Raw genomic sequence first — 57,005 nt, forward strand, 5'->3', positions numbered from 1 at the left:
AGACCTACGTGCGCATGGCCGGCCCGTTCCGCGACGACCAGGTGCTGCACTGCACCGACAACCGCGAGGAGATGCAGCGCGCTCGCCATGCGTTCGCGCTGGCGGCCCAGGGGCGCTCGGTGGTGGTGGTGTCATCGGGTGATCCAGGCGTGTTCGCCATGGCCGCCGCGGTGCTCGAGGCGCTGCACATGTCCACCGACCCAGCCTGGCACCGGGTCGAGCTGCAGGTCCTGCCGGGGGTATCCGCCTCCCTGGCCACGGCTGCCCAGGCTGGCGCACCGCTGGGCCACGATTTCTGCGTGATGTCGCTGTCGGACAACCTCAAGCCTTGGTCGATCATCGAGCAACGCCTGGACCTGGCGGCCCAGGCCGACCTGGTGCTGGCGTTCTACAACCCGATCTCCCGGGCCCGGCCGTGGCAGCTAGGGCAGGCGCTGGACATCGTGCGTCGGCACCGCGCTGCGCACACGCCCGTGGTGCTCGGCCGCGACATCGGCCGGCCGGGGCAATCCCTGCGGGTCGTCACCCTGGGCGAGCTGGTGCCCGAGATGGTCGACATGCGCACCCTGGTGCTGGTCGGCTCGTCCACCACGTGCGTGTTCGAGACTGCCGGGGGCGGCCAGTGGGTGTACACGCCGCGCTGGTACCCTACGGCACCAGGTAACCCTTGATCCCGGTGAAGATGATCTGCGCCGCCAGGGCGCAGACGAACAGCCCCATCAGGCGGCTGACGATCTGCAGGCCCTGGTCGCCGAGCAGGCGTTCGATGCGGTGCGAGAGGTAGAGCACCAGGCCCACGGTGAAACTGGCCAGGGCGATGCTGACGATGGCCAGCAGCTTGTCGTCCCAGTGCGGCTGGCTCACCCCCATCACCAGCAGCGCACCGATGGTGCCGGGGCCGACGGTCAGGGGGATGGTCAGCGGCACGATGGTCACGTCCTGCTGCACGTTGTCGGCCTGCACCGCCGACTTGCCCTGGGCCATGCCCAGGGCGGAGATGAACAGCACGCTGCCGGCGCCGATGCGGAAGGCGTCGGCGGTGATGCCGAACACGCCGAAGATCACCCGCCCGAACAGGTAGAGCAGCACGCTGGCGATCAGCACGGCGATGGCCACGCGCCAGGCCAGTTGCTTGCGCTCCTTGCTGGAGTGGCCGCGGGTCAGGCTGATGAAGCACGACAGCACGAAGAATGGGCTGTAGAGCACGAGCATCTTCAGGTAGACGCTGAACAACTCATGGAACATGGTCCGGATCCATGGCGGGGAGGGTGTGGGCAAGTGTATCAGCAGTCGCAGCGGCGGCGCGGCAATCGCGGGGAGCGCCCCTGAATCTCAGGATGTCTGCAACGGGTCCGAGGTGGCGGCCCGCTGGCTCGCCCAGAACTGGATCAGCTCGCGCAGTTGCGACAGCTCCACCGGCTTGGCCATGTGCCCGTCCATGCCGGCCAAGCGCGCACGCTCCTTGTGCTCGCTGAGAATGTGCGCGGTCAGCGCCACCACCGGGGTGCGCTGGCGCTGGTTGGCGGTTTCCCAGGCGCGCAGTTGCTGGGTGGCCGAAAAACCGTCGAGCACCGGCATCTCGCAGTCCATCAGCACCAGGTCATAGCGCCGCGCCTTCATTGCCTGCAAGGCTTCCTCGCCGTTGCTGGCGGTATCCGGCTCGAGGTTGAGCTTGCCGAGCATGCCACGGATGACCTTGGTCGAGATGCTGTTGTCCTCGGCGACCAGCACGCGGAAATCGCTGGGCAGGTCCAGCGGTGGTGGCGTGCCGGCCAGGGAGGGTGGGGCGGCTTGCTCGCGGCCTCGCTGGGCCAGCTCTTCGGCCAGGGTGGTCTTGAGGGTATAGCCGGCCACCGGCTTGGCCAGGATGCGCTTGACCCCGGCGTTGCGCGCGATGATCTTGCTTGGCGCATTGCTGATGCCGGTGAGCATCACCACCAGGATGTCGTGGTTCAGGCTCGGGTCTTCCTTGATCTTGGCCGCCAGTTGCATGCCGGTCATGCCGGGCATGTTCTGGTCCAGCAGCACGGCATCGAAGTAGTCGCGCAGGTGCGCCTTGGTGCGCAGCAGGGCCAGGGCCTCCTTGCCCGAGGGCACGGCGCTGACGTTCATGCCCCAGGCACTGCACTGCTGCACCAGGACCTTGCGGCAGGTGTCGTTGTCGTCCACCACCAGCACCCGCGCGTCGCGCAGCGGGCCGTCCAGGTCGGCAGGCGGCTGCTCCAGGCGCAGCGGGTCGAGGGGCAAGGTCAGCCAGAGGGTGTTGCCCATGCTGGTGCTGCTCTTGATGCCGAACTCGCCCTGCATCAGGCCGATCAGTTGCTTGGCGATGATCAGCCCCAGGTGCCCGCCGAGCTTGCTGCTGGAGAGGAAGTGGTGGCTGTGCAGCTCGGCCTGCAACAGGGCGTCGCGCTCGGCCGAGGGCATCGGTTCGCCGCTGTCCTGTACGGCGATGCGCAGGCGCGGGACATCGCCGCGCTGGTCCAGGGCCACCACCAGCAGGATCTCGCCTTGCACGGTGTTCTTCAGGGCGTTCTCCAGCAGGCTCGACAGGGCCTGGCGCAGGCGCGTCGGGTCGCCGCTGACGACCCGCGGCACCTGGGGCTGGGTGAAGCTGATCAGCTCGATGTTCTGCTGCTCGGCCTTGGCCCGGAAGATGTTGAGGCAGTCCTCGATCAGCGCGTTGAGGTCGAACTGCACATCATCGAGCTCGATCTGCCGGGACTCGAGCTTGGAAATGTCGAGGATCTCGTTGATCAGGGTCAGCAGCTCGTTGCCCGCGCTGTGGATGGTCTGCACGTAGTCGCGCTGCTTGACCGACAGCGGCGTGCCGAGCAGCAGCTCGGTCATGCCCAGCACACCGTTCATCGGCGTGCGGATCTCGTGGCTGATCTTGGCCAGGAACTCGGCCTTGGCGTTGATCTCGGCATCGCTGGCGGCCAGGGCGCGGCTGGCGCGGTAACGCTCGTCGCTGATCTTGCGCAGGCGTTCGCTGACCGCCAGGTTGAGCAGCAGGCCGCTGGCCACGGTCAGGCCCATGAGGATGCACAGCAGCCAGGGCGTCGAGGTGCGGGTGAGCCCCAGCAAGGCCGGCAGCAGCACCAGGCCGCCGAGGTTGAACACCAGCATGGCGACGGTGAACAGGCGCGCCGGCCCGTAGCCCTTGTACCAGTGGTAGGCGCTGGCCAGCAGCATGCTCACGCTGCCGAGGGCGAGCAGGGCGTAGGTCATCAGGTTGAGCGGCAGGGTGTCGACGAACAGCAGCACCAGGCCGCTGACCGCGACGACCAGCATTTCGCCATGCAGCAGGCGGTTGAGCCTGGGCGAGCTGCAGGGGCCGAAGAAACGCAGGGTGAAGTACAGCCCGGCAAGTCCCGCCAGCACCAGGGTGAGGTAGGCGGCGGGCGTCTGGGCACTGTGCCACAGCTGCCACCAGGGGCCGCTGAGGTTGAGCAGGATCAGGGCGCTGAGCAGCATCAGGCCGTGGTAGAGGGCCAGGACCAGGGTCGTGCTGGAGCGCGTGTACAGAAAACGGATCAGGTTGTGCAGGATGAGCATGGCCAGCCCGCCGAACAGCAGGCCGAACAGCAGCGGTTGGCTCTGGTCGGTGGCGGCCGAGGCCGCATCCTCCAGGCTGATGGCTGGGCGCAGCTGATGCTCCGAGACCAGGCGCACGTAGATGTCCAGCGCATGGGGGCTGTTGGGCAGGGGCAGCACATGGTCGCTGCCGCGCAGGGTGGGGCTGGCATTGCCGCCCTGGCGCCCGTGGTGCAGCTGGCGCAGCAGTTTTTCGCCATCCAGGGCGTAGAGGTCCAGGCGTGACAGGTCGGGGGCGAAGATGCGCAGCAGGCGCTCCTGCTCCCGGGGCTCGAGCCGGTAGTGCAGCCACAGGGCCTGGTCGGCAGAGGCGGCGTTGAGCTCGAACAGTTTCAGGGGGCTGAACTGGTTGCGGTAGCGGTCGGAGCGCACGTCGCTCAATTGCAGGTTGGCCTGCTCGTCGAGCAGAACGGACCAGCCACCACCTGGTTCGGCCGAGGCCGGAGGAAGGCAGAGCAGGGTCAGCAGGCTGACGAACAGGGCAATGGCAATCCGAAGCCGACGCAAGACGAAGTCCCTTCTTAGCTGATGTGCCGGATAACAACTATGCGCGGCGCGCCAAGGCGAAGGCAAGGCCCCCCGGGGGCCCTGTCGACGAGCCGGAGGCCGTGCGCCCAAGGCGGCACGGCGATCCGGTGCAGGTTACTGCTGGTGCTCACCACGCTCGCGGGCGATGGCCCGGTAGCCGATGTCGGTACGGTAGAAGCTGCCGTCCCACTGGATCTGCTCGGCCAGGCGGTAGGCCTGGCGCTGGGCAGCCTCGACGGTGTCGCCCAGGGCGGTGGCGCAGAGTACGCGCCCGCCGTTGGCCACGACCTGGCCGTCCTTCAGCGCGGTGCCGGCGTGGAATACCTTGCCGTCCAGCTGGGCGGCGGCGTCCAGGCCGCTGATCGCCGCGCCTTTCTGGTAGTCGCCCGGGTAGCCGCCGGCGGCCAGGACCACGCCCAGGCTCGGCTGCGGGTTCCACTGGGCCTCGACCTTGTCCAGGGCCTTGGCGAAGGCCGCCTCGACCAGCAGCACCAGGCTCGACTCCAGGCGCAGCATGACCGGCTGGGTCTCCGGGTCGCCGAAGCGGCAGTTGAACTCGATGACCTTGGGGTTGCCCGCCTTGTCGATCATCAGGCCGGCATAGAGGAAGCCGGTGTAGACGTTGCCTTCCTCGGCCATGCCGCGCACGGTCGGCCAGATCACCTGGTCCATCACGCGCTGGTGCACGTCCGGGGTCACCACCGGGGCCGGGGAGTAGGCGCCCATGCCGCCGGTGTTCGGGCCGGTGTCGGCGTTGCCGACGCGCTTGTGGTCCTGGCTGGTGGCCATGGGCAGCACGTTGTGGCCGTCGACCATGACGATGAAGCTGGCTTCCTCGCCGTCGAGGAACTCCTCGATCACCACGCGCGAACCGGCGTCGCCGAAGGCGTTGCCGGCGAGCATGTCACGCACCGCGGCTTCGGCTTCTTCCAGGGTCATGGCGACGATCACGCCCTTGCCCGCGGCCAGGCCGTCGGCCTTGATGACGATCGGCGCTCCCTTTTCCTTCAGATAGGCCAGGGCCGGCTCGATCTCGGTGAAGTTCTGGTAGTCGGCGGTGGGGATCTTGTGGCGTGCCAGGAAGTCCTTGGTGAAGGCCTTGGAGCCTTCCAGCTGGGCCGCGCCCTTGGTTGGGCCGAAGCAGTCCAGGCCACGGCTGCGGAACAGGTCGACGACACCGGCGACCAGCGGCGCCTCGGGGCCGACGATGGTCATCTGCACGTTCTTCTCGGCGAAGTCGGCCAGTTGCTCCAGGGCGGTGACGTCGATGGCGACGTTCTCGCACTTGGCTTCGGTGGCGGTACCGGCGTTGCCCGGGGCAACGTAGACCTTCTCGACCCGAGGGTCCTGGGCGACTTTCCAGGCCAGGGCGTGCTCACGGCCGCCGCTGCCGATGATCAAAACTTTCATGTCAAAACCTCGATGACGCTGAATTCAGGGGATCTCCATGCTGGCGGGGATCTCTGTGGGAGCGGGCTTGCCCGCGAATACGATGGTGCCTTCACCGCCGCATTCGCGGGCAAGCCCGCTCCCACAAGCTCCACCACCAGCCCGGAGATCCGCGTAACAACTTAGTGGCGGAAGTGGCGCATGCCGGTGAACACCATGGCGATACCGGCTTCGTCGGCCGCGGCGATCACCTCGGCATCACGCATCGAGCCACCTGGCTGGATGACAGCGCTGATACCCACTTTAGCCGCATTGTCGATGCCGTCACGGAACGGGAAGAAGGCGTCCGAGGCCATGACCGCGCCCTGTACCTGCAGGCCGGCGTGCTCGGCCTTGATGGCGGCGATGCGGGCGGAGTTGACGCGGCTCATCTGGCCGGCGCCGACGCCGATGGTCTGGCGCTGCTTGGCGTACACGATGGCATTGGACTTGACGAACTTGGCCACTTTCCAGGCGAACACCAGGTCGTGGATTTCCTGCTCGGTCGGGGCGCGCTTGGTGACGATCTTCAGGTCATCGGCGGTGATCATGCCGATATCGCGGCTCTGCACCAGCAGGCCACCGTTGACGCGCTTGAAGTCCCAGCCGGCGGCGCGTTCGGCTGGCCATTCGCCGCACTCGAGCAGGCGTACGTTCTGCTTGGCGGCCACGACGTCACGGGCGGCCTGGGAGATCTTCGGCGCGATGATCACTTCGACGAACTGGCGCTCGACGATGGCCTTGGCGGTTTCACCGTCCAGCTCGCGGTTGAAGGCGATGATGCCGCCAAAGGCCGACTCGGTGTCGGTGGCGTAGGCCAGGTCGTAGGCCTTGCGGATGCCGCCCTCGTCCTCGGGGACCACGGCCACGCCGCACGGGTTGGCATGCTTGACGATCACGCAGGCCGGCTTGACGAAGCTCTTGACGCACTCCAGCGCGGCGTCGGTGTCGGCCACGTTGTTGAACGACAGTTCCTTGCCTTGCAACTGCAGGGCGGTGGAGACGCTGGCCTCGCCCTTGCGGGCCTCGACGTAGAACGCCGCGCTCTGGTGCGGGTTCTCGCCGTAGCGCATTTCCTGGGCCTTGACGAACTGGCTGTTGAAGGTGCGCGGGAATTCGCTGCGGCCTTCGGTGGACAGGGTGTCCTTCGACTGGTCGATGGTGCCCATGTAGTTGGCGATCATGCCGTCGTAGGCAGCGGTGTGCTCGAAGGCCTTGAGCATCAGGTCGAAGCGCTGGGCGTAGGTCAGGCCACCGGCCTTGAGGTTTTCCAGGACCTGGGCGTAGTCGCTGGCGTTGACCACGATGGCCACGTCCTTGTGGTTCTTGGCCGCCGAACGGACCATGGTCGGGCCGCCGATGTCGATGTTCTCGATGGCGGTCGGCAGGTCGCAGCCGGGCTTGGCGATGGTCGCCTCGAAGGGGTACAGGTTGACGGCGACCAGGTCGATCGGCTTGATGCCGTGCTCGTTCATAATGGCGTCGTCGATGCCGCGCCGGCCGAGGATGCCGCCGTGGATCTTCGGATGCAGGGTCTTGACCCGGCCGTCCATCATTTCGGCGAAGCCGGTGTAGTCGGCCACTTCCACCGCGTTCACGCCGTTGTCCTTGAGCAGCTTGTAGGTACCGCCGGTGGACAGGATCTCGACGCCGAGCTGTTGCAGCTCACGGGCGAACTCGAGGATCCCGGTCTTGTCGGAGACGCTGATCAGGGCGCGGCGGATCGGCAGGCGGGTAGTCTGGTCGGTCATTTCGGATTCCATAACGCGGTGGATTCAGCAAAAAAGGCGCCTCTTTAGGGGAGCCGCCTTTTCTGATTGGGATTCTGGCTTTACAACAGGTCGTACTGCTTGAGCTTCTTGCGCAGGGTGCCACGGTTGAGCCCGAGCATCTCGCTGGCCTTGGTCTGGTTGCCCTTGACGTAGTTCATCACGCTTTCGAGCAGCGGCGCCTCGACTTCCGAGAGCACCAGGTTGTAGACGTCGGTGACGGTGGCGCCTTCCAGGTGGGCGAAATAGTTGTGCAGCGCCTTCTCCACGCTGTCGCGCAGGGTCTGGCCCTCCTCGCTCGGCGTGTTGAGGTGCTGCTTGAGATTGGCGTTGTCGCTCACGGGCGTTGTTCCACTCACTAAAGTCTCGGTCATCATCGTCATGCGGCCACCCCTTGTCCGTCCTCTGTCTCAAGGCTCTGTCGACGCTCGCGGAAAAACGCGCGAACGTTGGCGCACTGCGCTTGTGTGTCTTCCAAAGCGTTGAACCGGCCGCGAAACTCCTTGCCGCCAGGTCGTGTCGCCAGGTACCAGCCAACGTGCTTGCGGGCGATACGTACACCCATCACATCGCCATAGAAGGCATGCAGCGCGGCCAGGTGCTCCAGCAGAATGCGTTCCACTTCTTCCAGCCCCGGGGCTGGCAGATGCTCGCCCGTGCGCAGGTAATGCTCGATCTCGCGGAAGATCCACGGCCGCCCCTGGGCGGCACGGCCGATCAGCAGGCCGTCGGCACCGGTGGCGTCCAGCACCGCCCGGGCCTTTTCTGGCGAGGTAATGTCGCCGTTGGCGAAAACCGGGATCGACACCGCTTGCTTGATGGCAGCGATGGTGTCGTATTCGGCTTCGCCGGTATACAGGTCGGCGCGTGTGCGGCCATGCACCGCAAGCGCCTGGATGCCGGCCTGTTCGGCGATCTTCGCCACGTTCAGGCCGTTCTTGTTCGCCCGGTCCCAGCCGGTGCGGATCTTCAGGGTCACCGGGACCTCCACGGCGCCGACGACGGCATGGAGGATCTCGCTGACCAAGGCTTCATCTCTCAATAAAGCAGAGCCTGCGGCTTTGTTGCAGACTTTTTTCGCCGGGCAGCCCATGTTGATGTCGATGATCTGGGCGCCGGCTTCGACGTTGGCCCGGGCCGCGGCCGCCAGCATCTGCGCATCGCCACCGGCGATCTGTACCGAGCGTGGCTCGGGATCACCTTCGTGGATGCGGCGCAGGCGCGACTTGCGGCTGTTCCACAGGCTCATGTCGCTGGTCACCATCTCCGACACCACCATGCCCGCCCCCAGGCGTTGGCAGAGCGTGCGCAAAGGTTGGTCCGTGACCCCGGCCATGGGCGCGAGGATCAGGTTGTTTCGCAGTGTATAAGGGCCGATGCGTACCGCCGACATAGGTGTTCCCTGTTGTGGGGCCGAATCATTGGAGTCCGAAAAAGGGTTGGCATGATACCCGCTCTCGGTGACCGGATAAAGATGGATTTGGATAAAATCTGAACAGCTCGAGGCTTATAGCGAAAGCTGCAAGCTGCGCGCTTCAAGCGGCAAGAGAGCGGGGGCCGGAGCACCGTGCGCTTTCTCGCGAGGCCTGCAGCTCGTCGCTTATGAGGGCTGCAAGAGACCGTAAGCCGAGGCTCGGTGCGCTTTTTCTTGCAGCTTGCGGCTTATTCGGGGGAGCGGAAGCTGAGGCTGTAGTTCACCGCCTTGGGGCCGGGGTCGAGGATGTCGAGGGCGATGTGGATCGGGGTCTGGCTGGGCATCTCGCCGCGCCCGGCCAACTCGCCCGAGAGGTACTCGCTGGGCTTGAAGCGACGGCTGGCGATGAGCTGGCCGTTGAGGTCGGCGAAACGCAGCTCCAACAGCGGGAACGGCTGGGCGAAGGGCGCGCGGTTGTAGATGATCGCATCGACGATCAGCGCACCCTTGAAGTCCGGGTGGCTGCGCACCACCAGGTTGCTGCTCTTGATCCGCGAGATGTCCACGCGGGTCGGCACCTGGCAGCCGAGCAGCGGGCACAGTTGCTGGAACCAGGGGCGGTACTGGTCCTGGCGGGCCATCTCGTCGAAGTGGTACCAGACGTACTGGAACGCCAGCAGGCCAGCGGCCAGCAGGGTCAGCACGCCCCACAGCAGGCGCTTGGCCCAGTTGGGGCGGGGCTTGTGCCAGTCGAGCTGCAACGGGTCGTCGACCACGTGTACCAACGGCTCCTTGCGCGTCGGGCGCTCGGGCCGGGCGGCCAGCCCCGGCTCCAGCCGTTCGTCGGGCAGGTGGCGGGCATCGTCATCGTCGTCGTGCGCCGACAGATGGAGGCCACGTTCCTCGTCGTCCAGTGCCGAAAGCCCCATTTGCGGGACTTCGTCGTCGGTCGACAAGTGTTCGCCCCGCGGGTCGGAAAGCGGGGTGAAGGTGTGGGGCTCTTCGTCGTCCAGGTCCAGGTTGCTGCCCAGGGTCGGCTCGGTGCGATCGCCCGGTGCTGGCTCCAGGTCGAGGTCTTCCTGTTCGACCAGTACGGGGGCGGGCTCGTCGACAGGGTGCAGGTCGGGCTGCTCGTCGGTCGCGGTGCCGAAGGGGGCGTCGCTGTGCGCTTCGTCGTCGGGGGCGTCGCGGCGGGCCTGCAAGGCCTCGGCGCGTGGGGCCTCCTGGCGTTCGGCTGGGGTATCGCGTTGTTCGAGGCGGGCCAGCTCCTGGTCCAGGTCGAGGTCATCCAGCGCCTGCGCCGTGAGGGTCCAGTCCTCCTGGTCCACGACCGGGCGCTGGCTGGCCGGCTCAGGTGTTGGCTCTGGCGCTGGCGCTGCAGCCGGGGCCGGAGCCGCTTGCGCGCCTGCGGCGCGGTTCTGCTCCAACAGTTGCTTGGCGGCATTGAACACCTGCAGGCAGTGGCCGCAGCGCACCACGCCACGGGCCACGCTCAACTGGTGGTGGGTGACGCGAAAGCTGGTCTGGCAATGCGGGCACTGGGTGACGAAACTGTCGGTCATGCGGCGATCCGGAGGGCTGGTGCAGGGATTTATTCTAGGCCTGCCGGGCGGCGGCGACCACTGATGCGCACCCAGCCGTCGCGCTCGACGATCGGGTCGAGCTCGAAGTCGGCGGCATAGGCGGCGGCCACTTCCTCACCTTGTTCGGCGAGGATGCCGGAGAGCGCCAGCAGGCCACCGGGGCGGACCAGGCCGGACAACTGCGGGGCTAGCGAAACCAGAGGGCCGGCGAGGATGTTGGCGACCAGCACGTCGGCCTGCAGGGCCGGCATCTGTTCGGGCAGGTACAGGGCCAGCCGCTGGTCGGCGATGTCATTGCGCCCGGCGTTGTCACGCGAGGCCTCCAGGGCTTGCACGTCGATGTCGGTGCCCACTGCCTCGCGGGCGCCCAGCAGCAGGGCGGCGATGGCCAGGATGCCCGAGCCGCAACCGAAGTCCAGCACCTGGGTGCCTTCGAGCTGCTGGCCGTCGAGCCACTCCAGGCACAGGGCGGTGGTCGGGTGGGTGCCGGTGCCGAAGGCCAGGCCCGGGTCCAGGAGCAGGTTCACCGCGTCCTTTTCCGGGGCCTCGTGCCAGCTCGGGACGATCCACAGGCGGCGGCCGAAGCGTATGGGCTGGAAGTTGTCCATCCAGCTGCGTTCCCAGTCCTGGTCCTCGATCACCTCGGCGTGGTGCTCCGGCAGCTCGGCGCCGGTCAGCAGGCGCAGGTGGGCGAACACCTGCTCAGGCTCGGCATCGGCCTCGAACAGGGCCAGCAGATGGGTGTGCGACCACAGCGGGGTGGTGTTGAGGTCCGGTTCGAAAATGGGCTGGTCCTCGGCGTCCATGAAGGTCACCGAGACGGCACCGACTTCGAGCAGGGCGTCTTCGTAGGTTTCGGCTTGTTCCGGGCTGATGGCCAGGCGTACTTGCAGCCAGGGCATGGCGGGCACCTTTGGTAAATCGACAGGGGCAGCCCAGGGCTGCGCGAAGCCTGGCAGTTTACTTGAGTGCGTGGGGTTTGTGCAGGACGGTTTGGCCGGGCGCGGGCAATGGGCCGCGCCGCGGCCGGGAGGGCAGCGCCTGGTCAGGGGGGCCGGTGCATCCCGCGCTCGATGTCGTCGATCAGTGCCTTGGCGAAGCCGCTGAGAATCCGCGCGGCGCTGCCGGCGATCAGGTCGCCTTCCATCTCCGCCTCGGTGGACAGGTGGCGGATGCAACCCAGCAGCACCGACAGCTCGCAGAGGGCATGTTCGAGAGGGACGCCGGGTTGGATACGGAACAGTTCCATGAAGGTTTCGCGGCCGGCGGTCGAGCAGGCTTTCGGGGCTGGGGCGTCGTTGAGGGGGATGGGATGGGCAAGATGGGGCGGGTCGGGGACGGTCTTCTTCATGATGGATCTCCAGTGCGTGGCAGGAGCGACCACCTGGATCTTTCTCACGGACAAAGGTGGCAGCCGTACGCGGGGTGAGAAAACCGGTGCACTGGAAACCCGGCCAGACCGAAGTCTGCCCGCGCATGGCTGCCATGAAGCGATGCCGTAGCAGTGCAGGTCGGGTTTCTCACACCCGGTCGCCAAATGTGACGACCCGGTGAAGTTATCCCCATGGTATTGCCCTAACAATGCGGCGGTTTCCGGCAGTTGCGTAGGATAGTTCGCCAGACATGGTGGGCTGAAGTGTTTGGTTCCAAGTTCGGAAATGTCTGACAAGGTTGAGATCGCTGGGGCCGCTTCGCGACCCATTCGCGGGCAAGCCCGCTCCCACACAGGCTGTGTTGCCCATTCGGTCCCTGTTCTCTGCGCGACAGCGCAGCCCGATGGGCTGGGTAATCTTCCCACAGGCACAGCGCCGCTCTCACGGGCAGCGGTGAACCTGTGGGAGCGGGCTTGCCCGCGAATGGGCCGCGCAGCGGCCCCCGGCACACTCAGTGCTTGCGCAGGAACGCCAGCACCTGCTGGTTGACCTGCTCCGCCGCTTCCATCTGCACCATGTGCCCCACCCCCGGGATCACCACGACCTCCGCCTCCAGCCCCTCGGCATGGCTGGCCGGGATGATCGCGTCCTCGCTGCCCCAGACCACCAGCACCGGCAACTGGCCCAGCACGCCGCGCAGGTCGTGGCGCTGCCGGTCGCCGTCGGCGATGGCCGCCGCCAACTGGCGCAGGGCCGTGTCGACGCCCTCCAGGCGCTTGAACTTGAGCATGTCCTCGAGCATTTGCCGGGTCACCAGCCCCGGGTCGGCGAACAGTTGGCTCATCTGCGGCTTGAGCGCGTTGCGGTTGCCGGCCTCGACGAAGCCTTGCAGGTACCGGCCGTTGATCGCCTGGCCAAGCCCCGCGCTGGCGATCAGGCCCAGGCTGGCCACCCGCTGCGGCGCCAGGCGCGCGACGTTCAGGCTCACCGCGCCGCCCATGGAGTGGCCGACCAGATGGGCGCGGGGGATGTCCAGGTGATCGAGCAGGGCCAGCACGGTTTCGCTCAGTTCATCCAGGTCGCCCCGTTGCAGGGCCTTGGCCGATTCGCCATGGCCAGGCAGGTCGAGGGCGATGACCCGGCGCTCGGCAGCCAGGGCCGGGTGGTTGAACAGCCAGTTGTCGAGGTCGCCACCGAACCCGTGCACCAGCACCAGCGGCGTGCCGCCTTCGCCCAGCTCGAACCAGCGCAGCAGGCGGCCACCGACCTCAGCCTTCTGCGGAGCCGGCCCCTGGGCCTGCTCGCCGCCGCCCTCGGCGACGAACTCGGCCTGGAAGCGTTGCACCACGGCGTCGATCTCGGACTCCTGGGCCTCGCCCTCCACCACCACGGCGAGCAGGGCGCCCACCGGCAGGGTCTCGTCGGGCCTGGCCACCTGGCGGCGCAGCACGCCGCTGAACGGGGCTTCGACGCTGCTGCTGATCTTGTCGGTCTCGACGTCCAGCACTTCGTCGCCCTTGTTGATTTCATCGCCTTCCTGCTTGAGCCAGGTGTCGACCCGGCCCTCGGTCATCGACAGGCCCCACTTGGGCATGGTCAGCGTATGGATCTGGCTCATGCGGCACTCCTCGCGGCTTCGATCACCTTGCGTACGGCGGTCTCGATCTTCGCCGCGTCGGGGATGTACAGGTCTTCCAGGGCATCGGAGAAGGGCACCGGGGTATGCGGTGCGGTGACCATCTCGATCGGCCCCTTGAGGGCGCCGAAGGCCTTCTGCGCCACCAGCGCACTGATGTCGGTGGCCATGGAGCAGCGCGGGTTGGCTTCGTCGATCACCACCAGGCGGCCGGTCTTCTCCACGCTTTCGAGGATGCTGTCTTCATCCAGCGGGCTGGTGGTGCGCAGGTCCAGCACTTCGCAGTCGATGCCCTGGCGGGCCAGGTTATTGGCCGCCTCCAGCGCCACGTGGACCATCCGCCCGTAGGTCACCAGGGTCACGTCGTCGCCATCGCGCAGGAAGTTGGCTTCGCCGAAGGGCACGCTGTAGACCTCTTCCGGGACCTCGCCTTGCATGCCGTAGAGCAGCTTGTGCTCGCAGAAGATCACCGGGTCGTTGTCGCGGATCGCCTGGATCAGCAGCCCCTTGGCGTCGTATGGCGAGGAGGGGCAGACCACCTTCAGGCCTGGGATGTGCGTCCACAGCGAGGTGAGCATCTGCGAGTGCTGGGCCGCCGCGCGCAGGCCGGCGCCGTACATGGTGCGCAGCACCAGCGGGGTCACGGCCTTGCCGCCGAACATGTAGCGGAACTTGGCTGCTTGATTGAGGATCTGGTCCAGGCAGCAACCGGCGAAGTCGACGAACATCAGTTCGCACACCGGGCGCAGGCCCTGGGTCGCGGCGCCGACGGCGGCCCCCACGTAGCCGATCTCCGACAGCGGTGCATCCAGTACCCGGCCGGGGAACTGGTGGTACAGCCCCTTGGTCACGCCCAGCACGCCGCCCCAGGCATCGTCCTCGCCTGGCGCACCGGCGCCGCCGGCCACGTCCTCGCCAATGATGAATACCGTGCTGTCACGGCGCATTTCCTGGGCCAGCGCCTCGTTGATGGCCTGCTGGTAGCTGATCTTTCTTGCCATGGTGGTTCTCCTGCTTGTTCTTGTCGGGCGGGCTCAGGGGTAGGCGACGTAGACGTCGCTGAGCAGGTCGGCGGGCTGCGGCTTGGGGTCGGACTTGGCGCGGCGCACGGCGTCGTCGATCAGGGCCTCGACACGGGCGTCGATGGCATCGAGCTGGTCGAGGGTCAGCAGGCCGGCGTGGGTGGTCTTGTGGCGAAACTGCAGCAGGCAGTCTCGGCTTTCACGCAGGTTCTTCACCTCGTCCGGGGCCCGGTAGGTCTGGGCGTCGCCTTCGAAGTGGCCGTAGTAGCGGCTGAGCTTGACCTCGATCAGCGACGGCCCTTGCCCGGCGCGGGCGCGCTCGATGGCGGCGCCAGCGGCCTCGTGCACGGCGAAGAAGTCGAAGCCGTCGATGGTCACGCCAGGCATGCCGAAGCCGGCGGCGCGGTCGGCGATGTGATCGCACGCCACCGACCAGGTCGAGGCCGTGGCCTCGGCGTAGCCGTTGTTCTCGGCGACGAAGATGCACGGCAGGTTCATGATCGAGGCCAGGTTCATCGCCTCGAACACCGCGCCTTCGTTGGAGGCTCCGTCGCCGAAGAAGGCCACCGACACATCGTCGCGGCCCTTGATCTTGGCGGCCAGGGCGGCGCCGGCCACCAAGGGGGCGCCGGCACCGACGATGCCGTTGGCACCGAGCATGCCCTTCTCCAGGTCGGCGATGTGCATGGAGCCACCCTTGCCGCCGCACACGCCGGTCTTCTTGCCGTAGATCTCGGCCATCATGCCGTACACGTCGACGCCCTTGGCGATGCAGTGGCCGTGGCCGCGGTGGGTCGAGGCAATGCAGTCGCTGTCGCGCAGGTGGGCCATGACCCCGGCGGCGGAGGCTTCCTCGCCGGCATACAGGTGGACGAAGCCGGGGATCTCGCCGGTGGCGAACTCGACGTGCAGGCGTTCTTCGAAGGCGCGGATGGTGCGCATCACTTCATAGGCATGCAGCAACTGCTCGGAACTGAGGTGAGTGGACATCTTGTTGTTCTCCAGGGTTGTCTCAACACGGGGGTGCAGCGGGGCGCCGGTGGTCGCGGGGGACGACCAGCAGGTGATGACGGGCGGCATGGGCCAGCACGGCCTCGACATCCACGGTCAGGGGGCCGTGGGGGTCGAGGGTGATGGTCGGGGTATCGTGCTCGGCGAACTCGATCTCCCGTTCGCCGTCCAGGGCCAAGGTGCCGCAGGCCAGGGCCAGGGGGTAGGCCACGCCGGGTTCGAGCGGGCCAGAGGCGCTGATGCCGCAGCCCTGCAGCAGGCCGGGGGCCAGCGGGGCGAGCAGGGCCTGTGCGCTGTCGGCCTCGAGACGTACCCAGGCACCGTGCCGGTCGTGGCGCGACACCGGGCACCACAGCCCGCACAGGGCCGACAGGCCGATGGCATGGGGTTCGGCGAAACAGGCGAAGACTTCGGCCAGGTCTTCGCTGCGGCTGAGGGCGCGGGCACCGATGAAGCGCTGGGGCGACACGGCGACCTCCACCAGCGCCCACTCGCACAGGCCCTGTTCGGGCACGCGCACCAGCAGCCGCTTGTTGCGGCGCAGGCCGATGCCGGCGGGGATCTGGCCGCTGGCCTGCAGGCCGCCGGCCAGGCCCGCGCTGGTGGCCTCGCGCAGTTCGGGAAAGGCGTTGTTGGTGCCGGTGGACAAGGTCAGCAAGGGCACGTCGCCAGCCTCGGCAGCCACGGCCTTGTGGGTCCCGTCGCCACCGAGCACGGCGATCATCGCCACGCCGCGCTCGACCATCTGGCGGGTGGCCAGGCGGGTGTCGGCGACGGTCTGGGTCAGTGGCAGGTCGAGGACTTCCAGGGTGGGCCAGTGCTGGTCACGGGCCAGCGGGCCGAGGCTGGCCTTGAGCACGGCGGCGGCGATACCGGTCATGTCGGTGGGCAGCAGCACCCGGGCGATGCCGGTGGCGCCGAAGGCCGCGAGCAGGCGCTGGATGGCCGAGGCCTTGTCGGTACTGGAGTACAGCCCGGCATTGGCGGTCAGGCGACGCAGGTCGCGACCGGACGCCGGGTTGGCGATGATGCCGATGGTCGGGGCGGGTTGCGGCATGGCGCACCTCGTTTTCTTGTTTGCCAGGGCTTGAGCAAGCGCGGTGCCAGGTTTGCCCGGGCTGCCTGTAAGGCGCGTGGCAGAGCGATCCGGCAGGGTTGCAGGCGAAGCCTGGGCGGTGCCAGGCGAGACGCCGGGTGCCAGCCGGGCGGGGGCGCCGGCGAGACACTGAGACGCTGCGTCTCAAGCGCACCGGTGATCACGCGGCGCTTGTCGGACAATCCGTGGAGGCGCTTAATGGCCGCACAACGACAAGAACACGAGAACCGGAGGGCCCCAATGCTTGCCGCGAACTCCCGAGCCCATGTCGATTGCGTCAGCCGGGTGCTGAAGAACGCCGATCGCCTGCCCCAGGCCCCGGTGCCGACGCTGATCCTCGACTCGTGGCGCCGCTCCATGGAGTTGTACCGCCTCGACCCGGGCTCCTTGCAGGGCCCGCGCATCCTTTCCCAGACACTGCTCAACGAATGCCGCGAACGCGCCGAGCTGTTCCTGCGCATCGCCAGCGATGCGGTGGCGCGGTTGCATGAGCGGGTGCGCGGCGCCGACTATTGCGTGCTACTCACCGACGCTCTGGGGCGCACCATCGACTATCGGGTGGAGTCGGCGATCCGCAACGACTGCCGCAAGGCCGGGCTGTACCTGGGCACCTGCTGGTCGGAGGGCGAGGAGGGTACCTGCGGGGTGGCGGCGGTGCTGACCAGCAAGGCCCCGGTCACGGTGCACAAGCGCGACCATTTTCGCGCCGCCTTCATCGGCTTGACCTGCACCGCGGCGCCGGTGTTCGACCCCCATGGCGAACTGCTCGGGGTGGTGGATGTTTCCGCCCTGCAGTCGCCCGACGACCGGCGCAGCCAGCACCTGATCCGCCAGTTGGTGGAGCAGACCGCACGGGAGATCGAGAACGCCTTCTTCATGCACAGCGCCCAGGGCCATTGGGTGATGCGCGCCCATGGCACGCCGGGCTACGTGGAGAGCCAGCCGGACTACCTGCTGGCCTGGGATGCCGACGGCCGCCTGCAGGCGATCAACAGCCTGGCCCGCCAGCGCCTGCTCGCGCAGCATGGCCGCTTGCCCGCGCATATCGGCGAGGTGTTCGACCTCGACCAACTGCGCCGCGCCAGCGATGCCTCGGCACAACGCCTGCCAGGTTGGGGCGGCCTCTATGGGCGGGTCAGCGCACCGCAACGGCGTAGCCGGGCAGTGCCGCCGCGCCAGGCCCAGGATGCGCGCATCGAACAGCACCTGCGCCTGGCCACGCGGGTGAAGGATTGCAACCTGGCGGTGCTGGTACTGGGCGAGACCGGCGCCGGCAAGGAGGTCTTCGCCCGCCAGTTGCACCAGCAGAGCCAGCGCCGCGACGGGCCGTTCGTCACCCTGAACTGCGCGGCGATACCCGAGAGCCTGATCGAGAGCGAACTGTTCGGCTACGTGGCCGGTGCGTTCACCGGTGCGTCGAGCAAGGGCATGCAGGGGCTGCTGCAACAGGCCGATGGCGGCACCTTGTTCCTCGATGAAATCGGCGACATGCCGCTTAACTTGCAGACCCGCTTGCTGCGAGTGCTGGCCGAGGGCGAGGTAGCGCCGTTGGGGGCGGCGCGCCGTGAGCGGGTGGATATCCAGGTGATCTGCGCGACCCACCGCGACCTGGCGGCGATGGTGGCCGAAGGGCGCTTTCGCGAGGACTTGTATTTCCGCCTGGCCAACGCACGTTTCGAATTACCGCCGCTGCGCGAGCGGGAGGACCGACTGGGGCTGATCCACCGGTTGCTGGCGGAGGAGGCCGAGGCGTGCGGCGTCGAGGTGGTGCTGGCCGATGCGGCGCTGGAGGCGCTGTTGACCTATCGCTGGCCGGGCAACCTGCGGCAGTTGCGGCAAGTGCTGCGCTATGCCTGCGCGGTGTGCGAGGGCGGCCAGGTAGGGCTGGAGGATCTGCCCGAGGAGGTGCGTAGTGGGTACGCGCCCTCCACTGAAGCGGCAATCTCCAGCCCAGCACGCCAAGCCTTGCTCGATGCCCTGATTCGCCATCGCTGGAAGCCGGCGGAGGCGGCACGGGCCCTGGGAATCTCGCGGGCGACCCTGTATCGACGGGTCCACGAGCACCGGATCGAGATGCCCCGGATGAAGGGTTAGGGGGCCGCCTGGTTTTTCTTGTCGCTTGCCGCTAAAAAAGAACCCCGGCACCAGGCCGGGGTTCTGTCACCTCACACGCACGATCACTCCTGGTTGGCCAGTTTGTGCTCGAGGTAGTGGATGTTGACGCCACCTTTGCAGAAACCTTCATCGCGCACCAGGTCACGGTGCAGCGGGATGTTGGTCTTGATGCCGTCGACCACGATCTCGTCCAGGGCATTGCGCATGCGCGCCATGGCTTCGTCGCGGTCCTTGCCGTAGGTGATCAGCTTGCCGATCAGCGAGTCGTAGTTCGGCGGGACCGAGTAACCGCTGTACAGGTGCGAGTCGACACGCACGCCATTGCCGCCCGGAGCATGGAAGTGCTTGACGGTACCTGGGCTCGGGATGAACTTCTTCGGGTCCTCGGCGTTGATCCGGCACTCCAGCGAGTGGCCACGGATGACCACGTCTTCCTGGCGGATCGACAGCTTGTTGCCAGCGGCGATGCTGAGCATCTCCTTGACGATGTCGATACCGGTGACCATCTCCGAGACCGGGTGCTCGACCTGAACGCGGGTGTTCATCTCGATGAAGTAGAAACGACCGTTCTCGTACAGGAACTCGAAGGTACCGGCACCGCGGTAGCCGATCTCGATGCACGCCTGCACGCAGCGGGCGAACACTTCCTGGCGGGCGTCCTCGTCGATGCCCGGGGCCGGGGCTTCTTCCAGCACCTTCTGGTGACGGCGCTGCAGGGAGCAGTCACGGTCGCCCAGGTGGATGGCGTTGCCCTGGCCGTCGGAAAGCACCTGGACTTCCACGTGGCGTGGGTTGGTCAGGAACTTCTCCAGGTAGACCATCGGGTTGCCGAAGGCGGCACCGGCTTCGTTGCGAGTCAGCTTGGCCGCGGCGATCAGGTCTTCTTCCTTGTGCACCACGCGCATGCCGCGACCACCACCGCCACCGGCGGCCTTGATGATCACCGGGTAGCCTACCTCGCGGGCGATCGCCAGCGCGGTTTCCTCGTCTTCCGGCAGCGGGCCGTCGGAGCCCGGCACGGTCGGCACGCCGGCCTTGATCATCGCGTCCTTGGCCGAGACCTTGTCGCCCATCAGGCGGATGGTGTCGGCTTTCGGGCCGATGAAGGCGAAGCCGGATTTCTCCACCTGTTCGGCGAAGTCGGCGTTCTCGGCGAGGAAGCCGTAGCCTGGGTGGATGGCGGTGGCGCCCGTCACTTCGGCAGCGGCGATGATCGCCGGGATGTGCAGGTAGGATTCGCGGGACGACGCCGGGCCGATGCACACGGACTCGTCAGCCAGGCCCAGGTGCATCAGCTCGCGGTCGGCCGTGGAGTGTACGGCGACGGTCTTGATACCCAGTTCCTTGCAGGCACGCAGGATACGCAGGGCAATTTCGCCGCGGTTGGCGATCAGAACTTTTTCCAACATCGCAGGCTCTCCGCGGTTCAAACGATGGTGAACAGCGGCTGGTCGAACTCAACCGGCTGACCGTCTTCCACCAGGATGGCGTCGATGACACCGCCGACATCGGCTTCGATGTGGTTCATCATCTTCATGGCTTCGACGATGCACAGGGTATCGCCTTTCTTCACGGTCTGACCGACTTCGGCGAAGTTGGCCGAGGTCGGCGAAGGCTTGCGGTAGAAGGTGCCGACCATCGGCGAGCGAACCACGGTGCCTTTGAGGGCCGGTGCGGCGGCAGCGGCTTCGGCGACCGGCGCGGCGGCAACCGGGGCTACGGCAGCGGCCACGGGCGCGGCGACCGGCGCCGGGGCGGCGAAGAACTGCTGGCCGGCCGGGGTCTTGCTGTGACGGCTGATGCGAACGGACTCTTCGCCTTCCTTGATCTCCAGTTCGTCGATGCCAGACTCTTCCAGCAGTTCGATCAGCTTCTTGACTTTACGGATATCCATTAATCATCAACTCCCAAGGTTCGGTCGGGGACGTAATTGAAAACGTGTCGAAAACGTTTTTCCAAACCCCGGCCCGAAGGGGCCGAGGCCTTGTGTCATCAGGGCTGTGCGTTGGCAGCCAGGTATTCCAGCGCAGACTCCAGGGCCAACCGGTAGCCGGTGGCGCCCAGGCCGCAGATCACCCCTACGGCGACATCGGAGAAGTAGGAGTGATGACGGAACGGTTCGCGTTTGTGCACGTTCGAGAGGTGCACTTCGATGAATGGGATGCTCACCGCGAGCAATGCGTCACGTAATGCGACGCTGGTGTGGGTGAACGCCGCCGGATTGATCAGGATGAAGTCCACGCCTTCGTTGCGGGCGGCGTGGATGCGGTCGATCAGTTCGTACTCGGCATTGCTCTGCAGGTATTGCAGGTGGTGACCGGCGGCGCGGGCACGCTGCTCCAGGTCCTGGTTGATCTGGGCCAGGGTCACGGCGCCGTAGTGGCCCGGTTCGCGGGTACCGAGCAGGTTGAGGTTGGGGCCGTGCAGCACCAGTAGGGTCGCCATCTGCGGATTCCTTGATTTTGTAGGGCAATACGACATAGCGCGGCGACTATGCCGCAAGAGCAGAGGAGTGTCCAGTTCCCGGCAATACGCAGCACGATGTCCGAGGTTCGCGCAAAGTATGTGACCAGATGATTAAATCTGGTCACCGCTGCAATGAAAAATCCCGCCTCGCGGGAAGTTATAGACCCAGATCGCTGCGCACGCGCACCAGATGATTGGCAAATTCCGTGGCATTTATCTCGCCAATGACCCGATCAGCGGTCATTTCGCTGCCGTTCGCTGCAAAGAACAACAGGGCCGGTGGGCCGAACAGCTGGTAGCGGTCGAGCAGGGCGCGTTGCTGGGCGTTGCTCTCGGTGATATCGAAGCGCAGCAGCTTGAAGGCGCCCAGTTGCGCCTGGACCTGCGGGGCATTGAGCACTTCGTGCTCGATCACCTTGCAACTGATGCACCAGTCGGCGTACCAGTCCAGCAGCACCGGCTGGCCGGCGGCCTTGGCCTCGGCCAGGGCGGCATCCAGCGCCGCGGGCGTGCTGAGGGTCTGCCAGGCGCTGGCCGTGCTGGCGGCCGGGTTACCGGCGCTGCTCGCGGGCGTGGGGGGTGGCAGCGGGCGCAGTGGGTCGCCGCGACCGCTCAAGGCGCCGTACCAGCAGGCCAGGGCATAGACCAGCAGGGCCAGGCCGAGCAATTGCGCCAGGCGCTGGCGGGGCGTCTTGACCACGAATTCCAGGGCGCCGAGGAACAGCGCCACCCCGGCGGCCAGCAGGCCGACCAGCAGCAGTGTCACGGGGCCAGGCAGCACGCGGCTGAGCAGGCCGATGGCCAGGCCCAGCAGGAGCACGCCGATGGCGTTCTTGACCGTGTTCAACCAGGGGCCGCTCTTGGGCAGCCAGGCCGCGCCACCGGTGGCCACCAGCAGCAGGGGGGCGCCCATGCCCAGGCCGAGGGCGAACAGTTTCAATGCCCCGCCCAGGGCATCGCCGCTGGCGCTGATGTACAGCAAGGCGCCGGCCAGCGGCGCCGATACGCAGGGCGATACCAGCAGGCTGGAGAGCACGCCGAGCACCGCGGCGCCCAGCAGCGAGCCGCCCCGGGTGCGGTTGGCGAGGCTGTTCAGGCGATTGCCCAGGGCCTGGGGCAGCTTCAGCTCGAACAGGCCGAACATGGCCAGGGCGAACAGCACGAAGAACAGCGCGAAGGGCACCAGCACCCAGGCCGACTGCAGGCGTGCCTGCAGGTTGAGACTGGCGCCGAATACGCCCATCAGCGCGCCGAGCACGGCGAAGCTGGCGGCCATCGGCAGCACGTAGGCCAGCGACAGGGACAGGCCGCGCCAGCCACCGACCTGGCCGCGCAGCACCACCCCAGAGAGGATCGGCAGCATGGGCAGCACGCAGGGGGTGAAGGTCAGGCCGACACCGGCGAGGAAGAACAGCAGCAGCGACTGCCAGCTCCAGCCCTTCTCGTCGCCGAGGGGAAGCGCGCCGGGCTTGCCGCCTTCGCCGCCGATGCTCAGCCGTTCGGTTTCCGGGGGGTAGCACAGGCCCTTGTCGGCGCAGCCCTGGTAGCCCACCAGCAGGGTGAAGGCGCGCAGGTCCGAGGCGTTGCGCGGCAGTTCGATGTCGAGCACGCCGTGGTACACCTCGACGTCACCGAAGAACTCGTCGTGCTTGGCTTCGCCGTTGGGGATCCGCGGTGCGCCGAGGACGATGTCGGTGGGCTCGGTATGGAACTGGAAGCGGTGGCGGTAGAGGTAGTAGCCGTCGGCGGCGACGAAGCGCAGCTTGATGGTCTGGGCATCGGCATGCACCAGGCTGAGCTTGAAGGCTTCGTGGACGGGCAGGAAGTCGGCGTTGTTGGACGACGAGGCGGCCCCGAGGGTGGCGCTGGGGCGGTTGTCGAGCAGGCCGCTGGCGAAGGCGGGGCTGGCCAGCAGCAGGAACAGCAGGAAAAACAGGCGGCGCATGGCGGACTCGCGAGGTGGAACCTGGGCGCATGATAGCGGAGTTGCCTGGGGTTGGGGGCGAAGCTGCAAGCTGATCGGCGCCGCTTGTCATGGCTGTGCTCGGCTCAAATGGGCGCCGCTTGCTTTTTCTTGCCGCGCCTCAGAGGCGAAACGCCCGCACCGCCGTATTCAGCTCGCCACCCAGCTTGAGCAGTTGCTCCCCTTGCTCGCGTCCTTCGCCGATACGTTGCAGGTTGTCTTCGCCCAGTGCGTGGATCCGCTCGCTGTGATCGCGGATCTCGCTCACCGCGCCGCTCTGCTGTGCGGTCACGTCGGCGATGCGCACTGCGGTATCGGCAATGGTGCGAATGGCGCTGACGATCTCGTCCAGCGCACCATCGGCGGCCTGGGCCTGGCTGGCGGTGGTCTCGGCGTGTTCCAGCTGGGCGCGCATACCCTCCACCGACTCGCGGGCAGCCTGCTGCAGGCGGTCGATCAGCGCCTGGATCTCGCCTGTGGCACCTGTGGTGCGCTGGGCCAGCGAGCGCACCTCATCGGCGACCACGGCGAAACCTCGGCCCATCTCGCCGGCTCGCGCTGCTTCGATCGCGGCATTGAGGGCCAGCAGGTTGGTCTGCTCGGCGATGGCGCGGATCACCGTCAGTACACCGCCGATCGTGGCCGACTCCTCGGCCAGTTGCTCGATCATCTGCGCATTGCCCTGGACCTCATCCACCAGCGCGCGCAAGCCGGACAGGCTCTGGCCGATCACCGCCTGGCCCTGTTCCACCGCGCGGCCGGCGTCGCGGCTGGCGTCGGCGGCCGAGCTGGCATCGCCGGCGACTTGCTGGATGGTCGCCTCCAGCTCGCCCAGGGCATCGCGGATCTGCGCAGTGTCGCCGGCCTGGCGCTCGGCGCCGTGGTGCAGGGCGGTGCTCATGCCGGCCAGGGCGTGGCTGCTGCCGGCCACCTGCTCGGCGTTGTGGCGAAGGGTGCCGACCAGCTCCACCAGGTACTGGCGCAGGCGGTTGAGCGACGCCTGGATGTCGTGCAGCTCGCGGTTGGTACGGCCCAGGGCGATGGCCTCGGCGAAGTCGCCCTCGGCCCAGCGCGACAGCGCCGGGGCCAGGCCGGTCAGGGTACGGGCCAGGCGGCGCTGGAGGGTATCGACGAGCAGGGCGATCAGCAGGATCAGGCCGATCATCAGGCCCTGGATCAGGCGCACTTCGCTGGCGATCGTCGCGTGCTGGCCGCGCACCTGCGGCTCCAGGCCGGCGATGGCCTGTTGCACGGCGCCCAGGCGCTCGCCAGTGCTGGCGGCCAGGGCGGCGCGGCGCTCGATCTGCTCGCGGGTGCGCTGCAGTTCGGCAGGGTAGCGGCCCAGCAGGCTGTGCAGCTCCCGTTTGAGGCCCACCGCGACATCCTCGCGTTGATCGCTGGCTTGGGTCTCCAGGCCCATCAGGGCGGCGAAGTCGTCGGCGTTGGACTCGGCTGCGCGGGTCACGCCCAGCAAGGGCAGGCTGTCGATCACCTGGGCCTGGGCGCGGATCGCTTGCAGTTCGCGTTCGACTTCGTCGGCAAGCTCGGCGCGGCCACTGCTGACCAGCTTGTCCCGGGCCAGGGACAGGCGCCCCAGGTGCAGGCTGGCGTCGAACAGTGGCACGAGGTAGCGCTCGGCCTCGGGGTTGGCGCTGTCGCGCGCGTAAGTGGCCAATTGCTCGAAGTTGGCGCCAAGTTCACGCTCGGCCTGCAGCAGCAGGGCCTGGGGATCGCCGGCCAGCTTGCCGGCGGCGAGCAGCTCGTTGGCGGTGAACGCTTGCAGGTGGTCCAGGCTGGGGCGCAACTGGTCGGCCAGCGCTTCGGGCCAGTCGGCCAGGGCTGCCTGCAACTGCGTGTTGGCCGCCATGGCTGCGGCGTGGCGCAGGGCGTCGCCGCTGCCCAGGTAGGCCTGGATGTTGCTCGCCGCATCGTTCTGGAACTGCTGCGACAGGCCCAGGTAGCGCTCCATCAATTGGTAGGGACGCTCCAGGGCGCGTTGCGACCACCACAGGGTCGCAGCCAGGGCGATACAGACGGTCACCAGCAGCAGGGTGTTGAAATTGGTCAGCCACTTCAGGCGCATAGCCGAGAACTTCCAGCGGGGATGGAGAGGTAGGTGCCTGAAGTTATTGCGGTTTTGTGACGAGGTGATGACGGAGGCGGATAAAAGTGGCGTTTTGCCTTTATTCGCTATTGCTGTTCACGGGCACGCCCGATGGCCCGGCTATTTGGGGGCCTGGGTCATTGGTCGCTTATGCATACGCCGGTGTCTGCTTTATAGTGCTGCCACGCGGGCTTGCGGTGGCACCCTGGCCGAGGCTGGAGGTCCAAGCCCCTGAACGTCGTGACTGATTAAGGATATAGCCATGCTGGACTGGAAAAACCGCGAGGCCAAGGCCGAGCCCCGCGAGCGGGTCGATGCCCGTGGCGCTGCTACCCGTAGTTACCTTGGCGGCCTGTGGAGCCGTGCCCTGGGCACCCTGATCGGCCTGTACCTGCTGGTGTGCATCGGCCTGAGCTGGTACTGGAGCCAGGAGCCGGACCTGTTCCCGGTGCAGCAGAACGCCCAGGCCGCGGCCGAGCGCAGCAACCAGCAGATGGTGGTTGGCTATACCACCATCGAGACCCTCAAGACCGTGGCCGGCACCTTGCTGGACAAGCCGGGCGGCTATATCTCCAACGACCGCTTCCCGCCTGGGCTGTGGATGGACAATATGCCCAGCTGGGAATACGGCGTGCTGGTCCAGGTGCGCGACCTGGCCCGCGCTCTGCGCAAGGACTTCGCCCGCTCCCAGTCGCAATCCACCGAGGATGCCGACCTGGCCAAGGCCGAGCCGCGCTTCAACTTCGACAACAAGAGCTGGATCCTGCCGTCCAGCGAGTCGGAGTTCGAGGAGGGCCTCAAGTCGCTGACCCGCTACCAGTCCCGCCTGGCCGCCGGCGACCAGGGCGCGATCTTCTATACCCGCGCCGACAACCTGAACAACTGGCTGGGCGACGTGGCCACGCGCCTGGGTTCGCTGTCCCAGCGCCTGTCGGCCAGCGTTGGCCGGGTCAAGCTCAACAGCACCCTGAAGACCGAGTCGGTGGTCGCAGGCCAGGCGCCGCAGGTCGACGAAGAGCTGGTGGAAACGCCCTGGCTGCAGATCGACAACGTGTTCTACGAGGCCCGTGGCCAGGCCTGGGCGCTGTCCCACCTGCTGCGCGCCATCGAGGTGGACTTCGCCGATGTGTTGGCGAAGAAGAACGCCACCGTCAGCGTACGCCAGATCATCCGTGAGCTGGAGGCCTCCCAGGAGGCACTGTGGAGCCCGATGGTGCTCAACGGCAGCGGCTTCGGCATGTGGGCCAACCACTCGCTGGTGATGGCCAACTACATTTCCCGGGCCAACGCCGCGGTCATCGACCTGCGTCAACTGCTGTCGCAGGGCTGAGGATGACCATCAGCCCAGCCGAGGCCGCGCATCGTGCGGCCTCGGATCGTGAATCGGTCGCCTGGGTCGACGAGGCCGACCGCCTGCTCGGCGCCCTGCCACGGGCCGAACTGCGCGAGCGTGGCCTGATCGGCCGCTGCACCTTCATCCTGCTGTTCAACAGTGCCGGCGAGCTGTGCGTGCATCGGCGCACCCTGAGCAAGGCGCTGTATCCCGGCTACTGGGACGTGGCTGCCGGGGGCATGGTGGCGGCCGGGGAGAGCTACGCGGAGTCGGCGGCGCGTGAACTGGAGGAGGAGCTGGGCATCGGTGGCGTCGAGTTGCGCTTTCATGAGCGCTTCTACTTCGACCAGCCCGACAACCGCCTGTGGTGCGCGGTGTTCTCGGCGGTTTCCGATGCGCCGCTGCGGCTGCAGCCGGAGGAGGTCAGCGAGGCGCGTTTCGTCAGCATCGCCCGGGCCGAGGCCGACAGCCTGGTCCAGCCGTACTGCCCCGACTCGCTGGCCGCCTTGCAGCGCTACAAGGCGGGGTTGCGTTAGTGTTTGGGGCACGAAGCGGCCCCAGGATTGCCAAAGCACCGCTCGACTGACTGGCCTACCCGCGAAGGGGTCGCAAAACATTCGTAAAATGGCACATCCGGGTACTTAGCAACCGGCGGATTTATCGTTAAACTGCGCGCCCTTTTCGGGCTGCCGCAGGACCTGCGGCAGTAGCGCTGCCCCTGCCAGAGTGGGGCTTCGCGGTCGGCCCTGGCTCCAGGCGTCGACCAGTTTTTGTCCTCAGCAAGAGGAACAAAAGTGGCCAAGAAAGCTTCTTCCTTCGCCGCCCTTGGCGGTCTTGTGTACTCCACCGATGCCGGTCGGCATTGCCCGGACTGTGGCAAGCCGGTGGACGCCTGCATCTGCAAGCAACAGGTCATCCCCGCAGGGGATGGGATCGCCCGTGTGCGCCGCGAAAGCAAAGGCCGGGGCGGCAAGACCGTGACCACCATCAGCGGCGTGCCGCTGCCCCTGGACCAGCTCAAGGAGCTGGCCAGCAACCTCAAGCGCCGTTGCGGCACCGGGGGCGCGCTGAAGGATGGGGTCATCGAGATCCAGGGCGACCACGTCGAGCTGCTGCTCGCCGAGCTGGCCAAGCAGGGCTTCAAGGCGAAGAAATCCGGCGGCTGATGCCGGTTGCGCGATTTTTTGCCCTGGGCTTTCTAAACTCGTTCCCGTAGCCAGGGTCTATCCCTGGACACGGGCGAATCGTCATTTTCAGTTTCTACACTGCATCCGCCTCCTGCGCGGGGCAGTGTCTTCGACTTTATCTACAGGGGACTTGAATGTCCGTACGACGCACACGCAAAGACGATGGCAGCCAATGGACCGTGGCCGACAGCCGCAGTGTTTACGGTATCCGCCATTGGGGCGCTGGTTATTTCGCCATCAATGAAGCCGGGCGCGTCGAAGTGCGCCCCAACGGCCCGGACAGCGCGCCGATCGATCTCTATGCGCAGATCGACGAGCTGCGCCAGAGCGGTCTTTCCCTGCCGCTGCTGGTGCGCTTCCCCGACATCCTGCAGCACCGCGTGCGCCAACTGACCGGCGCCTTCGATGCCAACATCGCGCGCCTGGAATACCAGAGCAAGTACACGGCCCTGTACCCGATCAAGGTCAACCAGCAGGAAGCGGTGGTGGAGAACATCATCGCTACCCAGAACGTCTCCATCGGCCTGGAGGCCGGCTCCAAGCCCGAGCTGCTGGCGGTGCTGGCGCTGGCGCCGAAGGGCGGTACCATCGTCTGCAACGGCTACAAGGACCGCGAGTTCATCCGCCTGGCGCTGATGGGCCAGAAGCTCGGCCACAACGTGTTCATCGTCATCGAGAAGGAGTCCGAGGTCGCCTTGGTGATCGAGGAGGCTGGCGAGCTCAAGGTCAAGCCGCAGGTCGGGCTGCGCGTGCGCCTGTCGTCGCTGGCATCGAGCAAGTGGGCCGACACCGGGGGCGAGAAATCCAAGTTCGGCCTGTCGGCCGCCCAGTTGCTCTCGGTGGTGCAGCGCTTCCGTGAGGCCGGCCTCGACCAGGGCATCCGCCTGCTGCACTTCCACATGGGGTCGCAGATCGCCAACCTGGCCGACTACCAGCACGGCTTCAAGGAGGCCATCCGCTACTACGGCGAACTGCGCGGCCTGGGCCTGCCGGTGGATCATATCGATGTCGGTGGTGGCCTGGGCGTGGACTACGACGGTACTCACTCGCGCAACGCCAGCTCGATCAACTACGACATCGACGACTACGCTGCCGTCGTGGTCGGCATGCTCAAGGAGTTCTGCGACGCCCAGGGCCTGCCGCACCCGCACATCTTCTCGGAAAGCGGCCGCGCCCTGACCGCGCACCACGCCATGCTGGTGGTGCAGGTGACCGACGTGGAGAAGCACAACGACGAGGTGCCGACCATCGAGAACAAGGAAAGCCTGCCCGAGAGCGTGCGCTGGCTGGCCGACCTGCTCGGGCCGACCGACATCGAGATGGTCACCGAGACCTACTGGCGCGCCACCCACTACATGAGCGACGTGGCCGCCCAGTATGCCGATGGCAAGGTTTCGCTGGCCGAGAAGGCCCTGGCCGAGCAGTGCTACTTCGCCCTCTGCCGGCGCCTGCACAACTCGCTCAAGGCTCGCCAGCGCTCGCACCGCCAGGTGCTCGACGAGCTCAACGACAAGCTGGCCGACAAGTACATCTGCAACTTCTCGGTGTTCCAGAGCCTGCCCGACACCTGGGCCATCGGCCAGGTCCTGCCGATCCTGCCGCTGCATCGCCTGGACGAAGAGCCCCTGCGCCGCGCCGTGTTGCAGGACCTGACCTGCGACTCCGACGGCAAGATCAACCAGTACGTCGACGAGCAGAGCATCGAGACCAGCCTGCCGGTGCATGGCGTCAAGGAGGGCGAGGACTACCTGCTGGGCATCTTCCTGGTCGGTGCCTACCAGGAGATCCTCGGCGACATGCACAACCTGTTCGGCGACACCGACTCGGTGAACATCTACCAGAACGCCGATGGCAGCGTGTACCACGCCGGCATCGAGACCCACGACACCATCGAGGACATGCTGCGCTACGTGCACCTGTCGCCGGAAGAGCTGATGACCCACTACCGCGACAAGGTCGCCAGCGCCAAGATCAGCGCACGGGAGCGCACGCAGTTCCTCGATGCCCTGCGCCTGGGGCTGACCCGGTCTTCGTATTTGTCTTCGTGATCCAAGGGGGCCGCTTTGCGGCCCTTTCCGACCGGTCCGGCGTCCCGCAAGGCCGCTCCCATACGAGGAAGACGGTGGGTGTTCAGCGCACCCACTGATCCCTTTGCTGCAGTCGCCAGCCGAGCCAGCCCAGGCTCACCGCCCGCAACCCCATGAACCCCAGGAACGCCAGCCACAGCCCGTGGTTGCCGAGCCCGCGCATGCCCAGTGCCAGGGGCAGGGCGAGCAGCACGGAAAGCAACATGGCATTGCGCATTTCCCGTGCCCGGGTGGCGCCGATGAACAGGCCATCGAGCAGGTAGCTCCACACCGCGACCAGCGGCAGCACGGCGAGGTAGGGCAGGAAGGGGTAGGCGGCCGCGCGCACGCTGTCGATATCGGTCTGCAGATCGATGAACAGGTGCCCACCGAGCAGGAACAGCACGGCGAAGCCCAGGCTGGTGAGCAGCGACCAGCCGCAGGCCACCACCATCGCGCGGCGCAGGGCGTCACGGTCGCGGGCGCCGATGGCGTGGCCGCACAGCGCTTCGACGGCATGGGCCAGGCCGTCGAGGGCGTAGGCGGTGAGCATCAGGCCATTGAGCAGCAGGGCGTTGGCCGCCACCGTGGCTTCGCCCAGCCGCGCGCCCTGGACGGTGACCAGCAGGAACACCAACTGCAACGCCAGGCTGCGCAGGAAGATGTCGCGGTTGACCGACAACAACGGCCGCCAGGCCTGCCAGCGCTTCAGCGCCTGCCAGGCGATGCGCCCCGGGTAGGCGCGCAGGGCCGGGCGGGTCAGGGCCAGGCCCAGCAGGGCGGCACTCCATTCGGCGATCACCGAGGCGCGTGCCGAGCCCAGGACACCCCAGCCCAGGCCGAGGACGAACCACAGGTTGAGGACGATGTTGAGCAGGTTGGTGACCAGCAGGATCGCCAGGGGCGCACGGGCGTTCTGGGTGCCGAGGAACCAGCCGACCAAGGCATAGCTGGCCAGGGCTGCCGGCAGGCCGAGCAAGCGGGTGTGGAAGAAGTCCTCGGTGGATTGCTGCAGCGCTTCGCTCGGTTGCATCGCGTGCAGCGCCAATTGGCTGAAAGGTAGGGCCAGCAGGCCGATCAGCAGGGCGAAGGCGAGCGCGAGCAGCAGCCCCTGCACCAGCACCTGGCGCAGCGCGGCACCATCGGCGCGCCCGGCGGCCTGGGCGGCGAAGCCGGTGGAGCCCATGCGCAGGAAACCCATCAGCCCGACCATGAAGGTGAACAGGGTGGCGCCCACCGCCACCGCCCCCAGCTGGTGGGCATGGGGCAGGTGGCCGATCACTGTGCTGTCGACCAAGGCCACCAGCGGCACCGAGACGTTGGACAGGATCATCGGTGCGGCCAGGGCCCAGACCTTGCGGTGGGTACGGCGGTCGCGCCAATCGGTGGACAGTTGGGACATGCGGGCTCCTGGGCAAGCGTGGGCTGCCTATCCTCGACTGGCGCTTCGCGGGCAAGCTCCGCAGGGCATGAGCCGATCACACAGGATGTGATGTGCAGGGCCATGGGGAGCGGGCTTGTCCGCGAAGTGCCGAGCGCGTGATTCCATACACCGCACTGGCTAGGCAAACGCGCATTCTAGCGGCCGGGCCGCAGGTACGCCCCCTGCCGTTGCGCTATAGTTGCGCCCTTACGTACATGCTGCCGAAGAGTTTCCTTCCCATGCTCGACAAAGGATTGTTGCTGGCCTGCGTGCTGGCCCTGCTCAGTGCCTGTGATTCTTCCTCGCCGGACAAGCAGCCCGCGCCCGCCGAAAAGCCGGCCGCCACTGCCCCTGCCGAAACCGCCGCACCCAGGCAAGAAGACCCGGCCGCCCTCGCCAAGCGCTACGAAGGCCGTGAGCTGACCGTGCTGGACGTCTCGGAGGTCCAGCTCGACGGCGCCAGCAGCCTGTCGATCAGCTTCTCCGCGCCGTTGGATGCCAACCAGGACTTCGCCGCCAAGGTGCACCTGGTCGACACCGTCAAGGGCAAGGTCGACGGTGCCTGGGAGCTTGCCGAGAACCAGATGGAGCTGCGCCTGCGCCACCTGGAACCCCAGCGCAAGCTGGTGCTGACCGTCGACAAGGGCCTGCTGGCGGTCAATGGCAAGCGCCTGGAGAAGGAGTCGATCAGTCGCCTGGAAACCCGCGACCTGCAACCCACCGTGGGCTTCGCCAGTCGTGGTTCGCTGCTGCCCACGCGCCTGGCAGAAGGGCTGCCGGTGATCGCCCTGAACGTCGACAAGGTCGACGTGGAGTTCTTCCGCATCAAGCCGGACATGCTCTCCAGTTTCCTGGTCAACTGGGGCCGCAACAGCAGCCTGTACGACTACCAGTCGAAGGAGACCCTGGAGATGGCCGACCTGGTCTACAGCGGCCGCTTCGACCTCAACCCGGCACGCAACACCCGTGAAACCGTGTTGCTGCCGATCGCCGGGATCAAGCCGTTGCAGGAGCCAGGCGTGTACTTGGCGGTGATGCGCGCCTCGGGTACCTACGACTACTCGCAGCCGGCGACCCTGTTCACCCTCAGCGACATCGGCGTTTCCGCCCACCGTTACCGCGACCGCCTGGACGTGTTCGCCCAGGCCCTGGAGGGCGGCAAGGCACTGGCAGGCGTGAACCTGGAACTGCACGACGGCAAGGGCAAGCTGCTGGCCCAGGCCGAGACCGACGGTCGCGGCCATGCCCAGTTGCCGATCACGCCCAAGGCCGACACCCTGATCGCCACCCAGGGCGTGCACACCACCCTGCTGCGCTTGAACACCGCTGCCCTGGACCTGGCCGAGTTCGATATCACCGGCCCCCAGGCCAACCCGCTGCAGTTCTTCATCTTCGGCCCGCGCGACCTGTATCGTCCGGGCGAGACCGTGCTGCTCAATGGCCTGCTGCGCGACCAGGACGGCAAGCCGGTGAAGGCCCAGCCGGTGACCGTGGAGGTCCGCCGGCCCGATGAGCAGGTCAGCCGCAAGTTCGTCTGGGAGGCCGATGCCAATGGCCTGTACCAGTATCAGTTGCAACTGGCGGGCGAGGCGCCGACAGGTCGCTGGCAGTTGTTGCTCGACCTGGGCGGCGGGCGCAAGCAGGTCCATGAGTTCCTCGTCGAAGACTTCCTGCCCGAGCGCCTGGCCCTCGAGCTCAAGGGCAGCAGCACGCCGCTGAGCCCGGAGCAGACGGCCCATGTCCACGTCAATGGCCGCTACCTCTATGGCGCCCCGGCCGCCGGCAACCGCCTGAGCGGGCAGGCCTACCTGCGCCCTCTGCGCGAGGCGGTACCGGCGTTGCCGGGCTACCAGTTCGGCTCGGTCACCGAGAGCGAGCTCAACCAGGACCTGGAACTGGACGAAGTCACCCTCGACCAGGCCGGCAAGGCCCGTCTGGACATCGAGAGCCGCTGGGCCGAGGCCCGTTCGCCCCTGCAACTGACCGTCCAGGCCAGCCTGCAAGAGTCTGGCGGCCGGCCGATCACCCGCCGTCTCGAGCAGCCGATCTGGCCAGCCGAGCGCCTGCCGGGGCTGCGCGGCCTGTTCGACGGCGACGAGACCGATGGCGATGCCCCGGTGCAGTTCGAGTTCCTGGTGGCCGACCGCGAAGGCCACAAGCTGGCCGCCGATGCGCTCAAGGTGCGCTTGGTCCGCGAGCGCCGCGACTACTACTGGAACTACTCCCAGAGTGACGGCTGGAGCTACAACTACAACGAGAAGTTCCTCACCCAGAGCGAGGAGACCGTCAGCGTCAAGGCCGGGGGTACCGCCAAGCTGAGCTTCCAGGTCGAGTGGGGACCGTACCGGGTCGAGGTGGAAGATCCGCAGACCGGGCTGGTCTCCAGCGCGCGTTTCTGGGCCGGCTACCGCGCCCAGGACAACGCCGAAGGCGGTGCGGTGCGCCCAGACCAGGTCAAGCTGGCCCTGGACAAACCGGCCTATGCCGACGGCGCCACCGCCAAGGTCACCGTGACCCCGCCAGCCGCCGGCAGCGGCTACCTGATGATCGAGTCCAGTGACGGTCCGCTGTGGTGGCAGGAGATCGAGGTGCCTGCCGAGGGCAAGGCCTTCGACGTGCAACTGGACAAGAACTGGGCGCGCCATGACCTGTACATCAGCGCGCTGGTGATCCGCCCCGGCGAGCGCAAGGCCAACGCCACGCCCAAGCGCGCCGTGGGTGTGCTGCACCTGCCACTGGAGCGCACCGAGCGCAAGCTCGCCCTGACCTTGCAGGCGCCGGAGAAGATGCGGCCCAAGCAGCCACTGACGGTGAAGTTCAAGGCCGCCAATGCCGATGGCAGTACGCCCAGGCACGTGCATGTGCTGTTGTCTGCGGTGGACGTGGGCATCCTCAACATCACCGACTTCAAGACCCCCGACCCGTTCGCCAGCCTGTTCGGCCGCAAGGCCTACGGCGCCGACCAACTGGACATCTACGGCCAGTTGATCGAAGCCGGCCAGGGCCGCCTGGCGAGCCTGGCATTCGGTGGCGACGCGGCCATGGCCAAGGGCGGCAAGCGCCCCAACACCACGGTGACCATCGTCGCCCAGCAGAGCCTGCCGGTGACCCTCGATGCGCAGGGCGAGGGCCAGGCCACCGTCGAGATCCCCGACTTCAATGGCGAGTTGCGCCTGATGGCCCAGGCCTGGAGCGACGATCGCTTCGGCATGGCCGAAGGCAAGACGGTGGTTGCCGCACCGCTGATCGCCGAACTGTCGACACCGCGCTTTCTCGCCGGCGGCGACCGCACCAGCCTGGCCCTGGATCTGGCCAACCTGTCGGGGCGGGCCCAGCAGTTGAGCGTGCAGGTCAGCGCCGGGGGCCAGTTGACCCTGGCCGGCGAGGGCTCGCAGAGCGTCAGCCTGGCCGAGGGCCAGCGCAAGACCTTGCTGATCCCGGTGCAGGCCCAGGGCGGCCTCGGCCAGGGCAAGGTGCAGGTGCGGGTCGAGGGCCTGCAATTGCCGGGTGAACCGGTCAACGCCTTCGAGCGTGAGTGGACCCTGGGCATTCGACCGGCCTACCCAGCGATGCTCAAGCACTATCGCGTCGCCTTGAAGGACCAGCCCTGGACCTTGCCGGAAGGCGACCTGGCGGCGTTCGAACCGGCCGGCCTGGAAGCCAGCCTGGCGCTTTCCAGCCGCCCGCCGCTGAACCTCGCCGAGCAGATCCGCGCCCTCGAGGCATACCCCTACGGCTGCCTGGAGCAGACCGCCAGCGGGCTGTACCCGTCGCTCTATGCCGATGCCGAGAGCCTCAAGCGCCTGGGCATCAAGGGCGAGCCGGCCGATGTGCGCAAGCGCAAGATCGAGATGGGCATCGAGCACCTGCTGGGCATGCAGCGCTACAACGGCAGCTTCGGCCTGTGGAGCTCGGACAGCGAAGAGGAATACTGGTTGACCGCCTATGTCACCGATTTCCTCCTGCGCGCCCGCGAGCAGGGCTTCGGCGTGCCGGCCGAGGCGCTGAAGAAGGCCAACGAGCGCCTGTTGCGCTACGTGCAGGAGCGCAACCTGATCGAGGTGGACTACAGCCAGAACGCCGATCACACCCGCTTTGCCGTGCAGGCCTACGCGGCCCTGGTGCTGGCGCGCAACCAGCAGGCTCCGCTGGGCGCTCTGCGCAGCCTGTTCGAACGGCGCAGCGATGCCCGCTCCGGCCTGCCCTTGGTGCAACTGGCGGTGGCGCTGGACAAGATGGGCGACAAGCCTCGTGCCCAGCAGGCGCTGCAGGCAGGCCTGGGTGCCGGCCGCAGCGAGGGCTGGATGGCCGACTATGGCAGTGCCCTGCGTGACCAGGCGCTGATCCTGGCATTGCTGCAGGAGAACGAGCTGGCCAGCGACCAGGTCGACCAACGCCTGTTCGCGCTGTCTGACGAACTGGCGGCCAATCGCTGGCTGTCGACCCAGGAGCGCAACGCCCTGTACCTGGCCGGCCGCGGCCTGCTGGGCAAGCCGGAAGGCCAGTGGCAGGCACGCCTGGACAGCGCTGGGGAGGTTCGCGCGTTCAACAATGCCGAGTCGGGCATGAAGCTCGAAGGGGCGCTGCTGAGGTCGCCGCTGACCGTGCAGAATGAAGGCAGCGAGACGCTCTACCAGCAACTGACCCTCTCCGGCTATCCGCGTCAAGCACCGGCGGCAGGCGGCAATGGCCTGGAGATCCGCCGTGAGTACCTGGGCATGAACGGCCAGCCATTGGACCTGCGCAACCTGCGCAGTGGCGACCTGGTGCTGGTGCACCTGGCGCTGAAGGCCAGTACCCAGGTGCCGGATGCGCTGGTGGTCGACCTGCTGCCGGCGGGCCTGGAGCTGGAGAACCAGAACCTGGCGCAGAGCGCTGCCAGCCTGGACAACGCCAGCAGCACGGTGAAGCAGTGGCGCGAATCGATGCAGAACGCCAACGTGGTGCATCAGGAGTTCCGCGACGACCGCTATGTGGCGGCGCTCAAGCTCGACAGCTATGGCACCACGCACCTGTTGTACCTGGCCCGGGCGGTGACGCCAGGCACCTACCGCGTGCCGCCGCCGCAGGTGGAGTCGATGTACCGGCCGAACTTGCAGGCGGTCGGGGAAGGGCAGGGGGAGGTGATCGTTAGAGGTCGCTGACGTTCGAGCTTCGAGCCGCAAGCTGCAAGCGGTAGAAAAAAACAGCCGGCGCCGGCCAGTGCGGGCAGTGGTGACTTTCAGATTTTGGGGGCGTTGCGCGCCCCTTCGCCGGCAAGCCCCACAGGGGCTTGTGGTGTTCGCGAATCATGTGCCATGCAGCGGGCCTTGTGGGAGCCGGCTTGCCGGCGATGGGCTGCAAAGCAGCCCCACTGCCGCCTAACAGGCTGGCCAGGCTGCTATTGGCCTTTCTTGCAGCTTGTGTTCCGCTACTAGTGCACCACCCAGCTCAACACCCACAGCCCGAGCAGTAACCAGATGATCCCGAGGATGATCGAGGCACGCATGAACGCGCGCACCGCCGAGTACAGCAGCATCAGGCCAATGACCAGCGCGAGGATGCTGACCAGCGAGGTGTCCATCCCCAGCGTGCGTGCCAGGCCATCGATGAAATTACCCCCGGCGTTGGCCAGCAGGTTGAACAGGCCGCTCAATCCGTCGACGATGAAGCGGATCAACGAACCCAGTGCCTGGCCCAGCCACTCGAAAAAACCTTCTACATGCATAGTCGCTTCCTGATGATCGAATCGGCGTGGGTGCCGTTCCCAAGCCTTTGGCCATTAGCTGGCCAGGTCGGTTCCCGATGCCAATGTTAGCCTGCCTGCGTACGCGCACCGCAAGGGCCCTGCGGGGCGTCGGCGTGGCCGGCCTGGTGGCCGTGGCGCTGCTGTGGCTGGCTGACCGCCTATGGCCCTTGCCCCTGCCAGGCGACGACCAGGCGCGGGTGGTGCTGGCCGAGGACGGCACACCGCTGTGGCGTTTCGCCGATGCCGAGGGCGTATGGCGCTACCCAGTCAGCCCTGACGAGGTGTCGCCGCTGTACCTGGAGGCGCTGCTGACCTATGAGGACCGCTGGTTCTACCATCATCCCGGGATCAACCCGCTGGCCCTGGTCCGGGCGGCCTGGCTCAACCTGCGCGGTGGGCGTGTGGTCTCTGGCGGCAGCACCTTGTCGATGCAGGTGGCGCGCCTGCTCGATCCGCACGACCGCACCCTGGCAGGCAAGCTGCGCCAGCTGTGGCGCACCGTGCAACTGGAGTGGCACCTGTCCAAGCGCGAGATCCTGCAGCTCTACCTCGACCGTGCCCCCTTCGGCGGTACCTTGCAGGGCGTGGCGGCGGCCAGCTGGGCGTACCTGGGCAAGTCGCCGAAGCACCTCACCCCGGCCGAGGCGGCGCTGCTTGCCGTGCTGCCCCAGGCCCCCAGCCGGCTGCGTCCCGACCGCCACCCCGAACGTGCCCAGCGCGCCCGCGACAAGGTCTTGCAGCGCCTGGCCGAGTACCAGGTGTGGCCGGCCCGGCTGATCGAGGAGGCGCGTGAGGAACCCTTGCTCCTCGCGCCGCGCCAGGAGCCAGCCCTGGCGCCCCTGCTGGCCCGTCGGCTGAACCGCCCGGGTAGCCCGCCGTTGATCCGCACCACCCTCGATGCGGCCTTGCAACGGCGTCTGGAAGACCTGCTGCTGGGCTGGCGGGCCCGGCTGCCGGAGCGCACCTCGGCGGCGTTGCTGGTGGTCGAGGCAAAGACCATGGCGGTGCGTGCCTACCTGGGCTCCCTCGACCTCAACGATGCACGCCGCTTTGGTCATGTGGACATGGTCCATGCCCTGCGCTCGCCCGGCTCGACGCTCAAGCCGTTCCTCTACGCCATGGCCCTGGACGATGGCCTGATCCATTCCGAGTCGTTGCTGCAGGATGTGCCACGGCGTTACGGCGACTATCGTCCCGGCAACTTCTCCATGGGCTTCAGCGGCCCGGTCTCGGCCAGCTCGGCCCTGGCCCTGTCGCTCAACTTGCCGGCGGTGCAGTTGCTGGAGGCCTACGGGCCGAAGCGCTTCGCTGCGCAGATGCGCATGGGCGGCATGCCGTTGATGCTGCCGCCCCTGGCCGAGCCGAACCTGTCGTTGATCCTCGGCGGGGCAGGTAGCCGGCTGGAGGACCTGGTCGGCGGTTATGCGGCACTGGCCCGCGAAGGCAAGAGCGCGCGTATCCGCCTGCAGCCCCAGGACCCACTGCTGGAGCGGCGGCTGCTGTCGCCCGGTTCGGCCTGGATCGTTCGCCGTATCCTCAGCGGCCAGGCCCGGCCGGACCGCGATCGGCATGCCGAGCTGGTGCCGCGCACGCAACTGGCCTGGAAGACCGGCACCAGCTATGGCTTTCGCGATGCCTGGTCGGTCGGTGTGGGGCCTCGCTACCTGATCGGCGTGTGGATCGGGCGCCCCGACGGTACCCCGGTGCCCGGCCAGTTCGGCCTGGCCTCGGCGGCGCCGTTGATGTTGCAGGTGCATGACCTGCTGAGCAACCGCGACAGCCAGCGGGGCATCGCCGCGCCGGCGGAGAACATACCGGCGAGCGTTGGCGTGGCGGCGATCTGCTGGCCGTTGGGCCAGCCCATGCCGCGCCAGGACCCCAACTGCCGCCGCCAGCGTTTCGCCTGGACCCTCGACGGCACCACCCCACCGACCTTGCAGGCGGCCGACCAGCCGCTGGGGTTGGGGTTGCGCGAGACGGTCTGGGTCAATGACCAAGGGCTGCGGGTCGATGCCAGTTGCAGCGGCGCCCAGGCCCGCGACGTGGCGCTGTGGCCGGCGCCACTGGAGCCCTGGCTGCCTCGTGTAGAGCGCCGTGCCGCACGCCTGCCGGCGCTGGACCCCGCCTGCCCGCCACAGGTACCGGCCAGCGCGCCGCCGTTGTCGATCGTCGGGGTGCGCCCCGGCGACAACCTGCGCCGTCCGGCCACCAGCCGCGAGCCTTTGCAGCTGCACGTCTCGGCACTGGGCGGCGGCGGCCAGCGCTGGTGGTTCCTCAATGGCCGGCCCCTGGGCGAGACCCGTGGCCAGGACAGCCTGCTGGTGCGTTTCGAACAGGCCGGGCACATTGAGCTCAGTGCGCTGGATGAAAGCGGTGAGACGGCGCGGGTGGAGTTTCAGGTGAACGAGTGAAGGGAGCGGGGCGGCGATGGGCTGCGAAGCAGCCCCAGTGTCACTTGACTGACCGGTTTGTCCCGCGAGTGGGCTGGTTTGATGCCTTACAGCCTAGGACTTGCCCTACGCGATTTGTCGATCGCCTTCCGATTGCATGGGAAAGCCCACCCCTCTAGCCTTTGCGCATGCGTGCAGGCAGGGGAGCGTGTCTTGAGTTTTCGATTATTTCGTTTAGAGTCGGAGAGTAATGGCATGGCGAATGGGAGCGTGGTCATGAGCTTGTCGAAACGAGCCGACTTTCCAGAGTCTCGAGAGATTGCCGCGGCGGTTCAAGGGCAACGGGACCTTGCGGCTTTTCTCTGTACCAAGACACAGATGCAACGAATCGAAATCTACGACACCGACAACAAGGCCCATGCGGTCGAATTGCCGACCAGCGCGTTGCGGTTGTTGGTGGATATCCTCGGAGAGCTGGCGCAAGGAAACTCAGTCCGGGTGGTGCCGATACATGCCGAACTGACGACGCAGGAAGCGGCAGACTTACTGAATGTCTCGCGTCCACACCTGGTGAAGCTGCTGGAGGAGGGGAAGCTGCCTTTCCATAAGGCCGGCCGCCATCGTCGGGTACTGTTCTCGGACCTCATGACTTACAAGCAAAAAAGGGATCAAGCCAGCCGCAAGGCCTTGGATGAGCTTGCAAACCTCTCTGAAGAGCTTGGGCTGGGCTATTGATGCGGGAGTCGTCCTTCATCGCTATCTACGATGCATGTGTACTGTATCCGGCCCCTCTTAGGGATTTGCTCCTGAGGCTAGCGGGCAAGGGACTCTATAGGGCCAGATGGACATCGAGGATCGATGAGGAATGGAAACGAAATCTCCTGCGTAATCGCAAGGATCTGGCCCAGGTGCAACTCGACCGTGTTTCTCGGTTGATGGAAGCCGCCATTCCCGATGCACTCGTCACTGAATACGAGCAGCTATGCGAGTCGCTGTTGTTGCCTGACCCAGATGATGCCCACGTACTTGCTGCTGCAATCAGAAGCAATGCCGAGGTGATCGTCACGTTCAACCTGAAGGACTTTCCCGCCTCGACGCTGAAGTCCTACGGGGTGCAAGCGCAACATCCTGATGAGTTCATCATGGATCTCTGGGGGCTGGATCAGGCAACGGTGCTTGCCACTATGGCTGAAATGCGTCGCTGTCTGGTCCGCTCTCCCTACACTCCCGAAACCTTCGTTGAATGCATTCTGAAGCAGGGGCTGCCGCAGACGGCCAGCGCCCTGAATGACTACATCATGCTCATATGAGCTTCATTGCCCCACCACCTGCATCCTCGGTTTGGGAAACAGATTCTCCAGGGTCTCCAGCAACCGTGCGTGATAGATCGGCTTGCGGAACAGGTCGAGCACCTGCAGGCGCAGCAGGTCGCTGACATCTTCCAGGTCCGCATGGCCGGACATGACGATCACCGGCAGGTGCTGGCGGTCCGTGTGGTCGCGCAGGCGCTTGATCAGGCCGATGCCGCTCTCCTCGGGCATGCGCAGGTCGGTGATGACCAGGGCCACGTCCGGGTGGCGGGTGAGCTGTTGCAGGGCAGCCTTCACGGACGTCGCGGTGTGGCAGCAGAAACCTTCGTTCTCCAGCAGTTCGGCGAGTTCGAGCAGGGCCTCTTCCTCGTCGTCGACCAGGAGGATCTGTTGACGCAAGGAAGAGGTTGGCATGGTCGTCTCCAGTGGATGGGGAAAGATGCCTGCATTGGGGGCGGGCGATCATTAACCAGCATCAGGTGTTATGGCTTCCGAGATGGTTGTCATGATGCTATCCACATGCCCCGAGATATCGCCGACGAACCCCGCCAGCACTACCGCGACCATCGCCGCGATCACCGCGTACTCGATACCGGAAGCTCCGTCCTTGCGTTTCAGGAAGTTCTTGCAGTGGAAAAGGATCTGTTGCAGCAACATGGCACAACTCCTTGCGCGATCAGCGGCGGTAGGCGGGGCCATATGGGTGATGCCCCTTTGCCACCATAGGATTGCCAAGCTGCGCGAAGCTGCAAATGTAAGAAAGCATTATCTCTAAAGTATTGGTTTGAAACGGCCGCGCTAAGTTTCTGTTTTTACAGCGCGTCAATTTTTCGGCTGCGAAAAAGCCCGCCGGCTCATGGCGAATCGTCGACGCTGCGCTACCGTGCAATAGCAAAATAATTACTTTTTGCCATCATTGGGTGCCAGGCGCAGGGAGGGCGGAAATGAGCAGTCGCTTGACCATGATTCTCGCCGTCTTGTTCTTGTTCGCCGCGGTGCTGGCCGGCTACTGGGGGCTGGTTCTCAGCCGGCCGCCGGTACCGGCGGTGCAACCGGCCACCGTGGTGGCCGAAGCCCCCGTGCCACAGGTCGCCCCGGCACCGGTGAGGCCAGAGGAGCCGCCACGCTCGCCGATCGTGGTGCTGCGCCGCGACGTCGCCGCCCACACGCCATTGACCGAGGACGACCTGCTGGTGGAGCGCCTGCAGGTCGTGCCCGAGGGTGCGTTCCAGCGGCTCGAGCAGGTGCTCGGGCGCAGCAGTGCACGCCCGCTGGCGGCGGGCAGTTGGCTCGACGAAACCAGCTTCCAGGCCGGTGGGCCGCTGGCGCGGATGATCCGTCGGCATGAGCGCGCGGTGGCGGTGGCCGTGGACGAGGTGATCGGCGCCGCTGGGCAGGTACGGCCAGGCGACTATGTCGACGTGCTGCTGTTCCTGCGTGAGGAAAACAACAACCCGCAGGCCACCGCCCAGGTGGTACTGCCGGCCTTGCGCGTGCTCAGCGTCGGCGAGCAGATGGGCCTGGCCAACGATGGCCGCCCGGCGCAGACCGCCGAAGAGCAGAAGGCGCGCCGCGAGTCGTTGGGCAACGCCACGCGCACCGTGGCCCTGGCCGTGCCCGAGGCGTTGGCCAGTCGCCTGATGCTGGCGGCCCAGGCCGGAACCTTGCGCCTGGCGGTGCGCAGCGCCGACGAACACTTGCTGGCGCGCTACTGGTCCGACCCCGAGGCCACGCCCCAGGTGGCCAATGCCCACCGCGATCTCTATCGCTTCAGCCAGCTGTCCCAGGTGGCGCCAGCCAAGGCGCCGTCCACCCGCACTGCGCCGGGCATGCAGGTCATCCGGGGTGCCCAGCCCGACGCTACCCACAAGACTCCCTGACCCAGCAAGGATGCCGCCATGCGTAGTACCGAGCGGATATTCAGACAGTTGTGCCATGCCCTGCCATTGATGGCGATGCTGCCGTTGGCCGAGGCGGCCAGCCAAGGCTGCGCGGCGTTCGCCCAGTTACCCTCGGTGATCGAGATGGACCAGGGCCTGCAGCAGGAGCTGCGTTTGCCGGTGGCCATCAGCCGGGTGGCGGTCGGCGAGCCGAAGGTCGCCGACGTCCAGGCCAGTGGCGAGCGTGCCGTACTGCTGACCGCGGTGGCGCCGGGCAACACCAGCCTGATGCTGTGGACCGCCTGCGCCCCGGCACCGCACCGGGCCATGTTGTTCGTCAAGGGGCGGGCCAGCGTGGACATGGCCGAGGGCGCGCTGTTGCCGTCCCAGGACCCGCAGTTGCCCAGCCAGGTGCAGGCCGATATCCGCTTCGTCGAGGTGCAGCGGGTCAAGTACAAGGAAGCTGGGGCGCGGTTGTTCTTCAAGGGTTCGAACAATAGCCTGATCGGCTCGCCCGGTACCGTGCCCGCTACCGCTGTCACGCCTGGCGAGGTCCCCATCAACCGTCCGGCGATACCGCTGGACAACGGTGTCTTCAACATCGTCTGGGGCGGCGGTAGCAGCCGCTTCCTGGCGATGATCAACGCCCTGGAGAACAGCGGCTTCGCCTATACCCTGGCGCGCCCCAGCCTCACCGTGCTCAGCGGGTTCACCGCGAGCTTCCTGGCGGGCGGGGAAATTCCTATCCCGGTACCGAGCAGTGGCAGCGACAACGTCTCGATCGAGTACAAGGAGTTCGGAGTACGCCTGGCGCTGACCCCGACGGTGATCAGCCGCGACCGCATCACCCTCAAGGTGGCGCCGGAGGTCAGCGAGCTGGACTACAGCAACCCTGTGAACATCGCCGGCACCCTCGTCCCGGGCCTGAAGGTGCGACGCACCGACACCAGCATCTCCCTGGCCGATGGCGAGAGCTTCATCATCAGCGGCCTGGTCAGCAGCAACACCCGCTCTGCCGTGGACAAGTTCCCGGGCCTGGGCAACCTGCCGATCATCGGCGCGTTCTTTCGCCAATCGACGCTCAACCGCGAAGACACCGAGCTGCTGATGATCGTCACCCCACACCTGGTCCAGCCACTGGCCGCCAATGCACGGCTGCCACAACTGCCAGGCGAGCACTTGCGTACCTACGACCCCAGCTGGGGCCAGCTGTTCTTCCTGGAAAACGGCAACTTCGACGGCCGTAGTGGGTTATCACGATGAGCGAGAGCCTGAACCAGACCTACCTGGCCATCACCCGCAACGAGGACGACCTGCACTGGCTGCAAGGCGCCTTGGCGCCGCTGGGCCAGGTGATCGGCGCCAGCGGCGGCAGCCTCGACGAGTTGCTGGCGCTGGTCGATGTGACCTTCAGCAACCTGGTGTTTATCGGCCTGGACCGTGAGCAACTGGTCAACCAGTGCGCCTTGATCGAAGGTGTGCTGGAGGCCAAGCCGATGCTGGCGATCGTTGCCCTGGGCGATGGCATGGACAACCAGTTGGTGCTGCACGCCATGCGCGCCGGGGCACGCGATTTCGTCGCCTACGGCTCGCGGGCCAGCGAAGTGGCCGGGCTGGTGCGGCGCCTGGGCAAGCGCCTGCCGGTGGTGGCCAGCAACCCCAGCCTGGGTGGCCTGAGCGTGCTCTACGGTGCCCAGCGTGGCGCCGATGGTGCACTGCTGACCACCCACCTGGCGCGAGTGGTCCAGGAGAGCGGCCAGCAGACCCTGCTGCTCGACCTCGGCCTGCCGCGCGGTGACAGCCTGGCGCTACTGGGGCTGGAGGCGTCGTTCTTTTTCGGCGACGCCCTGCGCCACTTGCGCCGCCTCGATGCCACCCTGATCGACAGCGCCTTCACGGCCGACAAGGGCGGCCTGCGCATCCTCGCCTACGCCGAGAGCGACGTGCCGCTGGCGCAATCGAGCACCGCCGAGCTGTACATGCTGCTCAGCGCCTTGCGCCAGCACTTCCAGCACATCGTGGTCAACCTCGCCGGGCAGGCCGACAGCGAAGCCCTGCGGACCATCGTCAGCCATTGCGACAAGCTGATCCTCTATACCGACCAGAACATCCTCGACTGCCGGCGCAACCTAGAGGTGCTGGAGCAGTGGCGTGACCGTGGCATCAAGCTCGAGCATGCCGGCCTGCTGGTGGACCGCTACCTGCGCCAGGTGGCGCCGGATGCCGATGCCCTGGCCAAGCGCTACGGCCTGCCGTTGCTCAAGGTGCTGCCCTACAGCCCCGAGGTGCGCCTGAATGCCAAGAACCAGGGGGCGAGCCTGTTCGAGCTGGCGCCGCGGGAAAGCCTGACCCAGGCCTTGCGCGGCTTGGGCGAGCGCCTGGCGCGGCGCTCGGAGAACCTGGCGACACCCACCTTCACCTGGTTTCGCCGCCTGTGGAGCAGCAAATGAGTGGCGACGAACCCTTCGGCGGGCCACGCCATGCCGCGGCAGACCCGCAGGCACTCAAGCGGGCCCTGCACCGTTTCGTCATCGATGCCATCGAAGACAGCGGGCGCAACCTGCTGGAGGGCGCGCGGCCGGCCCTGACCCAGTTCGTCGTGGAGCAGGTGGGCGACTATGTGGCGCGCCTGCACCTGGCCTTGTCACGCTACGAGATGGAGCGCCTGGCCGAGGAACTGGTCGACGAGCTGACCGGCTATGGCCCGCTGGAAGTGCTGCTGCGCGATGCCAGCGTCACCGAGATCCTGGTCAACGGCCCGTACCGGGTGTTCGTCGAGCGCGCCGGGGTGCTGCAGCAGACCGACCTGCGTTTCATCGACGCCCATCATGTGGAGCGGGTGATGCAGCGCATCCTCGCCCCGCTCGGCAGGCGCCTGGACGAGTCCTCGCCCATGGTCGATGCGCGCCTGCCCGACGGCAGCCGGGTCAATGCCATCATCCCGCCGGTGGCGCTGGACGGCCCTTGCCTGTCGATCCGCAAGTTTCGCCAGGACATGCTCAAGAGCGCTGACCTGCTGGCCACCCGGGCCATCGACCAGGCCATCTTCGACTTCCTCGAGCGCGCCGTGGGGCGGCGCTGCAACATCCTGGTCAGCGGCGGTACCGGCACCGGCAAGACCACCCTGCTCAACATCCTCAGCCAGATGATCGCCCCCCAGGAGCGCCTGGTGACCATCGAGGACGTCGCCGAGCTGCAGTTGCACCACCCTCATGTGGTGCGCCTGGAAACCCGCCCGCCGAACGCCGAGGGCCACGGCGAGATCAAGGCCAGCGAGCTGATCCGCAATGCCCTGCGCATGCGCCCGGACCGTATCCTGCTCGGCGAGATCCGCGGCGCCGAGGTGCTCGATGTGCTCACGGCGATGAACACCGGGCACGACGGCTCGATGAGCACGGTGCACGCCAACACCGCCCAGGACGCCCTGCTGCGGCTGGAAACGCTGGTCGGCCTGACCGGGCGGCAGGTCGCCGAGAAGACCCTGCGGCAGATGATCTGCGCGGCGCTCGACGTGGTGATCCAACTGACCCGCCTGGCCGATGGCCGGCGCTGCGTCAGCGAGGTGCTGGAAGTGGTCGGGGTGCGGGATGACGTCTATGTCACCAATACCCTGTTCCGCCTCGACCGACGCAGCGGCGAGGGCTTCCTGCGCGAGGCGCCGAACCCGGCGGGCGCCAAGCTGCGCCATGAGGGGGTGTTGTGATGGGGCCGTTGTTGCTCGCGCTGTCGCCGCTGTGCCTGGGCATCGCCGTGCTGCTGCTGCGTCTTGGCCTGCACAAGCGGGGCGAGGAGCGCATCCTCCAGCGCCTGGGGCGGGCCTACCAGGCCGTGCGCACGGGCAATGCCAGGCGCGACTGGCTCGACCCGCTGCTGCAGCGTGCCGGGCTGGCCCATGCCGGCTTCAGCCTGCGGCCTTGGCTGCTGGCCTGGTTCGCCCTGGTGCTGGCGGCCTGGCTGGTGTCTGGTTGGGTGGCGGCGCTGGCGCTGTTGCCGGGCATGCCGCTGCTGGCCTACCTCTACCTGCACGGGCGCTACCGCCGGCGCCTGGGGAAGATCATCGAGCAGTTGCCGGGGCTGCTGGACTACAGCGTTCGCAGCCTCAAGGCTGGGCGCACGCTGAGCGACGCGGTGCTCGGTGGTATCGACGGCACCCGCGAGCCCTTGCGCTCGGCCATGGGCCGGGTGCGGCGCAACGTGCAACTGGGCGTGCCGCTGGAGGACGCGGCAGGTGAACTGGCCGAGCTGTACGAGCAGGACGAACTACGCCTGTTCGCCCTTGGCCTGCGTATCAACCAACACTATGGCGGCAACGCCAGCGAGTTGCTGGAAAACCTGATCAAGCTGATCCGCGAGCGCGAGCAGGGGGCCCGGCAACTGCGGGCCATGACCGGGGAGACACGGGTAACCGCCTGGATCCTCGGTGCCTTGCCGTTGGCCATGGTCGGCTACTTCCTGCTGGGCAACCCGGGTTACCTGCTGGCCATGTGGCGTGACGACCACGGTCAGTGGATGCTGCTGTTCGCCTTCGCCCTCCAGGCCCTGGGTTGCCTGGTGCTGTGGCGCATGATGAGGCGCTTGTGAACATGGCCTTGCTGCTGTGCGCCCTGTGCCTGTTCGTGGCGTCCGCGCTGCTGGGCCTGCAGGCGGCGCGCCAGTGGCGCGCCCGGCAATTGGTCGCACGCCGCCTGCAAGGGCAGATGGCACGGGAGGAGCGCCTGGGGGACTGGTTGCACTGGTTGGGTAGCACGGCACTGGGGCGACGTTTGCAGACACTCGACGGCGAGACCCAGGCCCTGCTCGACCGGGTCGGTTGGCGGCGCAGCCGTCAGCGGGCGTTGTTCGCCGCCGTGCAGCTGGGGCTGCCGTTGCTGGCCGTGGGGATGACGTTGCTGTTGCAGCATGGCCTGGTGGGCGAAGGCCCAGGGCACTGGCTGGTGCTGCCCTTGTGCGCCCTGGGTGTCGGCTACCTGTTGCCCAAGCGCCTGCTGGCGGTGGCGGCGCAGCGGCGTCAGCAGCGCATTGCCCTGGAGGTCAGCCTGCTGATCCCGTTGCTGCGCATCCTGTTCGAGACTGGGCTTGCGGTCGAGCAGGCCTTGCGGGTGCTGAGCCAGGAGGGCCGCGGCCTGCTGCCGGAGATCAGCGAGGAGCTGCGCCTGGTACTGCAGCGGGTGGATTCGGGCCTTGCCCTGGGGCCGGAGCTGGAAAAGAGCGCCCACCTGCTGGCGGTGGACGAATTCATCGATACCTGCGTGATCCTGCGGCAGTTGCTGGTGCAAGGCAGCGGCGGGATGAAATCGCTGCAGGCGCTCAAGGCATTGCTCGACGACCGCCGCCTGACCCGCTTGCAGGAGCGGGTGTCGAAGATGTCGGCGAAGATGTCGGCGGTGATGATGCTGTTCTTGTTCCCGGCCTTGCTCATCGTCCTGGCCGGGCCGGGCTTTACCGCGCTGGCGCGGGCCTTGGGATCCTGAAGGGAGGGGAGGCGGATGAAAGCGCTGTTGTTGTTCACCGGGTTGTTGCTGCTCGCCGGTTGCGCCGGCCAGCCACCTGATGGCCTGGCCCGGCTGCTGGGCGCTGCCCAGTGCGGCAAGCCGGACGCCAACCAGCAGTTGGCCCTGAACCTGGCGGATGAAATGCTCAACGAAGGCCGGCCCCATGCCAGCCTGGCGCACCTGCAGCAGTTGCCGGATGCGCTCGACCAGGTGCGCCTGCGCAAGGCCAAGGTCTTGCGCTTGCTCGGGCGCAGCGAGGCCGAGCCGCTGTACCGTGGCTTGCTCGGTGGTTGCCTGGCGGCCGAGGGCGAGCATGGCCTTGGCCAGCTCGCCTCGGCCCGGGGCGACGATGCCCAGGCCCTGCGTCACCTGCAGCGGGCCGTGCGCCTGGCGCCGACCGACGAGAAGGTGCGCAACGACCTGGGCGTGGTGTTGATGCACCTGGGCGATCACGAGCAGGCGCGTTTCGAGTTTCTCACCGCGATCGAACTGAAGGACGACAACACGCTGCCGGCGGTCAACCTGGTGACCCTCGCGCTGGTCCAGGACAACTGGCAGCAGGCTGCCGACCTGGTGGCCCGGTTGCGGCTCAGGCCCGAACAGTTCGCCGAGGCCCAGGCCCGGGCGACGCAGTTGAAGACGAGCGGGCGTGGCGCGACGCCGCTCGGTTGAATCCAAGGGAGGAGATGCCCATGCTCAAGTGCGTGATCCTGTTGGTCGGCCTTGCCGGCCCCCTGGCAGCGTTGGCCGAGGAGCCGGCGCAGACGGCCACCGAAGCGCTCTTGCAGGTGCAGGCGAGCAACCAGCAGGCCTCGCCGACGCCACAGGTGCAGACCGCCCGGGAGCGGGAGCAGGCCCTGCAGCGCTGGCTGGACAGCTACAAGTACCCGATCCCCGAGGTTTTCCGCTGGCAGTCGGTTGGTTCGTCGGGTGACTGAGCTGGCTCATCTGGGACTGCTTCGCGCCCCATCGCCGGCAAGCCGGCTTCTGCGTCGATCTCAAGAGCGGCGCGGGCTCTATGGGAAATCTGGGAACAGAGACCGAAAGAGCAACGGGACCCTGTGGGAGCGGGCTTGCCCGCGAAAAGGGCGCCGCCATGCTAGTAATGCTGTTCACTTAAGCCATTGGGGCCGCCTTGCGGCCCTTCGCGGGCAAGCCCGCTCCCACAGGGGCCGCGTAAAGCCACTATCAGTTCTCTGCGTGACAGCGCAGCCCAAAGGCTGGGTAATCTCCTACAAGTACGCTGCAAACCTCAAGGAATGCACGATCCTGTGGGAGCGGGCTTGCCCGCGAAGGGCTGCAAGGCAGCCCCAATCGATGTCACATCAGACTTAAGTGAACAGCATCAGCCGCCGTGCCAGGGGCTTTCAATGGGCCGTAAAGCGCTGGTGCACCGGTGACGAACGCGGCGTCAGCGCCAGGGCCAGTTGGGTACGGTTGTGCATGTGGGTCAGGCGCAGGACCTGGGACACGTAGAGCTTGACCGTGTTCTCGGTGATGCCCAGCTCGCAGGCGATCTGGTAGTTGGTCTTGCCCTTGCTCACCAGCCTGGCGACTTCCAGCTGGCGCGGCGAGAGCTTCTCGAAGTTCGGCGGCAGTTCGGCCTCGGCCTCCTCGGGATCGCCGGCACGGCGCTGCACACCCAGGCCACGGGCCTTTTCCAGGTCGTGGTAGAGATCGTCGATGGACTCGGCCAGCTCCTGCAGGCGTTGGTTCAGCTTGCCCAGCTCACGCAGGTTGCGCTGGCGCTCCAGCAGCGCCTGCTCCTGGCGGCGCACGCCCTCGAGCAGCTCGTCCAGGTCGATGGGCTTCTGGTAGTAGTCGGCGAAACCTTCGCGCAAGGCGCGGATGACATCCTGCTTTTCGGCCCGCCCGGTGAGCATGATCGCCTCGAACATGCGCCGGCGCCCGGACAGCGCTTTCAGCATGCGGACCAGCTCGATCCCATCGCGTCCGGGCAGGTGCAGGTCGCACAGCACCAGGCCAATGCCGTCATCGGCCTGGTAGCGCTCGATGGCCTGCTCCGTGGAATGGGCCGGGACGCAGCCGTAGCCCTGGTACTCGAGAAATTCACACAACTGCTCGACGATCAACGCCTGGCCGTCGACGACCAGTAGCTTCACCTCACTGATGGATTTGTTCACGATCGACTCCCTGTTCGACTCGGTCCTGCTCCTGGGCCAGAGAGACTGGCCGCTAAAGACACTAGTCGCACTTTGCGAGTATGTACACGGGCTGTACGACGAATCTGGACCGAGTAGTCATTTACGGGATCCAGACGGCCGTCAGCAGGAAGCCCGCCAGCACGAAAGGCGCGAACGGTTGCTTCTCGTCGACCTCTTCGGCCAGTTGCTGCAAGCGTTTCCTCACCTTGGGGCTGAGCAAGGCCAGCAGGCGACGCCTGGCGAGCATCCAGGCCAGCACGGTGATGCCGGCGCCGATGAAGGTGCCGAGCACGTACTGGTGGCTGGTGGCCAGGGCCAGGGCGCCCATCAGCTTGACGTCGCCGGCGCCGAAACGGCCAAGCATGTAGCCGGGCAGGGTAAGCAGCATGACGATGGCCAGCGCCCAGCCGGCATCGCTGGGATCGGCGCCGATCCAGCTGTGGCCGGTGGCGAACAGCCAGGCCAGCGCAGCTGCGGCGACACCCAGTGTCAGGGCGTTGGAAAGCTGTCGTTCACGGATATCTTGTTCGGTGCACAAGGCAAGCCACATCAGGAGAACAATGCTTTGCATTGGCAAATTGCCATCCCTATTCGTTGAACGGTTCTATGCTGTCAGTCAGGTGTCATAGTCAGGGTAGACGCGAACATGAAAGCAAGCCTGGCGGGACGGCAAAAAGGTGCGGCAGCCATCGAGTTCGTCGCCGTTTTCATGGTGTTTTTCGCGGTGTTCTATGGCTTGGTCAGCCATGCGTTGCCGATGCTGATGTTGCAGTCGTTCAACCAGGCCAGCAGCGAGGCGGTGCGTCGCTGCGTGGCGCTCGACCCGGGCGGCGAGCATTACCGAAGCGACGTCGACAGCCTGGCCCGGGAGGTGGTCGGGCAGCAACTGGCCTGGATGCCGGCGGCCCTGGGTTTCAGCGTCGTCACCGATACGAAGGTCACCTGGAGCGGCGACAACCTGCTGACCGTCTCGATCGACTACCCTCGCGAGCGCCTGGTCCGCGTACTGCCGGTGCTGGTGCTGCCCTTGATCGGTGAGGTGCCACGCCTGCCCGAACGCCTGCAGGCCGAAGCGAGCCTGCAACTGTGAGCGGCCTGTTCGATCGCTGGCGTGCGGCGCCACCGAGCGCGCACGAGGCCGAGGTGCCACTGGCGGTGGGCCTGCAACTGTGGCTCGATGCCCAGGGCGCGGTGCAGCGTCTGTCTGGCCCGTTGCGTACCCTGCTGGCCTTGCCCGCCCACGGTGGCGGGCGGGTGCATGACTACCTGGAGCGGCACAGCTGGCTGGTGCTCGAAGGCGAGCCGGCCGACTGGCAGGGGCTACCCCTGGACCTGGATTTCCACACCGTCATGGGGCATCCCCTGCACACCCGTGGTTGGCTGATGCGCCACGGTGACGGTTGGTTGCTGCAACTGTTCGATATTGGCGACCTGTTGCTCGAGCGTGCCCACGCCAATGAGCAGCAAGGCCTGCGACAACTGGCGGGAGAGGTCGGCCGCGCCGTGCGCGAATGCGGCGAGGAGCACCTGGCACAGTGCGTGGTGGAGCAGTTACAGCGTCTGGCTGAGTGCTGGCATGCCCCGGCGTTGCGCCTGGTGCTGCGCGAGCCGGCTGGCTGGCGCAGCTTCGCCAGCAACGACGCCGACTGGCCCTGGCCCGAAGACACGCGCCTGCAACCTTGGTTGACGCGGTTGCCGGCCCAGGCGTTGCTCGACAGCCGCGAGCATCCCGAACTGCTGGCGCTGTGCGGGGGTGTCTCGCTGTTCCTGCTGCCTTACTGCCAGGGGGCTGAGGCCGAGGCCTGGCTGCTGTGCGCCGGTGCCCAGGCGCTGCCGCAGACAGCGGCGGCGCAGGGGCTGCTGCAGGCTCTGGTCGAGCCGTTGCTGGGCCGTCATCGGCAGGCCCAGCTGCTGCGCCAGACCCACCACCTGGAGGCGTTGCAGCAACAGCTGGGGGCGGGGTGGTGGGCGTGGCCGCTGCACGGCCCCCTGCATCTGGATCCGTACCTCGCTGCCAGCCTGGGCCTGGTGCGTGAACCGAGCCTTGAGCAATGGCTGGCACGTGTGCACCCGGCGGATCGTGAAGCGGCGCAACTGGCACTGGAGCAGGCCCGCAGCAGCGGGGAACTGAGCCTGAGCCTGCGCGTGCCGGGCGACGATGCCCTGGCGGCGCCACGTTGGTTCCATTGGGTCGGGCGCTTGCAGGGGCGGCAGTTGCGCGGCTTCTTGCTCGATATCAGCGCACTCAAGGCGCAGGAGCTCCAGGCCGGTGCTGCGCGGGCACGGCTGGAGAACCTGATCGCCAGTTCGCCGGCGGTGATCTACATCCAGCGTTACGCCGACGGTGCGCTGTACAGCGAGTTCTTCAGTGCCAGCCTGATGCCGCTGCTCGGTTGGGCAGCGGACAGCGAGCAGGCACACCAGCCTGGCCTGGCGGTGCATCCGGACGATCGCTCGCTGTGGCTGGAGCGTACCCGCAGCTTGTTGCGCGATGGCCAGGCGCGCTGCCGCTACCGCCTGCGTGACAGCCGGGGCGGCTATCACTGGGTGCTGGACGAGGCACGCCTGCTGCGCAACGATCTCGGCCAGCCGCTGGAGGTGGTCGGCCTGTGGTTGGATGTCAGCGAGGCGACCGAGGCCGCCGAGCGGGTGCGCCAGAGCGAGGAACGCTATCGGGTGCTGGTGGAGGATTCGCCGGCGATGATCTGCCGCTACCGCCCGGACCTGGCCCTGCTGTTCGGCAACCGGCCGCTGGCCGACTGCCTGCGCTGCACGCCGGAGCAACTGCTGGGTATGAACCTCGGGCAGTGGATGTCCGATACACAGCGTGGCGAGTTCCTCCAGCGGCTCCAGGCCCTGACCCCCGAGCAGCCGGTGAGCAGTGCGCAGGTCTGCCTGCAGCTGCCTGGCCACGAGCATGCCTGGTGGGTCTGGGCCGACCGTGGCCTGTTCGACGACCAGGGCCGGTTGTTGGAGGTGCAGGCGGTGGCGCGTGACAACACCGAGGTCCGACGCAGCCAGCGCCAGCTCCTGCAAGGCGCCAAGATGGCGACCCTCGGCGAGCTGACCACCGGGTTGCTGCACGAGATCAACCAGCCCCTCAACGTCATGCGCATGGCCACGGTCAATGCCTTGAAACGGTTGGACAACGGCGCCGTCGAGCCGGCCTACCTGCAAGACAAGCTGCGCCGCATCGAAGCCCAGGTCGAACGCACGGCACGGTTGGTCGACCACATGCGGGTGTTCGGACGTCGCTCCGAGGTCGAGCGCCAGCGTTTCAGTGCCTGGGCGGCGGTGGAAGGGGCGGTGGCCCTGCTCGACGAAGGGCTGCGCGGCAAGGGGGTGACCCTGCGCATCGAGCCTCCGCAGCAGCAGCCGCTGGTGCTGGGGCACCAGGATCAGCTCGAACAGGTGTTGATCAACCTGATGGTCAATGCCCGTGACGCGCTGCTCGAACAGCGCCGGGACGCGCCGTGGATCTGCATGCGCCAGTCGTTGCAGCCCGGGGAGTTGTGCCTGTGGGTGGAAGACAACGGCGGCGGTATCGATCCCCAGTTGCAGGCACGGATCTTCGAGCCTTTCTTCACCACCAAGCCGGCCGGTGTCGGCACGGGCCTGGGGTTGTCGGTGAGCCATGGCATCGTCGAGGGCATGGGCGGCAGCCTGAGCGTGGCCAATGGCGCCGAGGGGGCGTGTTTTCGGATCAGCCTGCCGCTTCACTGCACCAGTTGAGCGCGACCGCTGGAGCAGGTCAGGTTGGCACCGACTTCGGCGTTGACCAGGTCGATGCCGAGCACCTTGAGCAGGGCATTGACCAGCGGGTCGAGCAACGGGCTCAGCAGGTTCCGGATCAGCGGCTCCAGAATGTTCTTCACGCCGTCCAGCAGCCCGGCGGTGAGCACCAGAAGCTCGCCCAGGCCGCTGTTGGCGGTGGGTTTGTAGGCTTCCAGGCGGATGCCCGCCAAGGTGTCGCCGAGGCTGCCGACGACCTGGCTGTCGGCCATCGACAGGTAGCGGGGCGGCTGCCCGATGTCGGGCGGCTCGCTGGCGTCCTTGAACAGCAGGGGCATTGCCGTGGCGCCACTGCCCAGCACCTTGCTGTCGATGCGCAGCCCGATGCCGCCCCCGGCGAAGGGCACGCGCGTGCCGCATATCGGCGGCAGGATCAGCAGGCGGCTACAGACGTTGGTCCCGATGTCGATCAACGGGAGCGCCTTGACCGTGGGGGTGCCTTGGCTGAAGAACGTCTCGGGGGGCTCGAACTTGCCGACCGCCAGCCTCACCGCAGCCTTCTCGGCAAGCACGCTCAACTGCTTGGGCGCGCAGCTGTAGCTGGCTGGTGGGCCGGGCCTGAGGCGGGCGGAGGCTTTGGCCGCTTCCAGGCCGATATCGATGTGCAGCTTGCCGTCCAGCAGCTTGATGTCGCTGACCTTGCAAGGAATGCCCAGGGCGCAGGTGAGTGAGTGCACCGTGCCCAGCAGGTTCAGGTTGAGCAGGCTGTTGAGTACGTTGGTCAGGGGCGCCGCCAGGTCGAGGACGGCGTTGGCCAGCCCGGCGATGCCTGACAGCAGCGGCAGGTCGAGAGAGACCAACGCCCGTACCTGCGCGGTGTGAACCGCGATCTCGTCGCTTCGCGGATCTCCTGCTGCGGAAACCTGCTGCGGTTCGATCACCTTCAGGCGTATGCGGCCATTGACCAGGCCCAGCACATTGAGGGGCAAGTCGATGTTGGCGGCGTTTTCGCTGGTCGCAAGCTGGACCACACCCTGCACCAGTTGCAGCAGTTGGACACTGGCATCCAGCCCGGCCTGGGTGGTGCCGTTCTGGATGTCGAGAATCCTGCCCAGCTTCAGGAGCGTGCCATTGCCGCTGCCCACGGCCACCTTGCCGAGGTTGGTGATGACCTCAGCGGCAGCACCGCTCTGCTGCAGCACCTTGACGGCCGCTTGCAGCAGTTGCGTGGCAGTGGCATCGGCGTTGAGCAACTGGTGGTAATCGCCGATGTCCAGGCCCAGGTCGATGGCCAACTGGTCGAGGTAGCGCAGCAGGTTGATATCGGCGTCGGCTAGGCCTTGCCAGCCCGCCACGTCCAGTTGCACATGGCTGCCGAGGGCGCCGAGCAGGGCGTTGAGTATCGCCGACTGACGCGAGTCGACTTTCAGCAGGGTGCTGCGGATGCTCAGCATGGCCTGGGGTGGCCGGGGCATCGAAGCCACTGCGCTGGCGCCGAGGGTCGTGGTCAATGGCAGGTCGCTGCCTTGCACCAGGGTGAAGGCACTGGCGGCAATGCTCGTGGGCACCGTGTTGCGTACCTCGACCTTGATCGCTTCGTTGCGCGAGGTGTCGGAGGTGAAGATGCGCAGGTTGCGGGCATCGGTCTGCAGGTAGCCACAGCTGGCCACGAGGGGGTTGCCGGGGGCATGGCCGTTGCGGGTGGCCGCGGCGCGGGCGAGGGTGCTGGCCTGGGGGCCGTTGCCATTGCAGCCGGCGTGCTGCCCGGCGGCTTCCAGCGCGGCCATGTCGGCGATGCGCTGTAACTTGCGCTGCTCGAGGTAGAGCCTGCCGCTGTCGACCACCAGCAGCAGGAACAGCAGGGCCAGGCCGAGGGTCAGGGCGGCCATCAGGCCGATCGCGCCGCGTTGGCGCACAGCGGAACGGGGAACCACGGGCACTCCTTTGCAGGCCATCGGCCACGCAGCGCAGCGGCGATGAAAGGAGTGTAGTCAGGGTGATGGCAAATTGCCTTGATCGAGTGGCCGTCAGCGCCTCAACGCGGTGGATAGTTGCTCATCAATTGCGCGACGGTCTTCTGGATCGCGGCATTGCGCTCCTGCGGGCTGGGCGGATAGTTGTTCATGATCTGCTCGGCACTGCCGCGCCAGACCAGCTTGCCGTCGCGCCCATCGAACAGGTCGACCTGGATGGTCGCCACCTTGTAGTCGACGCTGCGGGTTTCGTTGTACATCGGCCCGCCCCAGTAGCCTCCCCAATAGCCGCCCCAGGCTCCGCCGTAGTTGGTGGTGATCTGCTGCTGGCGCTGCTCGACGATCAGGTAGGTGCGCACCCTGACGTCTGGCCGGGCATTGGCCTGCGCCGGGCGCAGGCCGCGCTGGTCGAGCTGGTCGGCGACGGCCTGGCGGATGCGCTGTTCGGTCAGGTCGCTCTTGATCCGCGGATCGTCCGGGCGGTACTGCAATGCCGGCTCCTGCCAGGCCCAACTGCGGTACCCGGCGAAGTCGCGGCTGGCGTCGAAATCCTGGGTGACGTTGTTGCTCGCGCACGCGGCCAGCAGCAGCGTGAACGACAGCAGAACGAGGCGGCGCAACATGATGGTTCTCCGGTGCAGGTTAACTGGGAGGATAGCCGTCGAGGGCCTTGTGCACCGATTCGCGCAAGGCCTTCTCGCGGTCGCGTGGCGAGCTCCTGTCGCTGCCGCTCTCGGCGCTGGCGCTCCATACCGGCTGGCCATCGCGGGCATCGAACAGATCGATCCGCACCACCATCACTTCGACCTCGTAGGTGCGCACGATCGGCACGCTGCCGTAGGCCCCGTAGCCGTGGCGGTAGCCGCCGTAGCCGATGCCGCCATAGGGGTACGGGCCGTAGTAGGGGTCGTAGTAGTCGTAGTCGCGGACCTGGCGCAGGCGTCGCTCCAGGCGCATGTCGGCACTGACCAGCAGGTCGGCGCTGCCACCCCGGGCCGGGCGCAGGCCGTGCTGGTCGAGGGCGCTGCTGACCGCCTCGGCCAGTTGCGCCGGGTCGGCACTGGCACTGGCGCTGGGCAGTTGGCCGTTGCGCCAGCTCCAGCTGCGATAGCGCCCGTAGTCACGAGGGGCTGCCGGGTAGGCACTGGCATCGAAGGTGCTGGCCGCCTGGGGCGGGGCTGGCGGCAGGGGGCGGCCGCTGGCGACATAGGGGTTGCTGCC

At 67.0% G+C, this 57,005-nt stretch carries 46 protein-coding genes and 1 pseudogene (2 of these 47 only partly in view); 20 read left to right on the forward strand and 27 right to left on the reverse strand.

Annotated features, from left to right (window positions below):
- Nucleotides 1-671 carry the final stretch of a precorrin-3B C(17)-methyltransferase gene (cobJ, locus tag NJF35_RS08860; RefSeq protein ID WP_225790625.1) on the forward strand. 1,030 nt of this gene lie to the left of the window's left edge, so the window shows 671 of its 1,701 coding nt (coding positions 1,031-1,701); its start codon lies beyond the left edge, outside the window; its stop codon occupies nucleotides 669-671.
- Here the strand turns inward: cobJ and NJF35_RS08865 are convergent.
- From NJF35_RS08865 to NJF35_RS08925, 13 genes are all read right to left on the reverse strand, one after another.
- On the reverse strand, nucleotides 649-1,245 hold the full coding sequence (locus tag NJF35_RS08865; protein WP_225790626.1) for a MarC family protein: 597 nt from the start codon (nucleotides 1,243-1,245) through the stop codon (nucleotides 649-651). The genes cobJ and NJF35_RS08865 overlap by 23 nt on opposite strands.
- A gap of 87 nt (nucleotides 1,246-1,332) precedes the next feature.
- On the reverse strand, nucleotides 1,333-4,104 hold the full coding sequence (locus NJF35_RS08870) for a hybrid sensor histidine kinase/response regulator (protein WP_253090955.1): 2,772 nt from the start codon (nucleotides 4,102-4,104) through the stop codon (nucleotides 1,333-1,335).
- A 135-nt stretch (nucleotides 4,105-4,239) separates the two neighbouring features.
- Nucleotides 4,240-5,535, reverse strand: coding sequence for a phosphoribosylamine--glycine ligase (purD, locus tag NJF35_RS08875; RefSeq protein WP_225790628.1), 1,296 nt, complete (start codon nucleotides 5,533-5,535; stop codon nucleotides 4,240-4,242).
- Between the two features lie 161 nt (nucleotides 5,536-5,696).
- The gene (purH, locus tag NJF35_RS08880; protein WP_253081005.1) at nucleotides 5,697-7,304 is read right to left on the reverse strand and encodes a bifunctional phosphoribosylaminoimidazolecarboxamide formyltransferase/IMP cyclohydrolase; all 1,608 of its coding nucleotides are present in this window, start codon (nucleotides 7,302-7,304) and stop codon (nucleotides 5,697-5,699) included.
- Between the two features lie 80 nt (nucleotides 7,305-7,384).
- Complete coding sequence (gene fis, locus NJF35_RS08885) at nucleotides 7,385-7,705, reverse strand: DNA-binding transcriptional regulator Fis (protein WP_008093076.1); 321 nt, start codon at nucleotides 7,703-7,705, stop codon at nucleotides 7,385-7,387.
- On the reverse strand, nucleotides 7,702-8,715 hold the full coding sequence (gene dusB / locus NJF35_RS08890) for a tRNA dihydrouridine synthase DusB (protein WP_225790630.1): 1,014 nt from the start codon (nucleotides 8,713-8,715) through the stop codon (nucleotides 7,702-7,704). The genes fis and dusB overlap by 4 nt, the downstream gene beginning before the upstream one ends.
- A 269-nt stretch (nucleotides 8,716-8,984) precedes the next feature.
- On the reverse strand, nucleotides 8,985-10,298 hold the full coding sequence (locus tag NJF35_RS08895) for a DUF3426 domain-containing protein (protein WP_225790631.1): 1,314 nt from the start codon (nucleotides 10,296-10,298) through the stop codon (nucleotides 8,985-8,987).
- Nucleotides 10,299-10,327: 29 nt separating this feature from the next.
- Nucleotides 10,328-11,221 (reverse strand): 50S ribosomal protein L11 methyltransferase, encoded by an 894-nt coding sequence (gene prmA / locus NJF35_RS08900; protein ID WP_253090956.1) that lies wholly within the window; start codon nucleotides 11,219-11,221, stop codon nucleotides 10,328-10,330.
- A gap of 143 nt (nucleotides 11,222-11,364) precedes the next feature.
- A complete protein-coding gene (locus NJF35_RS08905) occupies nucleotides 11,365-11,670 on the reverse strand; it encodes a DUF3077 domain-containing protein (RefSeq protein ID WP_253090957.1) in 306 nt (101 codons plus the stop codon).
- Nucleotides 11,671-12,203: 533 nt separating this feature from the next.
- Nucleotides 12,204-13,310, reverse strand: coding sequence for an acetoin dehydrogenase dihydrolipoyllysine-residue acetyltransferase subunit (locus NJF35_RS08910; RefSeq protein ID WP_225790511.1), 1,107 nt, complete (start codon nucleotides 13,308-13,310; stop codon nucleotides 12,204-12,206).
- Nucleotides 13,307-14,329, reverse strand: a complete 1,023-nt coding sequence (locus tag NJF35_RS08915; protein WP_225790510.1) for an alpha-ketoacid dehydrogenase subunit beta — start codon at nucleotides 14,327-14,329, stop codon at nucleotides 13,307-13,309. Before NJF35_RS08915 ends, NJF35_RS08910 begins: the two co-directional genes overlap by 4 nt.
- Nucleotides 14,330-14,362: 33 nt before the next feature.
- On the reverse strand, nucleotides 14,363-15,340 hold the full coding sequence (locus NJF35_RS08920; RefSeq protein ID WP_225790509.1) for a thiamine pyrophosphate-dependent dehydrogenase E1 component subunit alpha: 978 nt from the start codon (nucleotides 15,338-15,340) through the stop codon (nucleotides 14,363-14,365).
- A 22-nt stretch (nucleotides 15,341-15,362) separates the two neighbouring features.
- A complete protein-coding gene (locus NJF35_RS08925) occupies nucleotides 15,363-16,418 on the reverse strand; it encodes an ATP-NAD kinase family protein (RefSeq protein WP_253081007.1) in 1,056 nt (351 codons plus the stop codon).
- Nucleotides 16,419-16,697: 279 nt separating this feature from the next.
- Between NJF35_RS08925 and NJF35_RS08930 the strand changes: the two genes are divergently transcribed.
- Entirely contained in the window at nucleotides 16,698-18,551 is a 1,854-nt protein-coding gene (locus tag NJF35_RS08930) for a sigma-54-dependent Fis family transcriptional regulator (RefSeq protein WP_225790507.1), read from the forward strand.
- A gap of 83 nt (nucleotides 18,552-18,634) precedes the next feature.
- On the opposite strand, the gene accC is transcribed toward NJF35_RS08930, so the two are convergent.
- The 5 genes and pseudogenes from accC to NJF35_RS24840 form a co-directional block, all read right to left on the reverse strand.
- The gene (accC, locus tag NJF35_RS08935) at nucleotides 18,635-19,981 is read right to left on the reverse strand and encodes an acetyl-CoA carboxylase biotin carboxylase subunit (protein ID WP_225790506.1); all 1,347 of its coding nucleotides are present in this window, start codon (nucleotides 19,979-19,981) and stop codon (nucleotides 18,635-18,637) included.
- Between the two features lie 17 nt (nucleotides 19,982-19,998).
- Nucleotides 19,999-20,466: an acetyl-CoA carboxylase biotin carboxyl carrier protein gene (gene accB, locus NJF35_RS08940; protein WP_225790505.1), complete on the reverse strand. Its 468-nt coding sequence runs from the start codon at nucleotides 20,464-20,466 to the stop codon at nucleotides 19,999-20,001.
- Between the two features lie 98 nt (nucleotides 20,467-20,564).
- Nucleotides 20,565-21,017: a type II 3-dehydroquinate dehydratase gene (aroQ, locus tag NJF35_RS08945; RefSeq protein ID WP_070090423.1), complete on the reverse strand. Its 453-nt coding sequence runs from the start codon at nucleotides 21,015-21,017 to the stop codon at nucleotides 20,565-20,567.
- Nucleotides 21,018-21,195: 178 nt separating this feature from the next.
- The gene (locus NJF35_RS08950; protein WP_225790504.1) at nucleotides 21,196-22,983 is read right to left on the reverse strand and encodes a protein-disulfide reductase DsbD; all 1,788 of its coding nucleotides are present in this window, start codon (nucleotides 22,981-22,983) and stop codon (nucleotides 21,196-21,198) included.
- A 139-nt stretch (nucleotides 22,984-23,122) separates the two neighbouring features.
- Nucleotides 23,123-23,638 (reverse strand): annotated as a pseudogene (locus NJF35_RS24840) (methyl-accepting chemotaxis protein); the annotation flags it as partial.
- Between the two features lie 1,729 nt (nucleotides 23,639-25,367).
- Here NJF35_RS24840 and NJF35_RS08960 point away from each other — a divergent pair.
- From NJF35_RS08960 to speA, 4 genes are all read left to right on the forward strand, one after another.
- A complete protein-coding gene (locus NJF35_RS08960; protein ID WP_225790502.1) occupies nucleotides 25,368-26,435 on the forward strand; it encodes a DUF2333 family protein in 1,068 nt (355 codons plus the stop codon).
- A 2-nt stretch (nucleotides 26,436-26,437) separates the two neighbouring features.
- The gene (locus tag NJF35_RS08965) at nucleotides 26,438-26,974 is read left to right on the forward strand and encodes an NUDIX hydrolase (protein ID WP_225790501.1); all 537 of its coding nucleotides are present in this window, start codon (nucleotides 26,438-26,440) and stop codon (nucleotides 26,972-26,974) included.
- 258 nt (nucleotides 26,975-27,232) lie between these two features.
- Complete coding sequence (locus NJF35_RS08970) at nucleotides 27,233-27,604, forward strand: translation initiation factor Sui1 (RefSeq protein ID WP_225790500.1); 372 nt, start codon at nucleotides 27,233-27,235, stop codon at nucleotides 27,602-27,604.
- A 155-nt stretch (nucleotides 27,605-27,759) separates the two neighbouring features.
- Nucleotides 27,760-29,673 (forward strand): arginine decarboxylase, encoded by a 1,914-nt coding sequence (gene speA / locus NJF35_RS08975; RefSeq protein WP_225790499.1) that lies wholly within the window; start codon nucleotides 27,760-27,762, stop codon nucleotides 29,671-29,673.
- 82 nt (nucleotides 29,674-29,755) lie between these two features.
- Here speA and NJF35_RS08980 read toward each other — a convergent pair whose 3' ends face one another.
- Entirely contained in the window at nucleotides 29,756-31,093 is a 1,338-nt protein-coding gene (locus NJF35_RS08980) for an MATE family efflux transporter (protein WP_225790498.1), read from the reverse strand.
- Between the two features lie 260 nt (nucleotides 31,094-31,353).
- Here NJF35_RS08980 and NJF35_RS08985 point away from each other — a divergent pair, with 260 nt between their 5' ends.
- Nucleotides 31,354-36,258, forward strand: coding sequence for an alpha-2-macroglobulin family protein (locus tag NJF35_RS08985; RefSeq protein ID WP_253090958.1), 4,905 nt, complete (start codon nucleotides 31,354-31,356; stop codon nucleotides 36,256-36,258).
- Nucleotides 36,259-36,527: 269 nt separating this feature from the next.
- Here NJF35_RS08985 and NJF35_RS08990 read toward each other — a convergent pair whose 3' ends face one another.
- The gene (locus tag NJF35_RS08990) at nucleotides 36,528-36,821 is read right to left on the reverse strand and encodes a hypothetical protein (RefSeq protein WP_225790496.1); all 294 of its coding nucleotides are present in this window, start codon (nucleotides 36,819-36,821) and stop codon (nucleotides 36,528-36,530) included.
- 77 nt (nucleotides 36,822-36,898) lie between these two features.
- Here NJF35_RS08990 and pbpC point away from each other — a divergent pair, with 77 nt between their 5' ends.
- The 3 genes from pbpC (at nucleotide 36,899) to NJF35_RS09005 (ending at nucleotide 40,542) form a co-directional block, all read left to right on the forward strand.
- Entirely contained in the window at nucleotides 36,899-39,253 is a 2,355-nt protein-coding gene (gene pbpC / locus NJF35_RS08995; RefSeq protein WP_253090959.1) for a peptidoglycan glycosyltransferase PbpC, read from the forward strand.
- Between the two features lie 255 nt (nucleotides 39,254-39,508).
- Nucleotides 39,509-39,967, forward strand: a complete 459-nt coding sequence (locus tag NJF35_RS09000; protein ID WP_225790494.1) for a helix-turn-helix domain-containing protein — start codon at nucleotides 39,509-39,511, stop codon at nucleotides 39,965-39,967.
- Nucleotides 39,967-40,542, forward strand: a complete 576-nt coding sequence (locus NJF35_RS09005) for a PIN domain-containing protein (protein ID WP_225790493.1) — start codon at nucleotides 39,967-39,969, stop codon at nucleotides 40,540-40,542. The genes NJF35_RS09000 and NJF35_RS09005 overlap by 1 nt, the downstream gene beginning before the upstream one ends.
- 3 nt (nucleotides 40,543-40,545) lie before the next feature.
- Here the strand turns inward: NJF35_RS09005 and NJF35_RS09010 are convergent, their stop codons facing one another.
- Together NJF35_RS09010 and NJF35_RS09015 are read right to left on the reverse strand one after the other, a co-directional pair.
- Nucleotides 40,546-40,956 (reverse strand): response regulator, encoded by a 411-nt coding sequence (locus NJF35_RS09010; RefSeq protein ID WP_225790492.1) that lies wholly within the window; start codon nucleotides 40,954-40,956, stop codon nucleotides 40,546-40,548.
- A 51-nt stretch (nucleotides 40,957-41,007) separates the two neighbouring features.
- Nucleotides 41,008-41,199, reverse strand: a complete 192-nt coding sequence (locus tag NJF35_RS09015) for a Flp family type IVb pilin (protein ID WP_225790491.1) — start codon at nucleotides 41,197-41,199, stop codon at nucleotides 41,008-41,010.
- A gap of 287 nt (nucleotides 41,200-41,486) precedes the next feature.
- On the opposite strand from NJF35_RS09015, the gene cpaB reads away from it, so the two are divergent.
- The 8 genes from cpaB to NJF35_RS09055 all read left to right on the forward strand — a co-directional run bounded on the left by cpaB (nucleotide 41,487) and on the right by NJF35_RS09055 (nucleotide 48,852).
- Nucleotides 41,487-42,422: a Flp pilus assembly protein CpaB gene (gene cpaB, locus NJF35_RS09020; RefSeq protein ID WP_225790490.1), complete on the forward strand. Its 936-nt coding sequence runs from the start codon at nucleotides 41,487-41,489 to the stop codon at nucleotides 42,420-42,422.
- 69 nt (nucleotides 42,423-42,491) lie between these two features.
- Entirely contained in the window at nucleotides 42,492-43,685 is a 1,194-nt protein-coding gene (locus NJF35_RS09025) for a type II and III secretion system protein family protein (protein WP_225790512.1), read from the forward strand.
- Nucleotides 43,682-44,872 (forward strand): pilus assembly protein, encoded by a 1,191-nt coding sequence (locus NJF35_RS09030; RefSeq protein ID WP_253081012.1) that lies wholly within the window; start codon nucleotides 43,682-43,684, stop codon nucleotides 44,870-44,872. Before NJF35_RS09025 ends, NJF35_RS09030 begins: the two co-directional genes overlap by 4 nt.
- Nucleotides 44,869-46,125, forward strand: a complete 1,257-nt coding sequence (locus tag NJF35_RS09035; protein ID WP_225790488.1) for a CpaF family protein — start codon at nucleotides 44,869-44,871, stop codon at nucleotides 46,123-46,125. The genes NJF35_RS09030 and NJF35_RS09035 overlap by 4 nt, the downstream gene beginning before the upstream one ends.
- On the forward strand, nucleotides 46,122-47,003 hold the full coding sequence (locus tag NJF35_RS09040; protein ID WP_225790487.1) for a type II secretion system F family protein: 882 nt from the start codon (nucleotides 46,122-46,124) through the stop codon (nucleotides 47,001-47,003). The genes NJF35_RS09035 and NJF35_RS09040 overlap by 4 nt, the downstream gene beginning before the upstream one ends.
- 2 nt (nucleotides 47,004-47,005) lie before the next feature.
- Nucleotides 47,006-47,893 (forward strand): type II secretion system F family protein, encoded by an 888-nt coding sequence (locus NJF35_RS09045; protein ID WP_225790486.1) that lies wholly within the window; start codon nucleotides 47,006-47,008, stop codon nucleotides 47,891-47,893.
- A 15-nt stretch (nucleotides 47,894-47,908) separates the two neighbouring features.
- Nucleotides 47,909-48,586: a tetratricopeptide repeat protein gene (locus tag NJF35_RS09050; protein ID WP_225790485.1), complete on the forward strand. Its 678-nt coding sequence runs from the start codon at nucleotides 47,909-47,911 to the stop codon at nucleotides 48,584-48,586.
- A gap of 20 nt (nucleotides 48,587-48,606) precedes the next feature.
- Nucleotides 48,607-48,852, forward strand: coding sequence for a DUF3613 domain-containing protein (locus NJF35_RS09055; RefSeq protein WP_253081013.1), 246 nt, complete (start codon nucleotides 48,607-48,609; stop codon nucleotides 48,850-48,852).
- 429 nt (nucleotides 48,853-49,281) lie between these two features.
- Here NJF35_RS09055 and NJF35_RS09060 read toward each other — a convergent pair whose 3' ends face one another.
- Nucleotides 49,282-50,058, reverse strand: a complete 777-nt coding sequence (locus NJF35_RS09060) for a response regulator transcription factor (RefSeq protein WP_225790483.1) — start codon at nucleotides 50,056-50,058, stop codon at nucleotides 49,282-49,284.
- A gap of 121 nt (nucleotides 50,059-50,179) precedes the next feature.
- Complete coding sequence (locus tag NJF35_RS09065; protein ID WP_225790482.1) at nucleotides 50,180-50,650, reverse strand: prepilin peptidase; 471 nt, start codon at nucleotides 50,648-50,650, stop codon at nucleotides 50,180-50,182.
- Nucleotides 50,651-50,725: 75 nt separating this feature from the next.
- Between NJF35_RS09065 and NJF35_RS09070 the strand changes: the two genes are divergently transcribed.
- The gene (locus tag NJF35_RS09070; RefSeq protein ID WP_225790481.1) at nucleotides 50,726-51,169 is read left to right on the forward strand and encodes a TadE/TadG family type IV pilus assembly protein; all 444 of its coding nucleotides are present in this window, start codon (nucleotides 50,726-50,728) and stop codon (nucleotides 51,167-51,169) included.
- A complete protein-coding gene (locus tag NJF35_RS09075; RefSeq protein WP_253090960.1) occupies nucleotides 51,166-53,811 on the forward strand; it encodes a PAS domain-containing sensor histidine kinase in 2,646 nt (881 codons plus the stop codon). Before NJF35_RS09070 ends, NJF35_RS09075 begins: the two co-directional genes overlap by 4 nt.
- Here the strand turns inward: NJF35_RS09075 and NJF35_RS09080 are convergent.
- The 3 genes from NJF35_RS09080 to NJF35_RS09090 all read right to left on the reverse strand — a co-directional run.
- Nucleotides 53,796-55,745, reverse strand: coding sequence for a pilus assembly protein TadG-related protein (locus NJF35_RS09080; RefSeq protein ID WP_253080413.1), 1,950 nt, complete (start codon nucleotides 55,743-55,745; stop codon nucleotides 53,796-53,798). The genes NJF35_RS09075 and NJF35_RS09080 overlap by 16 nt on opposite strands.
- A gap of 101 nt (nucleotides 55,746-55,846) precedes the next feature.
- Nucleotides 55,847-56,407, reverse strand: coding sequence for a DUF4136 domain-containing protein (locus NJF35_RS09085; RefSeq protein ID WP_225790478.1), 561 nt, complete (start codon nucleotides 56,405-56,407; stop codon nucleotides 55,847-55,849).
- A 19-nt stretch (nucleotides 56,408-56,426) separates the two neighbouring features.
- Nucleotides 56,427-57,005: the 3' portion of a DUF4136 domain-containing protein gene (locus NJF35_RS09090; protein WP_225790477.1), read on the reverse strand. The gene runs 57 nt beyond the window's last position; only the last 579 of its 636 coding nucleotides appear in the window; its start codon lies beyond the right edge, outside the window; its stop codon occupies nucleotides 56,427-56,429.

Origin of the sequence: Pseudomonas guariconensis (assembly GCF_024127895.1) — a bacterium.
Classification (GTDB): domain Bacteria; phylum Pseudomonadota; class Gammaproteobacteria; order Pseudomonadales; family Pseudomonadaceae; genus Aquipseudomonas; species Aquipseudomonas guariconensis_B.

Coding starts and splice junctions, on each gene's coding strand:
- NJF35_RS08865 (WP_225790626.1), bottom strand. CDS start 1,245: ATGTTCCATGAGTTGTTCAGCGTCTACCTGAAGATGCTCGTGCTCTAC.
- purD (WP_225790628.1), bottom strand. CDS start 5,535: ATGAAAGTTTTGATCATCGGCAGCGGCGGCCGTGAGCACGCCCTGGCC.
- purH (WP_253081005.1), bottom strand. CDS start 7,304: ATGACCGACCAGACTACCCGCCTGCCGATCCGCCGCGCCCTGATCAGC.
- fis (WP_008093076.1), bottom strand. CDS start 7,705: ATGACGATGATGACCGAGACTTTAGTGAGTGGAACAACGCCCGTGAGC.
- dusB (WP_225790630.1), bottom strand. CDS start 8,715: ATGTCGGCGGTACGCATCGGCCCTTATACACTGCGAAACAACCTGATC.
- NJF35_RS08895 (WP_225790631.1), bottom strand. CDS start 10,298: ATGACCGACAGTTTCGTCACCCAGTGCCCGCATTGCCAGACCAGCTTT.
- prmA (WP_253090956.1), bottom strand. CDS start 11,221: ATGCCCTGGCTGCAAGTACGCCTGGCCATCAGCCCGGAACAAGCCGAA.
- NJF35_RS08905 (WP_253090957.1), bottom strand. CDS start 11,670: ATGAAGAAGACCGTCCCCGACCCGCCCCATCTTGCCCATCCCATCCCC.
- NJF35_RS08910 (WP_225790511.1), bottom strand. CDS start 13,310: ATGAGCCAGATCCATACGCTGACCATGCCCAAGTGGGGCCTGTCGATG.
- NJF35_RS08915 (WP_225790510.1), bottom strand. CDS start 14,329: ATGGCAAGAAAGATCAGCTACCAGCAGGCCATCAACGAGGCGCTGGCC.
- NJF35_RS08920 (WP_225790509.1), bottom strand. CDS start 15,340: ATGTCCACTCACCTCAGTTCCGAGCAGTTGCTGCATGCCTATGAAGTG.
- NJF35_RS08925 (WP_253081007.1), bottom strand. CDS start 16,418: ATGCCGCAACCCGCCCCGACCATCGGCATCATCGCCAACCCGGCGTCC.
- NJF35_RS08930 (WP_225790507.1), top strand. CDS start 16,698: ATGCTTGCCGCGAACTCCCGAGCCCATGTCGATTGCGTCAGCCGGGTG.
- accC (WP_225790506.1), bottom strand. CDS start 19,981: ATGTTGGAAAAAGTTCTGATCGCCAACCGCGGCGAAATTGCCCTGCGT.
- accB (WP_225790505.1), bottom strand. CDS start 20,466: ATGGATATCCGTAAAGTCAAGAAGCTGATCGAACTGCTGGAAGAGTCT.
- aroQ (WP_070090423.1), bottom strand. CDS start 21,017: ATGGCGACCCTACTGGTGCTGCACGGCCCCAACCTCAACCTGCTCGGT.
- NJF35_RS08950 (WP_225790504.1), bottom strand. CDS start 22,983: ATGCGCCGCCTGTTTTTCCTGCTGTTCCTGCTGCTGGCCAGCCCCGCC.
- NJF35_RS08960 (WP_225790502.1), top strand. CDS start 25,368: ATGCTGGACTGGAAAAACCGCGAGGCCAAGGCCGAGCCCCGCGAGCGG.
- NJF35_RS08965 (WP_225790501.1), top strand. CDS start 26,438: ATGACCATCAGCCCAGCCGAGGCCGCGCATCGTGCGGCCTCGGATCGT.
- speA (WP_225790499.1), top strand. CDS start 27,760: ATGTCCGTACGACGCACACGCAAAGACGATGGCAGCCAATGGACCGTG.
- NJF35_RS08980 (WP_225790498.1), bottom strand. CDS start 31,093: ATGTCCCAACTGTCCACCGATTGGCGCGACCGCCGTACCCACCGCAAG.
- NJF35_RS08985 (WP_253090958.1), top strand. CDS start 31,354: ATGCTCGACAAAGGATTGTTGCTGGCCTGCGTGCTGGCCCTGCTCAGT.
- NJF35_RS08990 (WP_225790496.1), bottom strand. CDS start 36,821: ATGCATGTAGAAGGTTTTTTCGAGTGGCTGGGCCAGGCACTGGGTTCG.
- pbpC (WP_253090959.1), top strand. CDS start 36,899: ATGCCAATGTTAGCCTGCCTGCGTACGCGCACCGCAAGGGCCCTGCGG.
- NJF35_RS09000 (WP_225790494.1), top strand. CDS start 39,509: ATGAGCTTGTCGAAACGAGCCGACTTTCCAGAGTCTCGAGAGATTGCC.
- NJF35_RS09005 (WP_225790493.1), top strand. CDS start 39,967: ATGCGGGAGTCGTCCTTCATCGCTATCTACGATGCATGTGTACTGTAT.
- NJF35_RS09010 (WP_225790492.1), bottom strand. CDS start 40,956: ATGCCAACCTCTTCCTTGCGTCAACAGATCCTCCTGGTCGACGACGAG.
- NJF35_RS09015 (WP_225790491.1), bottom strand. CDS start 41,199: ATGTTGCTGCAACAGATCCTTTTCCACTGCAAGAACTTCCTGAAACGC.
- cpaB (WP_225790490.1), top strand. CDS start 41,487: ATGAGCAGTCGCTTGACCATGATTCTCGCCGTCTTGTTCTTGTTCGCC.
- NJF35_RS09025 (WP_225790512.1), top strand. CDS start 42,492: ATGGCGATGCTGCCGTTGGCCGAGGCGGCCAGCCAAGGCTGCGCGGCG.
- NJF35_RS09030 (WP_253081012.1), top strand. CDS start 43,682: ATGAGCGAGAGCCTGAACCAGACCTACCTGGCCATCACCCGCAACGAG.
- NJF35_RS09035 (WP_225790488.1), top strand. CDS start 44,869: ATGAGTGGCGACGAACCCTTCGGCGGGCCACGCCATGCCGCGGCAGAC.
- NJF35_RS09045 (WP_225790486.1), top strand. CDS start 47,006: ATGGCCTTGCTGCTGTGCGCCCTGTGCCTGTTCGTGGCGTCCGCGCTG.
- NJF35_RS09050 (WP_225790485.1), top strand. CDS start 47,909: ATGAAAGCGCTGTTGTTGTTCACCGGGTTGTTGCTGCTCGCCGGTTGC.
- NJF35_RS09055 (WP_253081013.1), top strand. CDS start 48,607: ATGCTCAAGTGCGTGATCCTGTTGGTCGGCCTTGCCGGCCCCCTGGCA.
- NJF35_RS09065 (WP_225790482.1), bottom strand. CDS start 50,650: ATGCAAAGCATTGTTCTCCTGATGTGGCTTGCCTTGTGCACCGAACAA.
- NJF35_RS09070 (WP_225790481.1), top strand. CDS start 50,726: ATGAAAGCAAGCCTGGCGGGACGGCAAAAAGGTGCGGCAGCCATCGAG.
- NJF35_RS09085 (WP_225790478.1), bottom strand. CDS start 56,407: ATGTTGCGCCGCCTCGTTCTGCTGTCGTTCACGCTGCTGCTGGCCGCG.